Origin of the sequence: Aequorivita lipolytica, from assembly GCF_007997135.1 — a bacterium.
GTDB classification, from domain to species: domain Bacteria; phylum Bacteroidota; class Bacteroidia; order Flavobacteriales; family Flavobacteriaceae; genus Aequorivita; species Aequorivita lipolytica.
In genome coordinates this window covers 1-57671 of sequence record NZ_VORU01000008.1, presented here as the reverse complement: position 1 = coordinate 57671, position 57671 = coordinate 1, and the positions used below count along the sequence as shown (strand labels likewise).

The 57671-nt window shown below is 37.3% G+C and carries 52 protein-coding genes (1 of these 52 running past the window's edge); 13 read left to right on the top strand and 39 right to left on the bottom strand.

Going from position 1 to position 57671, the window contains the following annotated elements:
* From ESV24_RS10155 to ESV24_RS10000, 32 genes are all read right to left on the bottom strand, one after another.
* A protein-coding gene (locus ESV24_RS10155; protein WP_111816159.1) for a sugar transferase crosses the window boundary here: on the bottom strand, positions 1 to 1390 show its 5' portion. Its footprint begins 2 nt before the window's first position; the window shows 1390 of its 1392 coding nt (coding positions 1-1390); the start codon lies at positions 1388 to 1390; the stop codon is cut by the window's left edge — 1 of its three bases falls inside, at position 1.
* A gap of 228 nt (positions 1391 to 1618) precedes the next feature.
* Entirely contained in the window at positions 1619 to 1801 is a 183-nt protein-coding gene (locus ESV24_RS10150; protein WP_170227883.1) for a four helix bundle protein, read from the bottom strand.
* A 257-nt stretch (positions 1802 to 2058) separates the two neighbouring features.
* Positions 2059 to 3081 (bottom strand): glycosyltransferase family 4 protein, encoded by a 1023-nt coding sequence (locus ESV24_RS10145; protein ID WP_111816158.1) that lies wholly within the window; start codon positions 3079 to 3081, stop codon positions 2059 to 2061.
* Positions 3044 to 4369: an O-antigen ligase family protein gene (locus ESV24_RS10140; protein ID WP_146743162.1), complete on the bottom strand. Its 1326-nt coding sequence runs from the start codon at positions 4367 to 4369 to the stop codon at positions 3044 to 3046. The genes ESV24_RS10145 and ESV24_RS10140 overlap by 38 nt, the downstream gene beginning before the upstream one ends.
* A gap of 57 nt (positions 4370 to 4426) precedes the next feature.
* Entirely contained in the window at positions 4427 to 5545 is a 1119-nt protein-coding gene (locus tag ESV24_RS10135; RefSeq protein ID WP_111816293.1) for a glycosyltransferase, read from the bottom strand.
* 47 nt (positions 5546 to 5592) lie between these two features.
* A complete protein-coding gene (locus ESV24_RS10130; RefSeq protein WP_111816157.1) occupies positions 5593 to 5973 on the bottom strand; it encodes a GxxExxY protein in 381 nt (126 codons plus the stop codon).
* Positions 5974 to 6012: 39 nt separating this feature from the next.
* Complete coding sequence (locus tag ESV24_RS10125; RefSeq protein ID WP_170227882.1) at positions 6013 to 7128, bottom strand: glycosyltransferase family 4 protein; 1116 nt, start codon at positions 7126 to 7128, stop codon at positions 6013 to 6015.
* A gap of 569 nt (positions 7129 to 7697) precedes the next feature.
* Positions 7698 to 9023, bottom strand: a complete 1326-nt coding sequence (locus tag ESV24_RS10120) for a glycosyltransferase family 2 protein (RefSeq protein ID WP_111816155.1) — start codon at positions 9021 to 9023, stop codon at positions 7698 to 7700.
* The gene (locus ESV24_RS10115; protein WP_111816154.1) at positions 9023 to 9865 is read right to left on the bottom strand and encodes an FkbM family methyltransferase; all 843 of its coding nucleotides are present in this window, start codon (positions 9863 to 9865) and stop codon (positions 9023 to 9025) included. The genes ESV24_RS10120 and ESV24_RS10115 overlap by 1 nt, the downstream gene beginning before the upstream one ends.
* Positions 9855 to 10910 (bottom strand): exostosin domain-containing protein, encoded by a 1056-nt coding sequence (locus ESV24_RS10110; RefSeq protein ID WP_146743161.1) that lies wholly within the window; start codon positions 10908 to 10910, stop codon positions 9855 to 9857. Before ESV24_RS10110 ends, ESV24_RS10115 begins: the two co-directional genes overlap by 11 nt.
* 54 nt (positions 10911 to 10964) lie before the next feature.
* Positions 10965 to 12143: a glycosyltransferase family 4 protein gene (locus ESV24_RS10105; RefSeq protein ID WP_111816152.1), complete on the bottom strand. Its 1179-nt coding sequence runs from the start codon at positions 12141 to 12143 to the stop codon at positions 10965 to 10967.
* A complete protein-coding gene (locus ESV24_RS10100) occupies positions 12140 to 13261 on the bottom strand; it encodes a glycosyltransferase (RefSeq protein ID WP_111816151.1) in 1122 nt (373 codons plus the stop codon). The genes ESV24_RS10105 and ESV24_RS10100 overlap by 4 nt, the downstream gene beginning before the upstream one ends.
* On the bottom strand, positions 13258 to 15093 hold the full coding sequence (gene asnB / locus ESV24_RS10095) for an asparagine synthase (glutamine-hydrolyzing) (protein ID WP_111816150.1): 1836 nt from the start codon (positions 15091 to 15093) through the stop codon (positions 13258 to 13260). Before asnB ends, ESV24_RS10100 begins: the two co-directional genes overlap by 4 nt.
* 5 nt (positions 15094 to 15098) lie before the next feature.
* Positions 15099 to 15872 carry a hypothetical protein gene (locus ESV24_RS10090; RefSeq protein ID WP_111816149.1) on the bottom strand — a complete coding sequence of 258 codons (774 nt, stop codon included), beginning with the start codon at positions 15870 to 15872 and terminating at the stop codon, positions 15099 to 15101.
* On the bottom strand, positions 15869 to 16852 hold the full coding sequence (locus tag ESV24_RS10085; RefSeq protein ID WP_111816148.1) for a glycosyltransferase family 2 protein: 984 nt from the start codon (positions 16850 to 16852) through the stop codon (positions 15869 to 15871). The genes ESV24_RS10090 and ESV24_RS10085 overlap by 4 nt, the downstream gene beginning before the upstream one ends.
* The gene (locus tag ESV24_RS10080; protein WP_111816292.1) at positions 16849 to 18243 is read right to left on the bottom strand and encodes an asparagine synthase-related protein; all 1395 of its coding nucleotides are present in this window, start codon (positions 18241 to 18243) and stop codon (positions 16849 to 16851) included. The genes ESV24_RS10085 and ESV24_RS10080 overlap by 4 nt, the downstream gene beginning before the upstream one ends.
* A 325-nt stretch (positions 18244 to 18568) precedes the next feature.
* Entirely contained in the window at positions 18569 to 19759 is a 1191-nt protein-coding gene (locus ESV24_RS10075; protein ID WP_111816147.1) for a glycosyltransferase family 4 protein, read from the bottom strand.
* 161 nt (positions 19760 to 19920) lie between these two features.
* Complete coding sequence (locus ESV24_RS10070; protein ID WP_111816146.1) at positions 19921 to 20799, bottom strand: glycosyltransferase family 2 protein; 879 nt, start codon at positions 20797 to 20799, stop codon at positions 19921 to 19923.
* 9 nt (positions 20800 to 20808) lie between these two features.
* Positions 20809 to 21741, bottom strand: a complete 933-nt coding sequence (locus ESV24_RS10065; protein WP_111816145.1) for a glycosyltransferase family 2 protein — start codon at positions 21739 to 21741, stop codon at positions 20809 to 20811.
* An 18-nt stretch (positions 21742 to 21759) separates the two neighbouring features.
* The gene (locus tag ESV24_RS10060; RefSeq protein WP_111816144.1) at positions 21760 to 22596 is read right to left on the bottom strand and encodes a glycosyltransferase family 2 protein; all 837 of its coding nucleotides are present in this window, start codon (positions 22594 to 22596) and stop codon (positions 21760 to 21762) included.
* Positions 22593 to 23570, bottom strand: a complete 978-nt coding sequence (locus tag ESV24_RS10055) for a glycosyltransferase family 2 protein (RefSeq protein WP_160110611.1) — start codon at positions 23568 to 23570, stop codon at positions 22593 to 22595. The genes ESV24_RS10060 and ESV24_RS10055 overlap by 4 nt, the downstream gene beginning before the upstream one ends.
* Positions 23571 to 23865: 295 nt before the next feature.
* Entirely contained in the window at positions 23866 to 24816 is a 951-nt protein-coding gene (locus ESV24_RS10050; RefSeq protein ID WP_111816142.1) for a glycosyltransferase family 2 protein, read from the bottom strand.
* A 4-nt stretch (positions 24817 to 24820) separates the two neighbouring features.
* On the bottom strand, positions 24821 to 25738 hold the full coding sequence (locus ESV24_RS10045) for a glycosyltransferase family 2 protein (RefSeq protein WP_146743160.1): 918 nt from the start codon (positions 25736 to 25738) through the stop codon (positions 24821 to 24823).
* 10 nt (positions 25739 to 25748) lie between these two features.
* Entirely contained in the window at positions 25749 to 26684 is a 936-nt protein-coding gene (locus ESV24_RS10040) for a glycosyltransferase family 2 protein (RefSeq protein ID WP_160110610.1), read from the bottom strand.
* Between the two features lie 12 nt (positions 26685 to 26696).
* Positions 26697 to 27632, bottom strand: coding sequence for a glycoside hydrolase family protein (locus tag ESV24_RS10035; protein WP_111816139.1), 936 nt, complete (start codon positions 27630 to 27632; stop codon positions 26697 to 26699).
* A gap of 2 nt (positions 27633 to 27634) precedes the next feature.
* Positions 27635 to 28294 (bottom strand): acetyltransferase, encoded by a 660-nt coding sequence (locus ESV24_RS10030; protein ID WP_111816138.1) that lies wholly within the window; start codon positions 28292 to 28294, stop codon positions 27635 to 27637.
* Between the two features lie 2 nt (positions 28295 to 28296).
* Complete coding sequence (locus ESV24_RS10025) at positions 28297 to 28998, bottom strand: WbqC family protein (protein WP_111816137.1); 702 nt, start codon at positions 28996 to 28998, stop codon at positions 28297 to 28299.
* Positions 28999 to 29104: 106 nt separating this feature from the next.
* Positions 29105 to 30172 (bottom strand): DegT/DnrJ/EryC1/StrS family aminotransferase, encoded by a 1068-nt coding sequence (locus ESV24_RS10020; RefSeq protein ID WP_111816136.1) that lies wholly within the window; start codon positions 30170 to 30172, stop codon positions 29105 to 29107.
* Positions 30165 to 30818: a sulfotransferase gene (locus ESV24_RS10015; RefSeq protein ID WP_146743159.1), complete on the bottom strand. Its 654-nt coding sequence runs from the start codon at positions 30816 to 30818 to the stop codon at positions 30165 to 30167. Before ESV24_RS10015 ends, ESV24_RS10020 begins: the two co-directional genes overlap by 8 nt.
* A gap of 7 nt (positions 30819 to 30825) precedes the next feature.
* Entirely contained in the window at positions 30826 to 32148 is a 1323-nt protein-coding gene (locus ESV24_RS10010; RefSeq protein ID WP_249041582.1) for an ABC transporter ATP-binding protein, read from the bottom strand.
* Positions 32136 to 32498 (bottom strand): four helix bundle protein, encoded by a 363-nt coding sequence (locus ESV24_RS10005; RefSeq protein WP_111816134.1) that lies wholly within the window; start codon positions 32496 to 32498, stop codon positions 32136 to 32138. Before ESV24_RS10005 ends, ESV24_RS10010 begins: the two co-directional genes overlap by 13 nt.
* Before the next feature lie 79 nt (positions 32499 to 32577).
* The gene (locus ESV24_RS10000) at positions 32578 to 33417 is read right to left on the bottom strand and encodes an ABC transporter permease (protein ID WP_200829528.1); all 840 of its coding nucleotides are present in this window, start codon (positions 33415 to 33417) and stop codon (positions 32578 to 32580) included.
* 1305 nt (positions 33418 to 34722) lie between these two features.
* Between ESV24_RS10000 and ESV24_RS09995 the strand changes: the two genes are divergently transcribed.
* Both ESV24_RS09995 and ESV24_RS09990 read left to right on the top strand, forming a co-directional pair.
* Positions 34723 to 34977 (top strand): type II toxin-antitoxin system Phd/YefM family antitoxin, encoded by a 255-nt coding sequence (locus ESV24_RS09995; RefSeq protein WP_111816132.1) that lies wholly within the window; start codon positions 34723 to 34725, stop codon positions 34975 to 34977.
* Position 34978: 1 nt separating this feature from the next.
* On the top strand, positions 34979 to 35236 hold the full coding sequence (locus ESV24_RS09990) for a Txe/YoeB family addiction module toxin (RefSeq protein ID WP_111816131.1): 258 nt from the start codon (positions 34979 to 34981) through the stop codon (positions 35234 to 35236).
* Positions 35237 to 36009: 773 nt separating this feature from the next.
* Here ESV24_RS09990 and ESV24_RS15330 read toward each other — a convergent pair.
* The 4 genes from ESV24_RS15330 to ESV24_RS09975 form a co-directional block, all read right to left on the bottom strand.
* On the bottom strand, positions 36010 to 36150 hold the full coding sequence (locus ESV24_RS15330) for a hypothetical protein (RefSeq protein ID WP_160110609.1): 141 nt from the start codon (positions 36148 to 36150) through the stop codon (positions 36010 to 36012).
* Between the two features lie 1191 nt (positions 36151 to 37341).
* Positions 37342 to 39186 carry an autotransporter outer membrane beta-barrel domain-containing protein gene (locus ESV24_RS09985; protein WP_111816130.1) on the bottom strand — a complete coding sequence of 615 codons (1845 nt, stop codon included), beginning with the start codon at positions 39184 to 39186 and terminating at the stop codon, positions 37342 to 37344.
* A gap of 709 nt (positions 39187 to 39895) precedes the next feature.
* Positions 39896 to 42364, bottom strand: a complete 2469-nt coding sequence (locus ESV24_RS09980) for an exopolysaccharide transport family protein (RefSeq protein WP_111816129.1) — start codon at positions 42362 to 42364, stop codon at positions 39896 to 39898.
* A gap of 6 nt (positions 42365 to 42370) precedes the next feature.
* On the bottom strand, positions 42371 to 43165 hold the full coding sequence (locus tag ESV24_RS09975) for a polysaccharide biosynthesis/export family protein (protein WP_111816128.1): 795 nt from the start codon (positions 43163 to 43165) through the stop codon (positions 42371 to 42373).
* Positions 43166 to 43212: 47 nt separating this feature from the next.
* On the opposite strand from ESV24_RS09975, the gene ESV24_RS15325 reads away from it, so the two are divergent.
* From ESV24_RS15325 to ESV24_RS09930, 10 genes are all read left to right on the top strand, one after another.
* Positions 43213 to 43503 (top strand): annexin Max4, encoded by a 291-nt coding sequence (locus tag ESV24_RS15325; protein WP_170227881.1) that lies wholly within the window; start codon positions 43213 to 43215, stop codon positions 43501 to 43503.
* A 349-nt stretch (positions 43504 to 43852) separates the two neighbouring features.
* Positions 43853 to 45721 (top strand): ABC-F family ATP-binding cassette domain-containing protein, encoded by a 1869-nt coding sequence (locus ESV24_RS09965; protein ID WP_111816126.1) that lies wholly within the window; start codon positions 43853 to 43855, stop codon positions 45719 to 45721.
* 103 nt (positions 45722 to 45824) lie between these two features.
* A complete protein-coding gene (locus ESV24_RS09960; RefSeq protein ID WP_111816125.1) occupies positions 45825 to 46598 on the top strand; it encodes an O-methyltransferase in 774 nt (257 codons plus the stop codon).
* A gap of 308 nt (positions 46599 to 46906) precedes the next feature.
* Entirely contained in the window at positions 46907 to 47605 is a 699-nt protein-coding gene (locus ESV24_RS09955; RefSeq protein ID WP_111816123.1) for an ABC transporter ATP-binding protein, read from the top strand.
* A gap of 151 nt (positions 47606 to 47756) precedes the next feature.
* The gene (locus ESV24_RS15320; protein ID WP_160110608.1) at positions 47757 to 47933 is read left to right on the top strand and encodes a hypothetical protein; all 177 of its coding nucleotides are present in this window, start codon (positions 47757 to 47759) and stop codon (positions 47931 to 47933) included.
* A gap of 164 nt (positions 47934 to 48097) precedes the next feature.
* Complete coding sequence (locus ESV24_RS09950) at positions 48098 to 48670, top strand: cob(I)yrinic acid a,c-diamide adenosyltransferase (RefSeq protein ID WP_111816122.1); 573 nt, start codon at positions 48098 to 48100, stop codon at positions 48668 to 48670.
* Between the two features lie 262 nt (positions 48671 to 48932).
* Positions 48933 to 49154: a DUF2795 domain-containing protein gene (locus tag ESV24_RS09945; protein ID WP_014782927.1), complete on the top strand. Its 222-nt coding sequence runs from the start codon at positions 48933 to 48935 to the stop codon at positions 49152 to 49154.
* 231 nt (positions 49155 to 49385) lie between these two features.
* Positions 49386 to 52745 (top strand): preprotein translocase subunit SecA, encoded by a 3360-nt coding sequence (gene secA / locus ESV24_RS09940; protein ID WP_111816121.1) that lies wholly within the window; start codon positions 49386 to 49388, stop codon positions 52743 to 52745.
* Between the two features lie 141 nt (positions 52746 to 52886).
* Positions 52887 to 53534: a DUF1579 domain-containing protein gene (locus tag ESV24_RS09935; RefSeq protein ID WP_111816120.1), complete on the top strand. Its 648-nt coding sequence runs from the start codon at positions 52887 to 52889 to the stop codon at positions 53532 to 53534.
* A gap of 118 nt (positions 53535 to 53652) precedes the next feature.
* Entirely contained in the window at positions 53653 to 54129 is a 477-nt protein-coding gene (locus ESV24_RS09930; protein WP_111816119.1) for a DUF4199 domain-containing protein, read from the top strand.
* A 137-nt stretch (positions 54130 to 54266) separates the two neighbouring features.
* On the opposite strand, the gene ESV24_RS09925 is transcribed toward ESV24_RS09930, so the two are convergent.
* The 3 genes from ESV24_RS09925 to ESV24_RS09915 are packed head-to-tail and all read right to left on the bottom strand — an operon-like array spanning position 54267 to position 56806.
* A complete protein-coding gene (locus ESV24_RS09925; protein WP_111816118.1) occupies positions 54267 to 55685 on the bottom strand; it encodes a YggN family protein in 1419 nt (472 codons plus the stop codon).
* Positions 55657 to 56277, bottom strand: a complete 621-nt coding sequence (locus tag ESV24_RS09920) for a hypothetical protein (RefSeq protein ID WP_111816117.1) — start codon at positions 56275 to 56277, stop codon at positions 55657 to 55659. The genes ESV24_RS09925 and ESV24_RS09920 overlap by 29 nt, the downstream gene beginning before the upstream one ends.
* A complete protein-coding gene (locus ESV24_RS09915) occupies positions 56261 to 56806 on the bottom strand; it encodes an RNA polymerase sigma factor (protein ID WP_111816116.1) in 546 nt (181 codons plus the stop codon). Before ESV24_RS09915 ends, ESV24_RS09920 begins: the two co-directional genes overlap by 17 nt.
* Positions 56807 to 56954: 148 nt before the next feature.
* Between ESV24_RS09915 and ESV24_RS09910 the strand changes: the two genes are divergently transcribed.
* Positions 56955 to 57488 carry a DUF2383 domain-containing protein gene (locus ESV24_RS09910; protein WP_111816115.1) on the top strand — a complete coding sequence of 178 codons (534 nt, stop codon included), beginning with the start codon at positions 56955 to 56957 and terminating at the stop codon, positions 57486 to 57488.
* Positions 57489 to 57671 lie beyond the last annotated feature (183 nt).

Sequence of the window (57671 nt, the reverse complement as noted above, 5' to 3'; positions counted from 1 at the left end):
ACTGCCCCCTAAAAAACAAAATAGTACTAAGCGTCTTAATAATAATAGTCACATCCAGAAAAAGGCTCCGGTGCTTTATATAATACAAATCGTACTGAAGTTTTTCAAGGGAATCCTCTTGGGTAGAACCGTATTTGGCATTTACTTGCGCCCACCCTGTTACACCAGGTTTTACTAAGTGGCGCACTTCATAAAAAGGTATTTTTTCTATAAGCCCTTCTACAAATTCCGGACGTTCGGGCCTTGGGCCAATAACGCTCATTTCTCCTTTTATCACATTTATAAATTGTGGAATTTCATCAAAACGTGATTTTCTTAAAAACCGACCAAATTTTGTAACACGCGTATCTTTAGCCGTTGCAAACTGGGCACCATCCCTTTCGGCGTTTTTCACCATACTTCGCAACTTGTATAGTTTAAAATGCTTTCCATTCTTCCCAACTCTAGTTTGGCTGTAGAACAAAGGGCCGCGATTTGCTATTAAATTTCCTATTAATAAAATTGGCAATAAAATCAATCCAAATGACAGACCTAACACAGAAAAAAACAGATCTAAAATTCTATTAAAGAATAAATAGAGCTTGTTCTGGTTGCTCCTGCTAAACGGGAAATAGCGGTAAAAATCCTTTTCCACATGCTGCACCGGAATACGATGGGTCAGCTCTTCATATACTTGGGTGTATTCGCGTATAGGAATTCCGTTTTCAAGCAATTTGATCAACTTTTTATTGAGCTCAATAGTCATCCCTTCAGAAAGCGGCGTACCGATTACTATTTCGGAAATGGTCATTTCATCGGTCAACATAGCAATATCCTCGATTGCAATGGAATCTATTTCAAGATTATTGACGATTGTCGCGTCGTAGGGAGCCGTATTAAAATAGCCTATAACCCTGTAATTGGGATCAGACTTTTCGAGAGATGCCACAATTACATCCACATCTTGCGCATGGGCAATCAAGATTACCCTTTTATAAAAACGCGGTGCGGAAATAAGTATAATATACGCATACCGCCAAGCCAACATTGCAATATTTATAGCCAAAAAGAAATAGACTATCTGCAGCCTATTTGAAGGCAGCATAGGCGTGTAAAATGGAGTAAGCAGATAAAATAGCACCGTTACCGAAGAAGTGATGATTACGTTTTTTACCACCACATCAAACTTACTAGCCTGTTGCAAATTGTAAAGTTCAAAAATGGTCCCAAATACGGTGAGATAAACCGCCAGCACAATAGACCACACCCAGTGTTGTGAATTGATCTTGAAATAGTCAAAATTAAAAACAATCCCTACCAAATAAAGCAAAGCCAAAACACAAACAATATCCAAGATACGAAGCAGTATCTTTCTTTCGGATATGTCAAAATGGATGCTGTTTTTGGACATTTTTGGTTGTTGGTTGTTTCCACCTACGCTGAAAAAGCTTCGGTGGACAATGGGGGTTGAAATAAATTACTTTTAACTTTTAACTTTTACATTTTACATTTTACATTTTACATTTCGTATTTCATACTTCGATACTTCTGGAATATGATATAGCACTTAAATTGTTTCCAACTGTCCTTTACATTCTAATATAGAAGCATGTGAATAAGTCATAAATTTAATAAAATCTTATTTATATTTTCTCCTCCCATATCCTTCAATAATATTGTCCTTAACACTTTTCGAAGATCTTCTAACCTGGCTTCCTTGCTCATAAAGTTCAAATTTTGGCAATTTTAAAGATACATGGTGCACTTCAATAGCACATTCAAATGCTAAATTATAAATATCAAGATCTTTATAGCTTTTCATAATCTTGCAGTTGACGGTTATTGGTTAAAATAATTCATTGTTAATAATACTCAAAACTGAGAACTGAGAACCGACAACTGAGAACTGAAAACCGACAACTGAGAACCCACAACTGACAACCCAGAACCGAGAACTGAGAACCGAGAACTGAGAACCGAGAACAGATAACTCAAAACCGCGAACTGACAACCCAGAACCGAGAACTGAGAACAGATAACTCAGAACTGACAACAGATTTCCCCAAATTTACTGAAATTTCAAGTGTCCAAAAGCTTTATCCAATTATGTTTCACCTCCCCCCAATCAAACCCTTCCATTTTGGTTCGGGCGTTTTTTGCCAACTCCTGCGCTTTTAATGGATTATCACATAAATCTTCAGTAGCTTTCACAAAAACTTCTGTATTGTTTGGAGCGACCAATATACCGTCAACTTCATCTTCTATCAAAAAAGGCATACCACCAACGTTTGTTGAAATAACCGGTAAACCAAGCGCCATAGCTTCCATTACGCTGACCGGCATATTATCAAAATTGGTAGTATTTATAAAAATATCAAAATCCTTTGAAAACACTATCCATTCCTTTTTTTGTAGCATTCCCGTAAAGCGTATTGGCAACTTTAATTCTGAGGCTATTTTTTTACACCGCGTTAAAGTACCATCCTTGTCGGGACCTACCATACAAAGAGAGGCATCAATTCCTTTTATCTTAAGCATTTCTAATACTTCCAATGCCAACAACGGATTGTATATTTCAGAAAAGGAACGCACCCATAAAAGTTTTGGGGTTATTGACTGCCTAAGATGAAATGGATAATTTTTAATTTCAATAGCATTCGGAATATAGATTATGTTGTGAAAACCAGCATCCTTAAATTGATGCATCATATATTTTGAAGGAGCCACATTTGAAAGTGCCTTCCCGAAAAGTTTATTACTCAACCCTTTACTGTTTTTCAATCGATTAGGCAGATTACCGCCATGCAATATTGGAATGTAAGGCAATTTAAAAAGCCTGCACAACATTGCAACAATCACCGCATAATAAAAATTTTGGGTGCTATAAGTATCAATCAAAACAAGTTCAACACGATTTCTATAGCGAATAGTACTGAAAACCATATCCAGCATCCGGAAGATTTTATTTCGTTTTGAAGATGCAGTTATAACAGTATATCCTTCCGCTTCCAGTTTAACAGACAAGGAATCTATGCCTGCTGGAGGTTTTCCGTGAACGGCGAGTTTATTTCCTATGTATAGCAGTCTTTTTCTTTGGCGCATAATCTATATTCAACAAACATAAGGCATATATAAAAGCTGGGGCGGCAATCCGCATGGAGGAATGGGCAATGGTTAAACCCCAAAAAATGAGAAAGGGATAAAAATATATATTTTTTCTACCTTTCATTTTGGTAATCAATGGAGAGAATATAAGAACTAGCAAGGCAAATATTCCGAATAATCCGTGTTCTGAAAGCATTCGGGATATTTCGTTGTGGCTTGGAAGTTCAATACCCAATTCAGTTTCAAAATATGTTGTTACCCGCCCCACTCCCACCCCAAGTATAGGACTTTCCTTAAAGGCATCAATTTCAGTCACCAATAAATCGACACGTCCGGTAGTTACATCATCTTTTTCTCTTCCCAAAGCATCCTCATTCGCATAACGATTTCCAATTAACCCACCTGTCTGAAGAATTGTAAAAGACCATATAGTCAATGTTACAGCAAATAGACCTATCATTTTTAAACTGAGTTTTGCTTTATTTTTTAAGTTAGTTACAAAATAAAATAAAACAATAAAAGTCACAGACATTACAACAGCTACTAAAACTCCTCCTCTTGAGAACGTTAATAGTGCACGATAACCCATTAGTGCTAAAAAGAACATCATTGTCCATTGCACCAAAATATTTTTATACGGAATTATTAACCGTGTCAATAATATAAATACCCCAAGCCCTAAAACAGTGGCCACTTGGTTGGGTCCATATCCTCCCGAAACAGCAGAATTAGAGGCGGTACTGGTAATAACGTCCCGAATATCTGGAGAATACAGAACCACGTAAATGGTCATACTTATAAGTGGATAAACTATATAATCTAATATTTTTAAAAGCTTGTTTAAAGTAATGGTCCTGCCAAAAATAAAAACAGACGCCAAACTTAAACATATGGGACCACTGAGATTAAAAAGTACCGCCGTTCTAAAATTAGCGTCATAGGCAATTAAATCATAAGATACCAACACACCGGGCAACAAGAGCAAAAGATATAGCACATAGGGAAAGGCATTCTTTTTGAATCCCAAAAAAAAGATTCCCATTATGGAAAACCACATTATTGCATATTTTCCGGTCTCATAAAAAATGAAGGCTTTGGTCATTCTGAAAAAAACCTCAGCTCCTGTAAAGTAGGCACAGGCCAATAAAACGTGTAATTCTTTGTCTTTTCTTGAAATAATTTGCCAGCAGAAATAAGCAAATACTACAATCATGTAAAGAAAAATAAAAGAACGGCTAAATGACGCCAAGAACCCAATTCCTACGTGGAAAAGGATGGCATTCAACGGTTTTATATTTCTAAATAGTTGTGGTTTTATGGTAGTATTATTTTGAAATGGAATTTATTCTAATATCTCTGATTTAATTCTATATCGATATTTTTCAAAGGTAAAATCTTTAGCCACTTGGTATGACTCATTCGCCTTAATTTTTAAACTAGCTATATCCATTAAAATCAATTGATCCAAAAGCTGCTTTAATTCTTCTGCGGTGCAGGGATTCACTATAAACCCATTATTCGGATTTATATATTGTCCAATGCTCGACACATCGGAAACAATCGGCACACAGCCAAAGTTCATACCCTCAGCAATTACTTTTGGAAATCCTTCCGAAGCCGTACTTGGCAACAAAATGAAATGCGATGTTTTATAAATTTCAAAAACCTCCTGCCTTTCCAAAAAACCGTGAAACACTGCAGGCAATCCCAAATCGTCACACTGCTTTTGATAGTGATTCATCTTTTCTCCATTTCCAATAAAATGAATGGTTTGCACTTTCTTTAAACTTGCTAAAGCACCAAAAGCTTCAACAATGCGCTGTACCCCTTTAGCATCTTCCAATCTGCCTACAAAGCAAAACGTATAAGGCGGCTCAAATGATTTCTCTTGGGTAATCCGCAAGCCTTCTTCCCGTTCGGCTATCGTAAGGCATGGATTTTCAAAAGTTAGGCAGTGTTTAGGTTGTTTCGGCCAACTCCCGTTGATAGTAACTTTACGTTTTTGGTTTTTCAACATCCAGCGTTGTAAGGCATAACCTAAGGGCGGATTGTCTTGGTTCCAATTTCCCGCGTATTTGAACCAGCCTTTCTTAGTAGTAAAAAGTGTAAGATAAGGAATCAAAAACACCCCAATACCAGTGGGGGTCCGCAGTTGGAAGACATCAACTTTATTTATTGTTTTTTGAACAGTATTCAATATCGTGGGAATGTTCAGAATAATTTCTAGTTTCTGCCCCACTCCTTTTCCGCCAACAGGTTTTAAAGGAACAAATTTAATTTTGGAAGATGTATAGGGCAATGAACTTAGGGGAGGTGTACCAGAATGTAAGAAAGCTACGTGATATATCTCCTCAAAATCCTTTGCCAAATGATTGATCTCGCTAATGGTAGGGCCCCAACCAACGATTGTTCCATCGGATTGCTTGTAGTGTTCAGTATGGGAGATTATTGCAAGTTTCAAATATGCTGAATTAATTTTAACCACAGAGGCACAGAGGGCACAGAGGTTTAGGTGTAGCCATTTATTATTCTTTTTATTCCGTCAACAACTTTTACACTATTGAAGTTTATTAAAAGTCCAAGCTTAAGTTCTTTAAGTTTTAAATAAGTTAATATCTGTGCGGTATGAATGGGAGCTAAAACCTCAATAGATTTTATTTCGATTATTATCCTCTCTTCTACTATCATATCAATTCTATAACCTGCATTCAGTTTTATCCCCTTATAAATTACTGGTAAAGGCACTTGCTGTTTAAATTCTAAACCCAATGTTCTTAATTCATGAGCCAAACAGACTTCATAGGTACTTTCCAAAAGCCCAGGACCTAACTGCTTGTGGACCTCAATACACGCTCCTATAATCTTTGAAGATAATTCATTTTCTGTCATAAAAGTAATATTTTCTCTGTGTCCTCTGTGCCTCTGTGGTTAACTTTCATCACCCTCCCCAATTACTTCCCCCCTCAAAACATCCAAATATAACTTAATCACTTTCTCCCAAGTAAAATCCTGCGACCATGTTTTTGCTTCTTGGGCATAGGTATCATAATTCTTCAAGATATCTTCCAGAGCTTCAGCCAACTGTTCTGGGTCTTTGCTGCCTATTAATTTCCCAGAAGTTCCATCCTTAATTGCATCTTCTATCCCGCAGTCCAGAGCTCCAATTGCCGGAATTCCGAGAGCATTGGCTTCCAAAATAGCAATCCCAAAACCTTCAACATCCCCAGTTTTGGTAGTTTCACTCAACATCACAAAAACATCAGTTTGTTGCAGGAGTTCAATCTTCTCTTCTTCGGAAACCTTTCCGTAAAACACTACAGCATTTTCAATCCCTAAATCTAAACTTAATTTTTCCAACTTCTCTTTTTCAGTAGGTATCCCAACAATATGATACTTCAAGTCTGGATATTTCTTCAAAAGCAGCGGCAAGGCATTGATTACATTATGCTGACCCTTCCTTTGGGTCATGTTGCCTACGGTTATTAAAACCGGCACGGGTTCGTTATTATCTCGAGAATCCGGAGTAAGCTTCATATCGAAACCATTGGGCACCACTTCTATATTTTTCAGCTTAAGATGCTGCACCATGGTCTTGGTATAATTACTTACAGCTATAACGCTATCGAAGCGTTTTAAAGCATAATCAGTTAGCTTCCGTAAAATTATATTGGGAAGCCTAACTTCGCTCCCATGGATTATTGCAATAAATTTTCTTCGAAAGAAAAAAGACAAAAAAGCTCCCAACCAAAGAGAAAATTTACCCGTACAGATCACCATTTCGTTTTTAGAAACCAAAGAAAAAGCGGTAGTGATACGCTTTATATAACTAAAGAAAATAATATGCTTCCTCGGGATACGCACTACTTCAAAAGTAAGATCCCTATCAAACTCCCTTTCCTCTTCCCCCATCTCTGAACGGGTATCGCACACCAACTGAACCTCAAAACCATTAGCCTGCAATCCCTTTGCCAAGTTATAAGCATGATTGCCTATGCCTCCGGGTTGGGGTGGGAATTCGGAGGTTAATATGAGGGTTTTGGTCATTATTGGTTGATGGTTGTTGGTTGATAGTTGTTGGTTGATAGTTGTTAGTTGTTGGATTCAGTATTTGTGGAAATCGGTGTGTTTTAACCGATGACACACTTAATTGAAAACTACCACGAAGCTTTCTCTGTGTGCTTTGTGACTCCTTTGTGTTCTTAGTGGTTGTCCAGTGTCAAAAATAAAAAATCGAGTACGTGTCAGATTAATATCTAATTACTACAGAATACCGTCTAAAGACTGTAAACTACCAACTTGAAACAGACAACCGAGAATCCTTCGGCTCCGCTCAGGGCACAACCTGAAACCTGCAACCTGTAACCTGCAACTGAGAACAGACAACTGAGAACCAAGAACCCTTCAACTCCGCTCAGGGCACAACCTGAAACCTGAAACCTGCAACCTGCAACCTGTAACCTGCAACCGAGAACAGACAACTGAGAACCAAGAACCCTTCAACTCCGCTCAGGGCACAACCTGAAACCTGCAACCTGCAACCTGTAACCTGCAACCGAGAACAGACAACTGAGAACCGAGAACCCTTCGGCTCCGCTCAGGGCACAACCTGAAACCTACAACCGTTTTATCATCGCCCCCTCCCTCAACTTCTTAGTCGCCAATCGCCATGAAATAACCACCTGCAAAACCACAAACGGAAACAAAAATAGCGAGATAAAAAGACCCAAGACCATCATTTTTTTGTTTTTCTTGTAACGGTAAGGGATTATGGATTGGGGAACAGTTTTTAGAATGGCAAGTAGGCTTCTTTTCCGACCGTAATATTTTCTATACAGATATAGTACACTTGGAATGGGTCGTGGAGCGAATAGCTTTTTGGGGCGAAAAGCATCCCAACTGCCCATTTGTCTTAAACCTCCCGTTCCTGCCTTTACATCTATGCAAGAAGCATACGGGTTTGAAATACTTTTTAGACCGTTCAAATATGCCCGCAGACCAAATTCTCCATCGCCCATGCGTTGTTTTTCAAACTGTCTGTCGAACAAGCCTATTTTTTTAAAAACATCTTTATACAGCATTGCGTTACCAGTAGCAAATTGTGAAGCCACACAGAAAAAGGAGCGTTCTTTTGGAATGGAACTACCTTCAGGGTAAAACACTCCTGCAGAAATGTCTGCTTTAAAAAAGTCCAAACAGCGCAAATGATTTTCAATCCAGTCTGGACCTATCCGAACATCATCCTCTGAAAGGGCGATTATACTTCCTTCAGATTTTTCAATAGCGGTATTTCTGGCAAGCCATAAGGCTGGTTCGTTTTGTTGTATATGATGGATTTTTAGATTAAAATCTTTGCAGAAAACTTTTTGAAAAGGTTGTGACTGATCTATTATCAATATCTCAAAGTTCTTATAAGTCTGCTTTTCAAAATCAGCAAGTACATCCTTTAAATATTTATATCTATTCAAGGTGGGAATTACCACGCTCACCAAAGGTTTATCTTCAACTAGGGAGGACTGCTGCTTATTGCAATCAGGGTGTTTTATTGGCTTATTAAGATAATTACTTCGCACCGTGTCCCTACTTTTTTTCCAAGCCGAGAACTCACGGAACGGATTTTTAAAAGAAAGTAACCGTAACATCAAAACATAAAAAACCCAAATTGAGTGAAAGTATTTCCGCAGAAAACGGTATTCGTCAATCACTGGAAGTTTTTCAAATGAAGTATAAACTTCCGTGTTTCCAATATAACCCTTATTGACGGCTTGCCAAGACAGATCGTATTTCCGAGCTTTTTCACTTTTAAACTTGGCCTCCGGTACAAGTTGTTCAACAATTTCATTCGGAAGATTTTCAATTATTGGAAAAATAGAAGTTCCATCTTTCCTATATAACTGAAAATAATGTGTGGGCTGTAGATATTTTAGGAAAAGAAAGAGCATTACTTAATTTTTGGGATACAAAAGATATTTGGGGGAAGTTGGTCTCCTGACTGGAATGGGTTTAATTTCATATCGAGAACTTGGTAGTTACGTTTATCAAAAAATTCGATAATCCTTTCATCATCATTGGTCTCTACAATAAAAATCGGGTTACATCTTTCCATCAGATGGGTCGCACCCATCAAAATATCCAACTCTATTCCGTCAACATCAATTTTCACAAGATCACAGCGGTCGATTCCATTTCTTTTTAAGAAGGAATCGAGAGAAACCATTTCAATTTGAGTGCTGCCGTTGTCCTGCGTATTGGTCTGTAAAGTGTTTGACGTGGTGGAGCTTAAAAATAGTTCAATGGTGCCATCCTTTTTTCCAACTGCAAGATTATTCAATTCAATGCTAGATTCCAGACTATTGGCTCGAATGGAGTTTCTAAAACTGTTATATACATTTAAATTTGGTTCAAAAGATAAAACCTTACCGTTTTGAGCGATTGATTTGGCCCAAACTAAACTTAAATACCCGAAATTGGCTCCAACATCTAACACTACGGCGTTATTTTCCTTGGTCTTTAATCTTTTTACAAGATCTATAGAGTTTCGTAAAATTGTATTTTCAATTCCGCTTTTTTCTGCCTTTGAAGCTACCTTCATAGATGCGTGAAAGTAGAAATTTACCATATATCCCAAATAATCTCTTTTAACAAATACCCTGGTTTCTCTATAACTACCGTGTGAGCGGAGGAATATATCCCTTACGGGCTTCAATACTCGGGACTGACCAATTCCATTACGCATTTTTGGCGGCAATATCCTATATAATCCCAAAATGATTTTATTGATCATTGAACAATGTTTTAAAAAATCCCGATAGTGTTAAACGCTCTTCCCATAACTTTCTGTTGGCAAGTTGTAAATCTATAAAATCCTCCTTAGATAGTGCGTCATTAAATTCCTTTACTTTTTTCGCCACTTGATCGCGTTCTTTGTGCTCCACCCACACCACCTTCTTTTTCCATTCAATTAGATTATCAAAAGGAAGTGAACTATCCGTATTTATGAAAATTGGTATCCTTCCCATTGCCATAGTTTCATAGAAACGGACAGAAAAATTGCCTGCTCCACGAACACAGACCACATAATCAGAATCACGTAAATTATCATAAAATTCCAAGGTTGTCTTATGTGAATCTTTATTAGTGGTGACACCAGCCCTATATTTTTTACGGATTATAAAATTGGTTTCAACATCATATGACTCTTGTAATGTTTTAAGTACCGAAGCCCTTAAAAAAGAAGTGGAAAGCAATTGTTGGGGTTCTTCTTTGGAGCGCATTATAAGGTTCTTTATATTTCGAAGAAATGTATTGATAACCTCTTTTGCGGCATTAAAATGCGAAGCATTTGCCTGTCCGCAAAAACCAATTACGGGTTTTGAAAGATAAGGACGTTCAAATACGCTATCCGTCTGGTAATATTTTTTTAATGGATCTGAAATAAAAGCTGGCAAAGCATACTCATTTTCCGTAAACTTTGATTTGTATCCACTAAGGCGAAGGATTATCAGATTATTAAAATAGGGAATCTTCACCCCAAAATCGCCTGCATTGAATGTGATTACTTTCTTGTTTAAAGTTTTACAGTGTTCAACAAAATCAGTTGCTTTTTTAATTTGATTGGTCTGCACATAATAATTCCAAGCCATGGTCAACACTACCAAGTCCGCTTCTTCCAAAAGCTCAGTAAACTCAAAATCCTTTTCGGAAACTCCATAGGAAGCAATGCGCTGCGCATCTGTAAAACCCTCGGCTTTGATAAATGGCTTTAACAACGGAAAGAGCAGACCGCGATGGTCTTTGTTGTAATGTGATTTTGGGAAGTAGAGTTTCAAATTTGGTTAATCTAGGATGTCCTTTATTATTTATTCATTACTAATTATTCATTATTAATTATCTAAGGAGCTATAAAAATTTAAAAACTCCCTTTGCTGTTTTACTATGTTGAATTCTTCCTTTACTCTTTTTTGGGCGGTTTCGGAAATTGCTATTTTTTCCTCTGGGTTCAAGGCTATTACTTTTTGTATTGTTTCTACCAAAGCTTGGGGGTTATACTTGGGAACCACCCAGCCTGTTTGGTTGTGAATAACATTCTCGGGCAGGCCTTCGGCGTTGCTCACAATACACAGTTTGCCCATGGCCTGTGCCTCCAAAACGGCATTGCAGAAACCTTCCTGAATACTGTATTGGAGATACATGGTTGCGCTTTCCAATTGTCTCTTTACTTCGGAATGTGGTAATTTTCCTAGAAACTGAACATTGTCCTTTAACCCAAGTTGGTATGCTGCAAAAGCGATTCGTTCATATTCAGGCCCTTCCCCTATGATTTTATAAGTGAAGTCCAATCCCTTCGATTTTAAAAGAGCCAAAGCTTCTATAGTTGCTACAAATCCCTTTTTCCAGTGCAGGCGGCCGGTGGTCATAAAAACTATCTTTTCACTCGTGTCAATATTCTGGTTAGTAGATTGAAATAAATTGACGTCAATAGCAGGCGTTATTTTTTCAACGGGGATGGTTTCTGGCAGCCCTTGTCTTTTGGCCAAAACCAAAAGATCATTGGAAATAGTATGCACTTTATCTACATATTTCCATAAAGTTTTATAACAGCCTGGATTTTTTACAGGAAATACTGCAATATCAAAACCACGAAAACTTACCGCCATTTTTGCTTCTATTGCCTTTGCCACGGTTTCACTGCCCAAAGCCATAGTTGCAAAACCAAAATGCAACCAGTCTAATTTGGCTTTCAATAAATGGGCGTTTAGATAAATCTTTTTGAAAATTTGAATAATTCCAGTGCCCTCATTTCGCTCCAATTTGATGTATCGAAAAACCGTTAAGAGATATGGCATTAGCAATAGAAATTCTTTTATAAAATACCATGTCTGCAAAAAAGCATTACGGCTAACCTTCGGACTTTCAATTATTGGGCAAAGGGTAAAGTCATCTTTTTTGGTTTGGCAATATAAACGCACTTCCATTCCATTCTCCTGTAAACCTTTAATCTTGGAATTGAAAAAGGTCTCGGAGTAACCAGGAGTATTTGAAAGGACAATGCCTATTTTCATCTTCTGATAATTATTGTTTCATAAAGAAGTTCATGTTTTTCAATTTCCTTTGCGATAGGATAATTTGCAGTTACATGAGAGCTGAATGAAAGACCTATTTCCTTTAAATACTCTTTCGGTTCCAACATAAAATTATCAAGCTTATTAGCTAAATCTTCAATATTTGACGGCTCGAATAAATAATCGGGAAAATTTTCCAATTGATCTCGGATTCCAGGAACATTAGAGCCGAGTACAACCTTTTCTGATGCCATCGCTTCCAAAAGCGCCACAGGAGAACCCTCTCCTTCACCTCTCGTAGGCAGAATAAATATTTCAGCACGGTTCAATTGCGGTCTTACATCTAAAAGCTTTCCAGAAAATTTTATCCTGTAGGTCATTTTTAACTTGGATACTTCGTTTTGCAATTGTTTACCATAATCATTACTGTCATCACCAACTAGCAGGAGGCTCCAGTTTATATGCTTCTCATTTAGCTTATAAAAAGCTTGGATAAGTATTTCTATTCCCTTTACTGGAACAAAGTTAGCCACGCATATTAAAAGTCGCTGGCTGGAGGGAAAACCCGGCAAAATCGCTTCAGTCCCTAATGGGTATGTGGGCTGAAAGTATGTAACATCAACGCCTCTGGGAATTAAGATAGCTTTACTTCTGTTATTATAAAACACAGCCATCATATCCTTATTCTGAACAGCAATTTTTTTAGCAAGAAGCGATCGGAGCTTCCATCCATTTTTGGACTTACCGCCCCAATTCATATTTTTTTTGGTAAAAACCCATGGAATTCCTGCCATCCGTGCCGCTAAAGCTTCAGTATAATTTGCACTGTAATTATAGCTGTGTATTATGTCTGGATTAATTTTCTTGAAGTACCTAGATACCTGCCAACATTCCTTGAACATTCTAAATACAGGGCGTGCATCGGGAATATAATTATACCGGTGTACTGGCAGTCCCGAACTTTCCACAACTTTAAAAAAAGGCCCTTTATCATGCAAACACATAATGTGGGCCTCAAATTTATCAGTATCTAAACCTTTGGCTATATTCAACAAAGCCTTTCCACTGCCCGCAGTGTCAAAATTGGGAATTGTAAAAAGCACCTTTATTCTTTTCATCTAAATTTGGTTAGCGCGTAAAGCGTAAAGATAGGCCATTTCAAATCCTCCCTTTTTTCAAAATGGTGACTGAGCATCTTTTCAATATTTTTTCTTTCAAATCCAAAACTAGAAATATCCGAGTCTAATATCTGCTCCCTGACCACTTTTTTCAAATCTTGTCGCAGCCATGTGGATAGGGGTATTGAAAATCCCTTTTTCACTTTTTCCTCTGGCATAGAGGGAATGCGTTTGGATAGTAAAGCTTTTAACAATTGCTTCTGTTTCCCCTTACCATAACTTAATAACGGATCTATCTGCAAAGCAGCTTCAATCACATTTTTGTCCAAGAAGGGTACGCGAACTTCAAGGCTATTCTGCATACTAGCCAAATCTACTTTTCGCAAGGTTTTTTGCATCATTCCATAGAATTCTGAATAGCGCATATGGCTAAGTAATTGCCTGATATCTTTGGTATTGGAATAATCATAAACCTTATATGTATCAGGCAAATCTATGGACTGCAAACTCGGTGCGATTTCGTAAAGCCAGTTCTTTCGAAACCGTGAGTGAAGCCCCTGTTGAGCAGCTCTTTGGCTTGAGGACAATAGAACCCTATTTACCCGCTTATTGCCCGTAGTGTATTTGTCAAATCCATAAATGGCCTTTCGCAAGAGACTTGGATAATGCTGATAGTTTATATTTTTTCCAATACTCCAAAAGCGTTCATAGCCAAAAAAAAGCTCATCCCCCCCATCTCCACTTAAAGAAACAGTTACTTTTTTCTTTGCCAATTTCGAAACCAAATAGGTTGGCAAAATACTAAAATCTGCTAGAGGTTCATGCAAAGAAGCCATTGCTTCTTCCCAATATCCTAAGACTTCGATTGCAGATAAATTCCAAATTTCCTGTTGCACATCCATGGCCTCAGCAAATTGTTTTGCTCGTTCTGATTCGTCGTGAATCTGACTATCAGAACCTACTGTAAATACTTGTGGCCGAGTGCTGTGATTCTTCATAAAAGAAGTGATGAGACTAGAATCCACACCCCCCGATAAAAAAGCACCTAGAGGAACGTCTGAGAGTAACTGACTCTGTACCGATTGGGAAAGTTTTTCCGAAATATAAAGTAAAGCCTCCTCTCTATCTGAAATAGTATGTGCAGATGCTTTGGGCATTTCCCAATAACGGGTCTTGGTAATCTTCCCATCGTTTTTGAAAGTAACAATTTCTCCCGGGTCCACTTGATAAGTATCCTTATACAACCCGAACGGAGCAGGCATAAAATGCTGTTCCAAATATAGTTTTAACACTTGGGGATCTATTGACTTTGTATTATATTTTGGATGGGAGAATATTTGGTCATATTGACTAGAGGCAACTAATGTACGTTCATCCCAGCCATAGAATAAAGGTTTAATACCTGCAAAATCGCGAATTAAGTGTATCTCAGCCAGCTCCTTATCATACACCGCTAATGAGAACATTCCGTTTAATTCTGTAACGGTTTTAAAAACGCCCCACTCCACCAAACAGGCAGTTATGGTTTCGGAATCACTATAACCCGTAAATCGGGAAAAATCCAATCTTTTCCGTAATTGCAAATGGTTATAGATTTCTCCATTGAATACGATTGTGTATCTTCCACTATGGCTGTGCATGGGCTGCTCCCCAGCCACAGTGAGATCTAAGATTGCAAGCCGATTAAAACCTAACTGAAGATTGATACCGTTGGAAAACCATCCTTGCGAATCAGGGCCGCGAAGTCTTGATTTGCTGAGTAGGCCAAGAAAATCAGATTTAGATAAAATCGGTTGACCTCCAAGGTCATATTCAACCAAAAATCCGCACATTCCAATTATTCCTTTTCGTTAAATTTCTTTTTTAAATTCTTTGCTTTTCCAATAATAGGTTTAATTTTTTCAAAATCGCAAATTTCCTGCAAATTAAATCTTTCAACAATCTTTTTAAAACCCTCCTCCGTATTTAATTCTTCCAAAGAGACATTTATATAAGTAATCTTAGGAAATGTCTCTTTATATTTTTCGCCCAATGCGTAGGTCTCGTCATAATACCACTTTAGAAGCATTTCCGATTTCTTTTCAAAAAATTTAGGATAGGTTTTAATGGTGCTATTCCATTCTCCTTTTAACAACCAATAAAACTTTAACAAATAGCGATAAACGTTGTACCAAAACCTATTGATTGGGGGTGGAATCAAATAATTGTGATAAGGCACAATTATCCGTTTCCTTCCTAAAAAAGAAAAAGGCCCTGACTGCACACGTTGGGTGCTTTTAACAACTTCATTCTTAGTACGTTTTAACACAATCACCCCAATTTCATTCTGGGGGATATGATTTGGCAATTCCCATCCGAAACCCTTAACGAAGAGATGACTGGTGTCCACATATAGTTTCGTAGGATCCTCAAAAATCTTATCTACTTTAAAATGTAGTTGGTCTCTTAACGGCTTTCTGTTACCGTCCAGATTTGCACGCATTAATTCATTATGCAGTAAAGGTTTATGCTCATGGTAGGCTCTGCATTTGTCCAACTGTTTGAAAAGACCACATAGATAATCGGTACCACAACGGCCTGTACTGATACAAAATATATATTTTACGCTCATTTTAAGCAATATTTTAAGTAGGACCTTACCACGTAAAACAAATATATCTTATAAAGATTTATGCTTCCCGATATTGTAATCATTGAAATAAAAGGTCTGTGCAGAAAAGGAATTTTAAGAGGCCTTATCTGGGTGAGAAGTTTTTCTTTTAGTTCGCACCTCGCTTTATAGCCTTCGGTTAGCGCAATCATTTTTGCAACTGATCCATAAGTTTTGAACAATATTTTTTTCCTAAACTCCAAAGGAGTCTGGGTTGTAATGTAATATGGAATATGTTCCTGTACCAAAGGCTCCCAGTAGGTAAAAACCTTATGGGCTTGAACTTTGTTTTGTCTGGAAACTGTAGAATCCTGATGTCTATGATACAACATTACATACTTGTCAATATGGGCAATATTACATTCCATACCCAATTTGACCAAAAAAGCAGCATCTTCTCCTAAAAGAAGGGTGGTATTGAAATTCCCTGTTTTCTCAAAAACTCTTTTTCTGTGCAAAAAACTGGGTGTCCCAGGCAGCGTACCATAATCAAGCCAGCGAATTCCCCAATATTGGTTGTGATTTATTATTATTTCCAAGGATTCGTGCGGCAGGACAATATCTTCAATGTGTTTATGAGTTTTAATTATATTACCAAAAACACTGTCCAACATTTCGTCATTCTCCAGAACCTCCATCAAAGCCTTCAAGGCATTCGGAAATAATTCATCATCAACATCAAAAAAATAAATATAATCCCCCTTTGCATAACCTAGACCTTTGTTTCTAGCTGCAGCAGCACCTTGGGTTGTTTCCTTAAGGAGCATTACCCTTTTGTCCTGCTTCTTGATTTTCCTAAGCAGCTCTAAGGAATTGTCAATAGAGTTATTGTCTATAAAAATGAGCTCAAAATCAGAAATTTCTTGCCTCAACACATATCGATAGGCATTTTCAACAAACTTTTCACCATTAAATACGGGTATGACTATAGATAATTTCATTCGTCATACACTTTTGTGCAACAGTACCATACGGAAAGTGTTAGCAACATACTCAAAGGATGCGAATATTTTACGGCATCCACAGTTTTAAAGTTATTGTAGAACCGGGCGAGCAAAGGTTTTGAAATAAAAGGATGCAGGTTTTCGGAAAAAAGCCGTTGCTGTAGCTTTTCGTCATTTTCCATTCCCAAAAACTGAAGCTCCCAATTACGCTGTATGTAGGGTTTGCCCATCTTTTCCTTTACAGTTCTTTTAAGTTTATTGCCAATTCGGTATGGCAGATTATTCGGATACTTGTTATTTTGAAAGTTATAAAGATTGAATGGCCTATGGTCTTGCCATGTTATTTTAGCCAATTCAGGGCTTTGCTGCTTTATATATTCTAACTGTAATTTTCTAGCGGCAAGATATTCTTCGGGAATAGTACAGATAAATTCACACATCCTATCATCATAATAAGGTAAACTTATAGGGTGTGCCACGTCAAATACCGAAAGGTTCACTGAGGTCCAACGCGGTGCCCAATACAAGCTTTTAAAGGCGCGTAGTTTAGCGCTTGTATTTTCTATTTTTATTGTAGCGTGCAAATCCACAATTCTTTCACGCAAATAACTTTCAAAATCACCTTCCAACTCCCACTCCTGCCATAGTGCCGTTGCAAGCTCCATCCCGCCTTTTTTGACTACTTTTTTTAAAATGGTTTCTAGCAGTTCACTTTCAGTTGTTCCTTCAGGAGCTCCGCGATCAAAAAGTACATCGCCCCAATGACCGAGGGAAAAAGTACCCTCCAACTTTTTGAATTCGTCTAAAACCGCCATTTGGCGCGGATGGGTAAAATCTGAATAACACTGGTTTATGGAAGCCAATTCTTCCAGTTTTGGCCAGAGGTATCCTGATTCTATAGTAAATTCCTTAAAATCAAAACCGCACACTTTCGCAATTTTCTTTCCGATCCCACTTTCTGAAAAGCCGCCTTTAAAGGAATAGCTATATGAAGTTACGGGGTTTTTCATCTTACTCAATGCCACGGCTTGGGTACGGCTATCCAATCCCCCAGAAAGGGGAAGAATAACTTTTGAATCTTCAAGCTGTTCGGAAATGATTTGCTCAAAAAGCGAAGTAAATTCCTCCAAAGCAGTTTCAAAGCTAATATCCCTAGGACTGTAATGCCATTGAAACCAAGGTTTGCTTTCAATTAAAAACCCGTTATCGTCAAGAATATTTTCAGATGCAGCGGGAAGTACTTTTTTATCTTTCCAATAAGTATCCGTATCCAAAAAAAAACCAGTAGCTGCAAATATGCATATTGCTTTTTTGTCCAGTTCGTGCGGGGCGTTGGCCTTGGCGAATGTTTGATGGATTGGAATTATGGGGGTTTTTATTGTTGGCATTGCTGTTTTTATACGATTGGTAAAAGTAATTAAATATTTTGGTTGGGGGGGCAAAAAACTCCCCGTCCCGCCAAAGCGGGACACCCCTCTTTGAAAAAAAAGAGGGGAGCCTTTGTTAAGTACCACTAATGTAATTCCGTTAAAATCTTGATTTTAGCAAAAAAGGTTCCTCCTTTCCCAAATGAGCCTATGCTGCGGAGCCGAAGTAGAGATGTCCGCTTGCCGGCAAAGAGTTTATTCATTTCATTCCCAAAAATCAACCTTATTGAGATGAAAATAAAGGATTAAAAATGGAGCTAAAAAAATTTGGATACAGATAATCACACTATATTATGTCTATATTTTCATACAGATTTTTGAGGGCAATAATTTGATCTTTAATGTCGTATCTGGCTTTACTTCTTTCGACTCCATTTCTTTTCAAAATAATATAGTCTTTGTTAGAAATTTTTGTAAACTGCTCCAATAATGCAGCCAGTTCAGGGACATTTCTATTCTTAAAAATAAAACCTGTTTTCTCGTGCTCAATATTTTCTTCTAATCCTTCGGCATCAGAAACTAAACAAGGCAGCCCTATAGCCTGTGCTTCTACTACAGCATTAGAAAAACCTTCTTGAACGCTAGGTAGTAAAAATACATCAGAATTTAACAAAGCCTTTCGAATTTCAGTTTGTGACAATCTCCCCTTCAATTTAACCTTGTTCGTCAATCCCAGATCACGAATCAAGAATGTGAGTTCTTCTCTTTGTTTTCCTTCTCCTATTATGATATACTCAAAGTTTAAACCCTTATCATGAATTTTCTTCAGTGCCTCTAAGCCATACGCCAAACCTTTTTTCCAAGATAATCTGCAAACAGTAATTATTCTTAGTGGATTACTCCTTGCTCGATTAAAGGAAGCTTCTGCCGTATAAAATAAATTTAAATCTATGGCTGGATTAATCTTAATAATTTTATCCCTTACCAATGGATTAATTTTCAATAACTGTAGGGATAAATCATCGGATATGGAGTGAATCTTTACGGCCTTGTTCGTCGCATCCACAGTTGTCTGCCAAGCATCGGGATATAAAAAACTAGAAATAGAAAGTTGACTCCCTCTAATGCTGACAACAATTTTAGCATTAAGAATCTCATCAAGTTCTCTAAATATTTTGAAAGATTGAATCCACTGCAAATGAATAATGTCTGGTTGGTGATATATCATTGGGAGTATAATTAAACTTTTTTTATAGATACTATATGCCTCCTCACTTTTTATGTGTCTATAATACCAAATTGCCTTTTTATAATTAAAAAAGAGATTCAAAAAAACATATTTCAATATAAAATAAAAATTATAACCTTTATTTTTATCGGAATATGTGAAAAATTTTATATTATAATCCTCTTTAGTTTTTCGTTTTAGTTTACCATATATATGAACTTCAACACCACTATCAGCTAACCCTCGTGCTAATAAGGTCAGAAAGGTGGTGTCGGGATAAGTCCCTGTATAAATCGCTACTTTTTTCATAATATGAATTAATAATTTTTATTAACGGAAAACTATTCACAAGAAATTTTAGAAAAATTATTTAAACAATAGTTCAGTGCAAGAATTAAGCTTTATTATAAGACTTAATTTTTTCTTATAAAAATTCATCGAATAAAGTGAGTTATCTAGACATTCATTTTTTAATGAGTATCTACCTTATTATCTTGATTTTTAAAATCTTCTAGGTCAGACAATAGACGTTTAACCTTTATATATAATAGATATTTTGTTCTAATAAGTTTTCCTGTATAAAAAGTTTCGATGAAATTCCTTTGATACTTTAAAAGGATAGATTTTTTTAGAGAAGAAGCTAGTTCTAAAGAGAAATGCTTTTTACATATTTTATAAGAGTGAACATCTAGCATAAGACTTCGACTACCTAAATCTCTTGAACCTCCTTCACTTGCCGCAATGTGTAACAATTTCGCTTTCGAATTATACCAGGTCGCATATCCATTTTTGAATAAGTTAATTGCTATTTCTCGATCTTCTCCTGCACCGGTTGGATCAAAACTTTGATCAAATCCGCCTATTTTATGAAATACTGAGGTTTTAATTGCTGAACAACCCGCTGGAAATGAAAGTGTAATTCTAGATTTTTCCGAGTTTGGATTGCTAGTAATTGTTTTAATAAAATTAGAATTATTTTTTTTTAGAAAGTCATCATCTGTCATTAAATAATTTCCTTCGGGGTCACAAATTGCACCTGCTACAGCATCAAACCTATCCTTTATTATCGGACTTGTGACTTCTTCAATAAAATCATTATAAACCCGTGCATCGTCATCTAAAAAAACTAATATATCACCTTTAGATTTTTTTACTCCAACGTTTCTGGATATACACGGACCTCGTGTATTCGTAAAAATATGTTTACAATCAGCAATGAATTGTTTATTATCAGATTGATCAATAACTATAATTTCAAAATTTGAAACTGTTTGGTTTTGAAGATCATCAACTAATAAAGTAATATACTCATATCGATTTCTGGTAGGAATTATTACACTTATAAACATTAGACAAATCTACAGGTTTAAATAGTTTGGTTTTTTAACAATATTTTGCTTACGGCTTTGGGCTATTATTTCAATATTTTTTTTAAATATTCTGTATTTTTTAAGATAGCCACATATTGCACGGTTATTTAGTTTAAACGCATTTATCAAGATCAACTTATTAATATGCTTTAATTCATTATTTAAAGCTCTTTCAGAGTAATGGTCGTTTATATTAGCATATTTAATCTGAAGCTTTTTAACTTCATCCAAGTAATAAGCCTCAGAGAACAAATAATTAGGTGGTTCGCGCCTTTTTTTACTGTCATGGAATATAAAACTACCAGTTACAACGCCTATTTTTATTTTATGGAAATTTAATCTTTGACAATAGTTATTATCCTCCCCATAATGGTGAAATATAGGATCAAAGCCTCCTACTGCTTCAAATGTCTTTCTTGGAACTAGCCAAGCCGCCGCATTAATAAATGGTACTTCATAAAGTAATTTTAATTCTTTCTGTAAAACATAATCTGAATAAAGCTCAATGTTTTTAAGAGTGAATTTGGAAAAATAGTATTCAAGCTTACTTCCATCCCAATCAAGGTGAAACGGGCTCAATACCCCATATTCTGGATAGTCGTTTGATACCTTTATAAGTTTTTCCAAAGTATTTTTTTTAATCATCGCATCTTGATTTAAAAGAAAAATGAAGTCAGCTCCTTTTTGCAAAGCGTATGAAATGCCTAAGTTATTTGCCTTACCAAAACCTAAATTTTGTTCTTGTGCTAACACATAGATATCTGTGTATTTCCTTTTAATATAACTCACAGTATTATCTACGCTATTATTATCTACAATAATTATGTTATTTTGAAAAGAGCTTTCGTATAAGCTATCGATACATTTATCAATCCATCGCCTTCCGTTATATGTAACAATTACCGTATAAAAACTAAACATCAGCTGTTTATTAAATATTTATTTTCTTATATTAAATATGGAAATACCGAAAAAGGTTTTCAGAAATAAATTTAAAACATATTTTTTATTGTTAACCTTTTTCATATAAGCCCTCTTTAGAGTTCTTAACTCTTTATTCAGAGCATAAAATGACCCCAGTTGTTTAACAAAAAAATCAGCGTGTTTAACACTCATGTATTGAAGCATTTCTTCTTTTTGTTCCTTCTGAAGATTTGTTATCATTGATACTTTCTTGACCCTATAATAAAAACCTATACTGTCAATTTTTTTTACAGTGCCACCATTCTTCAATAATGATATCCAAAATTCCCAGTCCTCAAGACCATAAACCATATTAATATCATAACCTCCAATATCTAACCAATCCTTTTTATAAAAAAATGAAGCACAGAAAATCATATTTATTTGTGCTAGTTTATTTAAAGAGAAATTTGGCAAAACCCATATACCTTGTTCTATCCCAAATTTCTGAGCTTTACAATAAACAAGTTTAACAGTTTCGTCCTTTCTAAACTCTTCCAAAGACAATTCGATATAATTATCTGCGATCTTGTCATCGGCGTCCAGTGGAAGTATAATCTCTCCTTTTGCTTTATTAATTCCAACGTTTCTGGCATTACTCAATCCTCTATTTTTTATCTTAATGTAACTAAATCTTGAGTCTTTTATCAGCCATTCATCAGCTATCCTTTTAGTTTCGTCCGGAGACCCGTCATCAACTATGATACATTCCCAGCGCGAATGGGATTGCTTTAAAACCGATTCTAAAGCTTCCGGTAAATACTCAGCTTGATTATAACAAGGTAAAATTATAGAAATCAAAACACCCGTCATTTTAGTTTAATTTTTAAAAATCTTTCGCCTTTATTCAGAAAATAATAAGAACCCAGTGAAGTGGTAATACTCATTGCAAAAAGCAGTTTCTTATATATACTTCCAGGCATAAACTTTAAATTTTTTATTAAAAACTTGTAACAATAAAATGCTAATTTATAATTTCGTTTTTTTAAAGTGAATTTATATAATTTTAATAACTCATTATATTTTTTGAGAAGAGTTTTATCGCTTAATTTTTTGTGAAAATTCTTTAAAATTCTCTGAATTATAAGAATATTCGAAAAAATCTTTTCCTGGCTATCAACACTCGATCTTGACATATTATCAAGGTGATAATTAAATGTGACTAATGGCTCTTCACATGCATAATAGTTTTCTGAAACGGATAATACCCGCATGTGAAAATCGTAATCTTGCCCTTGGTATAGTTGTTCATCAAAAAATAATTTATTACTTAACAAGAAAGATTTTTTCCATAATGGAGCCCCCGTCAACCAAAATATTTTAAACATTATATAGTCTTCAAATATATTCTGAGATATTAATTTAGGAGCCTTAAGTCCAATAATCTCTTTATTATCATAATCAACCATCATAGTCTGACAAATTACGAAATCATAAATGGAGGAGTAGAACTGTTTTATTTGTAACTCAATTTTATTAACGTGCATCAAATCATCACTATCGAACCAGTTTACATAAATTCCGTTGCTAACCTCAAATCCATAATTCCTAGCCGCGTTTCCACCAGGCAATCTGTTTTCGGGCCTATGATAGAATTGAAATCTTGAATCCTTCGATGTATATTGTGCTAGGATCTCATCGGTATTATCCGTACTCCCGTCGTCCACTACGATACATTCCCAATTTTGGTAGGTTTGTGCTAAAACAGAATCCAGTGTCTCCCCAATTAAACTAGCTCGGTTGTAGGTCGGGATAATGATGGAAACTAATGGGTGTTCAGTTAGCACGAGAATGGTTCTTTGGCTTCAAAAATAAGGAAAACAACACGGTAAATTCCAAATTCTAAATACCAAATTCCACAAAAGTCGAATCAACAGATTCAACCGCACTTAAGAAGGTATAATCTGAATTATTGAGGTTCCAGATTTACGCTTATATCGTCAACCTATTTTTAAACATTTAATATTTAATACTAAAGGCTTACCCCATTCCTAGCACCATTCTCATTTCAAAAAAGATGCTGAGCAAAAAGGCTATACCCAACTACTAAATAATCTGTGCTGAAAAAGGAACCTACATCTTTCAAGAAAATATTTGCCTCAAAACAAATTTAAGTTGCTTTTTACTAAAATTATTTCTAATTCTCCTATCCACAAGAAGCAATTTTAAATAAGAAAAATGCTTTACTGTTTTTTCTTTGGAGGAAATATAATGCTCAAAATATTTTTGATTAAAAAACTCTATAAAGTTATTTTGTAACTTCTGTAATATAGTCCAATCTCGCATAACCTTATACATTTTGCTTCTACTCGCATTTAATTTCTTTGTGTGAATAAAGCGATTATCTGAATGCACACAACGCATCGCAAGGGGTTTTTCAAATTCACCAGTATATAAATTTAGAGCATAAGCAGCTTGCCATAAAAAAATAGTGTCTTGGTGCAAACGTAAAGATGCGTCGAATTTTATTTCCGAAGTTAAAAGTTGTTCGCGCTTTATGGTAAATGCATCAATACTAAAATATCCATCATAATCTTTCGGATTATCGAAATCAGTCAAAAACGCGAAGAGATGATCTGGATCTACCGGCTTGTTTACTGTAGTAAGAGTATTATGATCAAATCCTTTGGCCTCCCAAGCCTTTGCTCCTACAGCATCCAAATACTCCACTCCAATTGCCCCATATACTCCATCTGCATCAGGGTGTTTTTTAAAAATCTCCTTTTCCTTTTGAAAGCGTATTTCCGTATAATAGTCATCAGCATCTAAAAAAGCGATGAAGTTTTGGGTTGCATTTCTAATACCCAGATTTCTAGTTGCTCCGGCGCCTTGATTCTCCCCCTGATTATGCTGAAAGAGTTTAACAATATTGTGTTGCTGACGCAATTCCTTACAAATTTGTAATGTATTATCTTTAGATCCGTCCTCAATTAATAATATTTCTTTAACCTCTGTGTGTCGAAGCGCACTTTTTACGGCTCGTTCAACAAAAGAAGCGGCATTATAGGCAGGGATGATTACTGAAACTTCCATTGGATTAAATATATGGCATTTGACCTTCCGTATTTGATTGTCTACTTTTGGCAATATCAGCTCTCAGCTGAAACATCAATTTTCGTTTTATCTGACAATCCTCAGCTTTTTGAAATTGCAATTTTAAAACAAATCTTCTTTGTTTACTTAAAAGATAGCGAGCACGGGCGCTATATTTTTCCTCAAAATTAGTAACATTTATATCCGCCCAGTCCACTTTCAAATAGCGCTCAAATTCTTTATAATAAGCTTCGGAATATTTTTCGATATTATATTCACCCCTATTTTCCCTATCATGATAGATTGTGGCATCTGGCACAATTCCTATATTAAGTTTATGATAGCGAACACGCTGGCAATAATTTCTATCTTCTCCATAATGAAAAAACAATGGATCAAAACCGCCCACCTTTTGCAGACAATTCCGAGTAATAAGCCATCCGGCGGCATTCACAAATTCAATTGAATAAACCGAAGATAGATTTTTACTAAGAAGATCAAATAGTAGCGTACTGCTTAATTTATATCGATTTAGGTATATTAAAAATCCTTTATCTAAGTGAGTGCCCTGACCATTAAGATGTATTGGACTCAAAACATCATAATCTTGATTTTTCTGCTGTGTTTCAAGTAACTTTTCAATGCAACCATTCTTCAAATATGCATCTTGATTTAATAAAAAAACATATTCCGCTTCTTGTTCAATAGCGTAGCGGATCCCTATATTATTCGCTTGTCCAAATCCTAGATTTTTATTTTGCCTCGACAAGTGCACCTCTTGATAATTTTCTTTAATATAAGCTACTGTTCCATCTGTGGAATTATTATCCACAATTATAACTTGATATCCTTTGGTGCTATCCAAACATTTTTGAATCCAAGGCATGGCATTATAAGTAATAATTATTATAAAACAAGTCATTTCAATCAATTTAATTAAATAAAACTAGTTTATTTGAAAAATTCATAATTAATTTTATCGAGTCCGTTATTATAGCTTTTCTTGATTTTTTTCCTCTATTCATTAACCTATAATACAGCAAAAAATAACTATTCACTACATAATCCAATAAAGATATTTTTTTAGCATACTGAAATACAGTATATGCTACAAAAGACTGTAGTTTGTAATAATCAAAATTACTGTTGTATTTAGAAATATACTTAGCTATCTTAAAATCTTTTTTTAGTTGGTCTGCTGTAACTGTTCTTGATATTCCTCCCTCATTTTTTCTATAAACTGCCGTTACATCTTTTAATAATTTGATTTTTCCAGAACAAGCAATTAACATAAATAATACTCTATCGCCTGATAATATGTCGAGCGGAAAATCTATTTTGAAGGCTGTAGCTCTAAACAAGAATGTAGCAGTATGAAACTTTCTTGCTTGTAATAAGTCGTTTAAATTTAAAATACTCTCCTTACTCTCTCCAAACAAATGATTATGTGCTTTATTAGGATATGTAGTTTCAGAATTAGAGCCAATTCCACTATAATCTGGATTTTTTTCCATAAAATCCACCTGCTTTTGCAGTTTTAAGGGGTCTGTCCAGTAGTCATCGCCTTCGCAAAGAGCTATGTATTTGCCTTGTGCCATTTTAAGACAGGACAAAAAATTTAATTTTCCGGGTATATTGGGAGGGGCGCTAAGGTTACTTTTATGAAAATTCAAGCTAAACCCAATTAGTGGATTTTTATTTTTTTCAATTTCTTTTAATATAATCGCTTGATTATTGTCAATAGAACAATCATCACCTATTATAACCTCAATTGGGAAATCTATCTGTTGTTTGCATATACCTTGAATGCATTCAGCAATATATTCTTCTTGATTATATGTTGGAACTATAACACTTACTTTTACCACAAATACTTCAATTTAAATTACAAGTTCAGCATAACCAAACCCCGAAGCACCAAAGCCGTTTCCGTTATAAATTAGATATCGCTTTCCGTTATAAACATAAGTTGTACAGTATTCATTCATAATGGAATCCCAACCTGTTTCGCTTTTAACTATTCCTGCTTTGTTGTCCATTCTTTCCCAAATGATACCATCTTTTGATTCTGAATAACCTATTGAATAACTTGCTTTTTTATCTTCTCTATATCCATTGGCCTTTCTATTTGAATGGAACATTTTATAGATACCATCTTCCTTATAGACACAGGGACGGCCAATGGCGTCTATAGTACCAAATTCAAAATCTATACAAATTTGGTTGTTTCGCTTCCAATTGATCCCGTCTGTTGATTCGGCATATTTAATATTGTAAAAAGGTTCTGGGTGGTCATTGATCATTTCAATTTTTTCACAGCTTAAATACCACATACGCCATAAACCATTTTCTACTAAGACGCAAGGTTGCCCCACCCAGATGGGGTCAAAAATAGACCTATCCATTATTGGTCCACTGAACATCTTAGCAAAGGATAATCCATTATCTTCACTAACGGCTATCCCTATTGAAAGCCTATAGGATGCTTCCACACTTTTATTCCATGCGGTATAATATAAATATAACTTCCCATCATGATTTACAAACCAAGCGGGCATGGTGCCAGAATCATCAAAACTTCCTCTAGACCCTTTAGATAAAATAGGTTTATCGTGTTGATATACAATATTTGTTGGGTTATCAGCTTTAACATCAATAAAAGAAGTGGACGAAGCGCTGTTTTCATCACGTGTGGCATAAAAAATTCGAACCAAACCATTATCCATAAGCATCGCAAATGGAACCTGTGCATGGGAGCGGCTCCAAGGCAAATCGCCAGTTGGTTTAAATATCAATCCTTTCTTTTCCCAATTCATAATTAATATACTTCGTAACTAATTTTATTTTCAATTTTCTTTGCTGGGTTGCCCACATAAATACCCCACTCTTCCGTTTCCTGTTTTGTTAAGCCTGCGCCCATAGCTATCAAAGTTCCTTTGGCCAAATGTGTGTAATCTCGTATAGTAGCATTTACCCCAAAAAAACAATGGGATTCTACAATGCAATGCCCTGAAAGAACTACATGAGAGGTAAAAAACACATGGTCTTTGATTATACCGTGATGGCCAATATGGTTTCCACTCCATAACACAACATTATTACCAATTTTAGTAAATGGTTGAATGGTGTTGTCTTCCAAAATAAAACAGTTTTCTCCTATTTCATTATCAAATATTGTGGCCTTACTACTTATGTATGTTATGAATTTATATCCTTTTGCTTTTCCATCGTTGTAAACTTGCTCGCGCAGTTTGTTCATATTTTTAGCAGTCATCGGTGCAAACAAATGATATTCTTTAGGCGGGTAAAGTGTTTCAATCTCTTCAAAGGCTATAACTGGCAAGCCCCTAAACTCCGTTATACTCAAATACTCCTTATTTACTGTAAAAGCAACCACTTCGTGATCAGAATCATGTTCAAGGTAGTAGTGTGCTAGCTCAGCAGTGTCTAAAAGACCAAATATTACAACTTTTGCCATACTTAAGTAAGTTTATAATTTGATAAAAGCAAGTTTATTTTCTGAACAGAATTGAACATCAAAACATCAATTATAGAAAGACCTTTTATAAATGAATTTCCAAATTGGGTGTAAGGTACTAACTCATTTTCAATAAAGGAAAGTGTAATGCCTTCTGTATTAAAAGTATCTTTTTTATACAACTCCTTTCCACCCGAAGGATTTATATAATGGTCACTACCATTTTCCTTACAAATAGCGATAAGTCTTTCAGCTTGTGAAAAGCATATAGTAGTTGGATAATCTATAGAGCTAATCTCAAATTGGGTATCTAATTGCAAATACTGTGAGATCTCCATAACACTCTCCATTGCCAGGGTCGAAATTTTACTAACATCCTTTTTTAACACACTATTCAGTATCTGGAAAGTTTGGTCAAAATAGGGCGCGTTTTTATAATTCTGTTCAATGGTTTTAAAAAATTGTGACAGCCACTTTTTATCAATAGCAGTTTCAATTTCATTGATCAATTTGTTCTGCGAAGCTTTTTTTAATGGCAGAGTAAACATCGCTGCATAATTGTCAACAAGAATTTGATTGCGATTAATCCACCCACGTTTTATAAAATTTACATCGTCATAAAAAATAAAGGTATCAACAGTATTTATGAGCTGGAAATACCCAATATAGGGGAAAAGATAAGGCTGCATAATCGCAATTTTCATCTGTATAAAATATTTGAGAAATAGGAATGCTTCGACTGAGCTCTGCACAGAAATGGAATGCCCAAATATAAACCTTTAGTGAATTTGCAAATTGTTAATAGGCATTTCATAATTCCTCATTTATGATATTACATATTTTTAAAACTACACCATCAGAAAGGTCATGGTATAAAGGAAGGCAAAGGACACGAGAAGCGATGTTTTCCGAAATTGGGCAAGGTTTTTTATCAGCATATGGCAATAAGTTTAAACTTGGGTAAAAATAACGTCGTGGAAAGATATTTTCTTTGTTTAGTAATTGCTGTATGGCAAGTAATTGTGTTTCATTCTCAAACAACACAGGATAATATGAGTAATTCCATTGCGTATCTTCCCTCAACTTCAAGGCGGAAACACCTCCCAAATTATTTTTGTATAATTCGGCAACTCTTTTTCTTGCTTCGAGAATAGTTTCAATATATGGTAATACAGCCAATCCCATTGCCGCCTGAAGTTCGCTCATTTTGGCATTGACACCCAGGCCCTGAAAATCCTCATTTCCTTTATGACCAAAGTTGTGATGATAAAATAATTTTTTTTGAAATTCCCTGTCTTTTGTAAATAAAGCACCACCTTCTCCAGTATGGAACAATTTGGTGGCATGAAAGCTACAGGTACTCACATCGCCATATTCAAAAATGCTTTTGCCTTTGTAAGTAACCCCAAAGCAATGAGCAGCATCATAAATAACTTTTAGGTTGTGTTTATGGGCAATCTTTTCAATAGTTTCTACATCACAGGGATTGCCAAATACATGGGTTGCCAATATACCGGTTGTCTTTGGGGTAATGGCAGCCTCAATTTTAGTTTCGTCTATGGTTAGATATTCGGGATGGATATCCACAAACACTGGGGTACAACCCTCCCAAACAATGCTGCTTGTTGTTGCTACATAACTGAAAGGTGTGGTTATAATTTCGCCTGTTAAGCCCAAGGCCTTTATTGCTATCTGCAAAGGCAAAGTACCATTGGTCATTGCTATTATATTCGGCACTTTTAAATATGCTTTTAGCTTTTCCTCTAGCTCCAAAACCAAAGCCCCTCGATTAGTTATCCAACCAGCGTCCCACGCGCGTTTTAAGACGGCGTTGTATTCTTCTTGAGGAGGTAAAAAAGTTTTGGTTACGTTAATCATTTTTTTTCTTTTTCTCGCTCGTTTTGTTTTCCCAAGGAAATGTTTTATGGAAAGGTTTTTTATTCAGAAAATCGCAAAGCCGAATATAGTCATTATCATCAGAAACATTAATAACAAGCAGTTTTTCTGGTCTACTTCTAAAATATTCTATTACTTGGTAATTGTGATTGTTATAATAATCTAATAATATTTCTTTATTATAAGGGTCATCATCAGGAGTATTAAAGACTGCTTTACTGGACTCATAGGCAAATCCTTTGTAACGATACTTGGCATTTTTTAAGTCCTCTGTTGTAGGCGGGTTTATTCCATCTGCCCAAAGTTTAGAGTGAAACTTTAATAAGGAATTGTACCATTGTTCGGGAGAATCACGCAGCGTTAGAATAAACTTGGCATTAGTAAAATATTGATCCAAAGCAATAAATGTAAAAGGAAATGAAAAAGGTGCATCCTGAAAGGCTTTAGCAGTTTTGGAAAGTTTAATAATTGAACTAAAATCCCTTTTATACCAATCTTTAAACAACAATTCTCCACTTGTTTGATCTCCCAATTTGAAATTAAAATCTTTTAAGACCTTTTCAAGAGTTGTAGTGCCTGTTTTATTTAGGCCGATGCAAAATATCTTAGATTTTTTATTTTTAAACAACATAAAACTATATTGATTGGAAGGAAGATTTTAATAAAAATGGAGGCCATGTATCAGTTTGATGGAGCACTTGAAAGGATAATATTCCATTCATACGAAGAAGCGGTTCATTATTGGTCTTTTTTGAAACAACAATATTTAAGGAGTAAATACCTTTTGAAAGTTGTAAATTTTTGTGTTCAACAATAAATTCAATCAGGTTAGAATCATTTTTAGAATCCAACTCTTCTATATTAGGTTCTAAAATAGCCACTGGACGTTGTTCTTTGTCAAAAATGGAAATGTAAAATGCTGGGGGTTCATTCAATGTATTCTTTCTAAACTTAAATTTCAATTTAAAAGTATTCCCCCATTCTATCTGAGGAATATTCTTCTCGTAAGCTTTTGCTTCCAAGATTTCCACGCTTTCATACGCAATACTCCCATCATCAAATACCACATTGCTATCGTTATCTACAAAACGGGTATAATACTTATCAATCGCCTTCCCTACATCTTCCCCTTGAAAAACTGCCTTTCCTTTTTCCATCAAAATAATCTGGTTACAAATACGCGAAACCATCGGCATAGAGTGCGATACAAAAACTATAGCCGTATTAGGGAGGAGGGTGTCTATCTGTTTAAAACATTTTAATACAAAGCCCAGATCGCCCACCGCCAAAACCTCATCAATAATCAAAACATCGGGTTCCATTTGTGCCGCCACGGCAAAGCCCAGGCGCACCTTCATCCCGCTACTGTAATTTTGTACTGGCATATCTATAAACTCGCGTATTTCGGCAAAGTCTATAATTTCTTCCACTTTCTCTTCTATCTCTTTTTTGGTAAACCCAAGGATCGCACCGTTGTTATAAATGTTTTCCCTCCCACTCAAAATAGGGTTAAAACCTGCACCCAGTTCTATCAATGCTCCTACCCGTCCTTTGATGGTCACTTTGCCCGCATCGGGGTTTATGAGGCCGTTCAGTATTTTCAATAGTGTAGATTTTCCAGCCCCATTATGGCCAATAAGCCCCAAACATTCGCCACGGCGTAGCTCAAAACTAATATCCTTCACCGCCCAAAACTCTTGTGGCCGCAGTTCCCGCTCATTTTGGTTACCGCTTAACCCACTAGCCAAATCCTTCACCCCATACCAAAGGCTGGTCTTAAGGTCTTTACAGAACTTTTTGGAGAGATGTTGTACTTGAACTAAAACTTCATTGTTGGGCATGTTCGGTTGTCGGTTGTCGGTTGTCTGTTGTCTGTTGTCTGTTGTCTGTTGTCTGTTGTCTGTTGTCTGTTGTCTGTTGTCTGTTGTCTGTTGTCTGTTGTCTGTTAAGTTTTCCAATTTTTTTCTACATATTGAGTAAATGTAAAAATCTTTGCGCCTAAACCATCATATTTTGTAATTACTTCAGGCACTTCTGGGATATCATATAATTCTTGAATTGTTTCCAACTGTCCCTTGCATTCCAATAAGGAAGCTTGGGAATAGGTCAGGAATTTTATAAAGTCTTGTTTGTAATTTCTTCTTCCATACCCTTCAATAATATTATCCTTTACACTCTTTGCGGATCTTCTAACTTGACTTCCTTGTTCATACAGTTCAAATTTTGGCATCTTCAACGAAACGTGGTGTACTTCGATGGAGAATTGAAAAGCCAAATTATAAATATCTAAATCTTTATAAGATTTCATGCTAATATTATTTCATTTACCCCTCCTTTATAAACTTACGTATTTAACCGATAACTGACAACTGAGAACCGACAACTGATTACGCGCTCATCCGCTCAACTAAAATAGGAATCGAAATTCTATAAAACAACAAAGCAATAAAAAACAAAGGTACACAGCAAGTGATTACTATTAAAAAATAAGTCAAGTGCACGGGCGGCATACCCACGGCCAAATCGCGGGCTGTTAATATAATTGGTGTAAAAGGGTTAAGCTCCATAACGGTTTTCATTATTCCGCTTTTCGGTATTGCGTAAACAACGGGCGTTACATACATCAAAAAACCCAGTCCAAAACTTATTAATCTACCTATATCTTTATACAGCATTCCCAAAGGAGTAATAAACAACCCCAATGTGGTGCCAAATAATATACCTCCTAAAATTGCAATAGGAAACAGCAACAGACTCCAATGAAAACCCACGCCATAAAAGAAAATAAACACCAACAGTAACACTACTTTTATGGAACTGTTAAACAATAGCTTGTAAACTCCAGAAATAACCAATGCCTCCTTTGGAAAGTTGATTTTAGACAAAATAGACTTCGCACCATTGGTACTCGCCATAGGCGAATTGATAGATTCGGTAATAATAGACCATAACAAAGTGCCGGAAAAAGCATATACCGGATACGGAATGCCAGTATCGGTAATACGAACCGTTCCTGAATTGTTTAGAAATATCCAAATAAAAGCGGTGGCAAGCGGCGTAACAAACGCCCAAATAATCCCTAAATAACTTTGACGATACTGCGCCTGTATATCCCGTTTAGCCAATTGAAAAGACAAAAACCGAGACCGACCAATGTCTGCCAGACTCTCTTTCAGTAACTTGCCAAGGCGCAGGTTGTTTTCCTTTTGATAGACTTTGGTTTCCAATTCCATGTAGATGCGGGGAGGCTTGTTTTTCTTAGTGGCTAATATAAGTATTTTGGTTTAACTGATGTCTGTTCTCGGTTATCAGTTCTCTGTTGTCGGTTCTCTGTTGTCGGTTTCAATTTCGTTTTCATTTACTTTTTCAACTTCATCTTCAATTTCAATTTCAATTTCAACTTCAATTTCAATTTCGATTTGGATTTCGATTTCAATTTCAATTTCGATTTCGATTTCGATTTCGATTTCATAAAAACCTTAACGAAACAAGAACCAAGAGCCAAGAACCAAGACTAAAGAATGAATAATGAATAATTTTTAATACCTAATGCCAAATGTCTATTGCTTAAAGCCTAAAGCCAACCCAATCCAGCTGACGGAAGTGATTCAAACGCAAACGTAATATTCGATTTCGATTTCGATTTCGATTTGGATTTCGGTTTCATTTTCATCTTCAACTTCGATTTCGATTTCGATTTCGATTTCATTTTCGATTTCACCTTCAACTTAACAATTCACTGCCACTACCACCGCCAACTGCAACTGTATACTTATTTTAGGACGAGTCAAATTCACAATCCCGATAGCTATCGGGACACAAACTCAAAATTTTTTCAAGTCGTCCCTGAGCGGAGTCGAAGTGTTTTCGGTTGTCGGTTTCAATTTCGTTTTCATTTACTTTTTCAACTTCATCTTCAACTTCAACTTCGATTTCGATTTCGATTTCGATTTCGATTTCGATTTTCTCCCCTTTAGGGGCGGGGGTCAAGACATTTAATTTGTTAATTCGGGATTTCTCCCTACGCTAAAGCTACGGAAGACGAGGTGGGATTTCTCCCTACGCTAAAGCTACGGAAGACGAGGTGGGATTTCTCCCTACGCTAAAGCTACGGAAGACGAGGTGGGATTTCTCCCTACGCTAAAGCTACGGAAGACGAGGTGGAATTTCTCCCTACGCTAAAGCTACGGAAGACGAGGTGGGATTTCTCCTTACGCTAAAGCTACGGAAGACGAGGTGGAATTTCTCCCTACGCTAAAGCTACGGAAGACGAGGTGGGATTTGGAAACAGAGCTTGCCCCGATTTTTCATCGGGAACATAGGACGGTAAGACGTAGGGCTTAAGACGGGAAAGGTTATTGGGTTATTGGGTTATTGGGTTTTTTTATATTTTAAAAAATATTTTAATCTAATCCCTATATTTGAAATATAGAACATCTACCTGTTGTATATACTCATATTAGCAGCAATACGAAATAAATTGCGTAAATCATATTTTGTACATATATTTGTACTTAATTAAATACAATATCATGCAAATTACAACTGTTTCGGACTTTAGAAAGGATATTAAAACTTATTTGGATCGAGTAACAAAAAACTTTGAAACTCTGATTATAAATCGTGGCAAAGATTCTGGAATCGTTGTTATGTCTCTACAGGAATACAATTCTCTAATGGCGACTAATCACGAATTGTCTTCTCGAAAGAATGAATTGAGATTAGATTCTGCAATTGAAAAATTGAAAAACGGAGTAACTTTCAATAAAGACTTGATCGAAAACTAATATGAAATATGTATTTGTTGACGAGTCTTGGGAGGATTATCTGTATTGGCAGAAAACAGACAGGAAAAAGTTGAAAAAAATAAATGAACTTCTGAAAGATATAGCAAGAAACCCTTTCGACGGAATTGGAAAACCTGAACCTTTAAAGCATAAATACTCTGGATTTTGGTCAAGGCGAATTGATAGCGAACATAGACTGATTTATCAATATAACGAAGGAGAAATTTTAATTGCAAAATGCAGATTTCATTATGACTGAAAAAAAAGTACTGATGCTAACCAAGAACTGAGGTAAAAAAACAACACTTTTCTTCATTAATTTTTGACACTATTATTCTAGGCTTACGGATTAAAAAAATAGATCTGTAAGCTAATTTTTTTATTTGGATTTCAATTATTTTACCGCAAGCACCAAAACGAATTTCTCATAACATTGGAACTGACACTTGTATTGCTGTCAGGTCGAGTGAGTTTGTGAGTTTGGCACTTCGGCTGCGCTCAGTGTGACAGATTTGGCACTTCGGCTGCGCTCAGTGTGACAGGATTGGGATTTGGGATTCGGGATTCGGAAACAGGATTGAAGGGAACCGAGAACCAAGAACCAAGACTGAAGGGAATCAGTATTTAGGACGGGATGGGTTATTGGGTTACTGAGTTATTGGATATTTTGATTGAAAATCCCTCTTCGCTCATCGCTCATCGCTCATCGCTCATCGCTCGTCGCTCGTCGCTCGTATTTTATTTGTGAGTTTCTCCCTACGCTAAAGCTACGGAAGACGAGGTGGGATTTCTCCCTACGCTAAAGCTACGGAAGACGAGATGGGCTTTGGGAACAGGACGGGATGGGTTACTTGGCGATTTCGATTTCCATTTCTTTTTCAACTTCAACTTCGATTTCGATTTCGATTTCATTTTCGATTTCACCTTCAACTTAACAATTCACTACCACCGCCAACTGCAACTGTATACTTATTTTAGGACGAGTCAAATTCACAATCCCGATAGCTATCGGGACACAAACTCAAAATTTTTTCAAGTCGTACCCTGAGCGGAGTCGAAGGGTTTTCGGTTGTCGGTTCTCGGTTTCATTTTCATTTTATTTTTCATCTTCATCTTCATCTTCATCTTCATCTTCATCTTCATCTTCATCTTCAACTTCGATTTCGATTTCATTTTCGATTTCAACTTCAACTTAACAATTCACTGCCACTACCACCGCCAACTGCAACTGTATACTTATTCTAGGATTCTCATTAAGCGAAGTCACAACAATGGGTCACATCTAAAAATCCAACAATCCAACAATCCAACAATCCAAAAATCCAACCATCTAAATAGATACTCCATAGATAAGCCATAGATAAGCCATAGATAAGTCGTTAAAACGTAAGAAAACAGCCCTTTTTTCCTACAAAATATGTAACGCATAAAATTGTAGCTAATTATTACGAACAAACCTCTGCAAACAATATTGTCTTCAGAGACTTGTTCCTAATAAACAGTCTTTTTATTAGTTTGAAATATCTTAATTGAAGTCTTTCTAATTTTACTCAGAAGTAAACTGAATAGATTCTTCGTAACGCTCGCTTGAATAATAACAATTCAAAAAACAAAGCTGCAAGAATACAATTTGTCTTTTGAAGTTCGCTTTAATAAATTCTTTTATTGATCGATGCGCAGTGGAATCAAGCTAAAGGTTTCATTGTTAGCAACAGGTGTTTCTATATTACCTTTTCGCCAAAGTTGGTAGAAGTAAACTGTGTTATCAACCAACCCAATATCTCGGGCTTGGTTAAACGTATTTACCCAAAAATTACCAGTCCCGCTAGGCGATGCACTGGCATAATTTAAAATTGTACCAGGAAGGGTAGCAATAAAAGTACCAAATGCTCCAGCTGTTCCTGTAGTTCTTGTTATGGCAGTAATAACCCCATTTAAATCTGCTGGATCTGCGGAATAGGTTGATTTTATAATATTAGCTGTATTGTTTAAATATGTAATTGAGCTTTCTCCTATTAATTCCCAATTTGTAGGATTGGTACCAGAAATATTTAAGGTTGCTGAGTTAAAGGTGCCACTTCACCACCTCTATAATCAGCTATTCTCAAAATCTAGTTGCCATTGGATTTAAGTCCATTAAATCAGCTAAGATTGTAATTTCTCAGTTTTATTATGAGAAAAAACACTCAAACTGTCAATGAGAAGGAAACCCTTAAAAAGAACAAAACCGCTACATAATGAAATGCAGCGGTTTTTTATTGTTTTACTATCAGCACAAATTAGCCGTGTGGAATTACTATTATTTATTTTGGTTTTATTTCCAAGGTGTTGTGAATTGGTAAAGTTTTCAATAAACTAGATAGTTTAGTTATTATCTTTAACATTTTCATCATTTGAATTCAATTCCTCTTGATGTTTTTCTAATTTAACTTCACTTGAATTTTCGACATTTTTAAGGACCATCTCTTGCTTGTTTGAACCAAATTTTGGTCTATCGCGTATTAAGTCCTTTTTTGGATTTTCAGCATCCACTTCTAAATTTACTCTGGCGATCATATCAAAGGCGCTTTCGGATGGGATAATTTCGATTCCATCACCCAAGTTTTCATCCGCAGGTTCATACCATACCGGATTGACATAGCACATTACGTGGTTATCCCTAAGCTTTAACTTATCTGTGCCATTAATATCAGTTTCATAACTTTGTTCTCCGCTAACATAAGGAAAATGAGTAAGCGCATAGCCTATAATGCGGCAGGATTCAGTGGCTTTGACTGCTCTGCCCCTATATTTTTTTGAAATAGTTAGTGGGTCGCCAGGTTTGATATTTCCGTTTTCTACAGTAACTAAAACTGGCACCTGCCCCAAAAGCCCTATATTGACATAGTTAGGGTCATCTCCTCTTGTGCCTCCAATATTGTCATTATTTCTTGTTCCACCTATGGAAACAATACCTACGGTTTTTGATACATCACTTGGCCGGGCTCTTCTTACTCCACTCGCATTATTTGGATCCATGGCTACTATCTCACCCACCCCAAGTGTTCTGTCACTTGTTTTAAAATATTCTGAATAATCGCCTGTACCAGATGAATTTACAAAATAATTTTGATTACCTACAGTGAAAAAAATTCTACCTGTTGCATTACCTCGTTGTAAAAATAGGGATCCATTATATCCTCTTGGTAATTGGGCTGTATTACTGTTGGCTCCTAAATGGGCAGATATCACCGTTTCACCAGAAGCAACAAGTAAACCCGTATTATAAGTGCCTCCATTCGCAGAAGCAATTATTCCAAAATTTTCATCCCATACATTATCATAACTAGCTAAAATTGCATAATTATTATTATTCCTTTGTGTATATAATCCTTCTGTTTCAGAATTCATCCATCCATAATTATTTGCACTAAAATTACTACCAACTCCATAAAAAGGAGTACCTAAAACACCAAATCGATTAACATTAGTACCATTAAAATGCGAGCCCATTACACCATAACCATTTTCGGCAGCAGTACCAGCTATACCTGTTCCGGAAAGACCTGTCGCATATGTTCCAGAGTTATTTCCAATACCTACAATTGCAGTACTGGAACTTGTATTTGAATTTGTAGCCATAACACCCAAGCCATTGGCCTGATTGCTACTGGCATAAATTGCCTGCGCACCACTTTCAGTTACAGTACTAAAAACGCCATAAGCGTTAGTCCCGCCGGTAATATTCAATTTTACATCACCATAATAACCTCCTATTCCAACATTGCCATTAGTTAAAATTCCCATTCGTTCTGAATTGTTTACTCTAAATGCTAAAGGCTGATTATCTGTTGTGCCAATAAAGTTATTAGCCGCATTAGTTCCTGCACTCCCTAGAGTACTCCAATAATCGCCTCTCCCTCCAATACGAACCCAATTGCCACCATCATTGTAATAATAACCTGGGGTAACATCACTTACAGCTGCAGTGTTGTAGACAGTCATACCCTCAACATGTGCACTTAATGGCGCGACATCTGCAGTACCAGTTAACGCCACTCGAGGTAAAAGAAATCCTCCCGGCGTTATCGTAGCATCTATGTCAAGCAAAGCATTGGCATTAGGAGCAGTAGTCCCAATCCCAACCTGCGCAAATCCATTAAAAGTAAAAAGACTAAAAAAAGCAAGAAAACCAAAAGCCTTTATTTGGGAAAAGTAACTATTCTTCATAAAAAAGTGTTTAAAAGTAAAACGATATTGTTATGATAAGGGGCGTAACAATAATAGACTACCTGCGCAGAAAATCCAAATTCTGTAGGGTATACTTAGCGTTGCAGGCATTTTGTTGCGAAATGTTCAAAATATCCGTCAAAATGTTTTTAATTTTCGACAATTGGTTTTTTTATGTAGGAAACCACTTTGTTGCAATACTCCATGGGAAGTACTTTCAAAACTTTAACATTTATAAATTGTCATAATTTGAAAAATTTCTTCCGAAAAGGGGGTGTCAATTTGATAATTTGTGTCCCGATAGCTATCGGGATTGGGATTTGGAAACAGGGCTTAAGGGAAACAGGAAGTAGCACTTAAGACGGGATGGGTTCCTGACTTCCTGAGTTAATAGGTTAATAGGGGTTATTTGGTATTTTAATCGGAAATCACTCGTCGTTCGTCGTTCGTCGCTCATCGCTCACACTTCATTTGTGTCCCGATAGCTATCGGGATTGGGATTTGGAAACAGGACTGAAAGGAAACAGGACGTATGACGGCAGGACGTAGGACGGGATTTATTGACATTTTCGATTTTCTCCCCTTTGGGGCCGGGGGACAAGACGATTAATTCTTTAATTCGGGATTCGGGATTTGTTATTTGCTATTTGTTATTTGTTATTTGTTATTTGAGTTTTGTTATTTGTTATTTAGTTCCTCCCCAAAACATTCATTTCCTCCTAAAAACCTTCCTAACCCTCCCTAAAACCGTTGGTGGCTTTACGTGTTCGTGGTAGCCATTACCATAGTTGCCATACGTACCGTAACCATAACCGTAGCCATAGCCGTAACCGTAGCCATAACCTCTACCCGTTTTTTCAACGTAATCATTTAATACAATACTAATGTGTTTCACCTCTCCCGTCCTGTATTTCTCATTTACGAAAGTGAACATATTTTTATGGGTGTAATTGAAGCGCGCCATATACAGCGTGGCATCCACATGTTTAATTAATTCCAAAGAATCTGAAACCAATCCCAAGGGCGGGGAATCGAGGATTATATAATCGTAACGCTCCTTTAAGGAGGTTATAAGTTCGTCCAGCTTTTCACTAATTAATAGCTCTGAAGGGTTAGGCGGAATGGGGCCGGATGGAATTACGTCTAAATATGCTATTTCGGTTTTTTGGATAACGGTATCTACGTCTGCTTCGTTAATTAAATAATTCACCACCCCTATATCATTATTGATATTGAAATCGCCAAATATTTTGGGCTTTCTAAGGTCGAGCCCCACTAGAATAGTTTTCTTTTCGCTTAAAGCGAATACCGAAGCGAGATTTATGGAACAGAAAGTTTTTCCTTCCCCGCTTACGGAGCTGGTAACCAAAACAGTTTTAGCACCTTCCAGCCCCTGCTTTTTATAGATAAACTGCAAGCTGGAGCGAAGTGCCCTAAACGCTTCTGCAATTGCAGATTTAGGTTTGGTAAGTACAACGAGGTTAGTATCTAAAGGATTCTTTCCTATTATCCCCAATAGCGGAATGGAAGTAATGCGTTCCAAGTCTTTTACATTGCTGATTTTAGTGTCAAAAAATACACGCATAAAAACAAATATTAACGGAAGGAAAAGTCCAAGAAGACCAGCCATCATATAATTAAGCTGTGTATTGGGTCCTATTTGTCCGCCGCCGGTATCTTTGGCAGAATCTATTACCATCACATCGCTTACATTGGCAGCTTTTACCAAGCCAGCCTCGCTCCTTTTCGCCAAAAACAGATTGTAGGTTCCTTGGCTCAGGTTGTAGCGACGTTCTATATTTAGCAAGTCCTGTTGTTCCTTCGGAAGTTTTCTGATTTCACTTTCGGAACGACCTATATCACGATTAATAGCGCTTAACTCTTGATTCTTTAAACTTTTGGAAGAGCGGATATTTTCAAGCAGAACCGTTTTTACGGCGTCTATCTGTCTATCAATATCATTAAAAATGGGCGCTCCTTCCTTAAAGGAATACTGAAGTTTGTTGCGTTCCTCTGCCAGGGTAACTATTTTTCCAACCCCCGCCACAACACTTGCTTCTGAAATACCCGCTACAGATGGAGCGGGAACATCGCGATAATCCGAACGTTTTGTTAGGTAATCCTGCAGTGTATTGTAATAGTTAAGTTCGCGGCCTGCAGCTTCCTTCCGAAGGTCCAATTCATTGAGCTTGTTATTTATTTCAGAACCTTCACTCTCAAGGTCGAAAATGGCATTCTTATTTTTGAATTGATTCAGCTCATCTTCCACCGTAGAAAGTTCTGCTGATTTTATGGCAAGGCTACTGTCAATAAATTTTATGGTTTTGGTAGCAAAGAGGTTTTTGCGCTCCAGCATATCTTCGCTGAGCACCTCTACTGAAGTATTCAAATAATCTACCAACTGCGCTTTATTATTCCCCGTAAGCCTCATCTTTAAGACTGAAGAACCTTTGCTTTCAGGATCTACACGCATACCCAAATATCTTTTAACGATGCCGTCATAGTTTCTAAAAACGAGGTAATAGGGCGTTCCCGGTTTCGACATTACGGCTGGGTTGGGCATAAATGTACCGCTGAAAAAAGGCAGCTTAATTGGCTCCCCTATTTTGAAATCCTGCGAAAACTCCCCCGCATCCACAAACATGCTGCTCGTTTCCTTAGTCGCGTAATTTTGTAGGTTTATGTTTGTTGCCTCCTCAAAAGCAACGCTCAGATTGAAATTTACCGAATCCTTAAAAACAATCTTTATTTGCTTATTCAGCATCTGTGGCTTGGCGGTATCCGCTTCCACAAAAAAGGGCGTTTGTTTATAAGCATTTACCTGCTGATATTTTCCATCCCTTAGATAATCCAAATAATATTGCAGACGCTCCACAACCTTTTCGTTATGAGAACGTGACTGCAATGAAATAACGGCTGTATTTACCTTATCGGTAGTTCCACCCCAATTAAAGGTAAGGCTGGTATTGCTGGTGAAAAAGGGATTTTGATCGTCTTTAATGGAAACTAAATTATCCATTTGATAAATAGGCAACTTGCGAACGTTGATATAGTATGCTATGGAAAATGCAATTGCCAAGGAAACCAGAAATAGCGGCCAATGGTGCAAAAGCCTAAAAAGAAAACCTTTAAAATCGAATGTAGTATTGGTTTCGTTTATTTCGAATTCCTCGCTCATAGCTTTCTATAATCTGGTGAACAATAAAATAGTGGTCACCAATGCCGTGGCAACAGTTACAATAGTAGTAAAAGACTGAAGCCCCGTGGTTCCCGTTCCCAATGATTTTTGTGGTAAGGGATTAATCAAAATAAGATCGTTCGGTTTTACGTAATAGTAAGGTGAATTCATCGCCTCAATCTTTGTAAGGTCTATGTGGTGCACCTTCTGTCCCGCAGGATACTGACGAATAATTATCACATCGCTCCTATCTCCTGTAAGTTGAATATCGCCACTATTGGCAATGGCTTCCATTATGCTTACTTGGTCGCGGTAAATTATGTTAGACCCCGGACTGCCTATTTCGCCATTGATTGTGTAACGGATTCCAGCCAACTTCACCGTTACAAAAACATTTGCTTCAGCTTTAAAATAATCTCTTAACAAACGTTCCTCTAGGCTCTCCCTAACCTCATCCACGGTATAACCCAAAACGTTCATTTCACCCAAGCTCGGGATGCGGATGTTGCCGTGGTCGTCCACCACAAATCCGTCATAGTAAAGTTTTTCCTCCCCGGTTGCATTTGGATTGGCATCACTAATAGGATTAAAAATCCCCACAGTTTCCTGATCCAAAGCTTTTACCCTAATACTCAAAAGATCATTTATCTGAAGTCGGTAAGGTTCCTGTCTTTTCCGCAAAAGCGCCAAAGTATCGCTGCCACTCGTGTTCTCCTGCAAATAAGTAAGCTGTTTGGTGGTTACGCAGGAAGTAGCGCATACCACAACAATCAAAATTAGCAATACATACGAGAGCTTCATAAAAGATAGGGTTGTTAATGGACAAATATAAAGTAACGTATTTAATAATGAAACTTATTTTAGGGAAAGCAGGTTTTATTGAAAATAGAAGAAATATTGGCTTCGGGTTTCAGGTTTCAGGTTGCAGGTTGCAGGTTGCAGGTTGCAGGTTGCAGGTTGCAGGTTGCAGGTTGCAGGTTGCAGGTTGCAGGTTGCAGGTTGCAGGTTGCAGGTTACAGGTTGCAGGTTTCAGGTTGCAGGTTGCAGGTTGCAGGTTGCAGGTTTCAGGTTGCAGGCTTCAGGTTGCAGGTTGCAGGTTGCAGGTTGCAGGCCTCAGACATCTAGCCTCTAGCTTCTGACATCTAGCTTCTGGCATCTAGCCTCAGTCTTCTAGCTTCTGACATCTAGCTTCTAGCCTCTAGCTTCTGACATCAAGCTTCTGGCATCAAGCTTCTAGCCTCTAGCCTCTAGCTTCTCGTTCAACCCTTCGACTTTAGTTTATCCTGAGCCTGGCAAAGGACTCAGGGTGACAATAGCGTTAATAGTGACCATAGCATACAAAGAATCCATAGAATTCAAATTACTCATTATTCATTACTCATTACTCATTACTAATTACTCATTACTCATTACTCATTACCAATTATTCATCATTCATTATTAATTAAACATTAAACATTTACAGTACTTTTGCGGAAAATCTAAACCGTGAACTACCTTTCAGTAGAAAATATATCCAAATCCTTTGGGATGAAGCCTTTGTTTGAAAACATTTCATTCGGAATAAACGAAGGACAAAAAATAGGTTTCGTCGCCAAAAACGGGACGGGCAAAACTTCCCTTCTAAATATAATCGCCGGAAATGATAAAGCCGATAGCGGAAATGTTGTTTCCCGAAAGGGCCTAAAAATTGCCTATCTGCCGCAGGAACCAGATTTGAATCCTGCACTTACGGTGGAACAGACTATTTTTTCTTCAGACAATCCAATCCTGAAAATAATTGAGGCCTACGAGCACGCCATAGAAAATCCGGACGATGCAGAAACCTACCAAAAAGCATTTGACGCCATGGACGCCCATCACGCTTGGGATTTCGAAACGCGCTACAAGCAGATTCTTTTCAAACTAAAAATGGAAGATCTGCACGCAAAGGTTTCTACCCTTAGTGGCGGACAGAAAAAACGTTTGGCTTTGGCCAACGCTTTGCTCACTACCCCAGATTTGCTGATAATGGATGAGCCTACCAACCACTTGGATCTCGAAATGATTGAGTGGCTGGAAAATCTTTTCGCCAAGGAAAATTTCACACTATTTATGGTTACCCACGACCGTTATTTTTTGGAACGCGTATGTAATGAAATTGTGGAATTGGATGAAGGAATTCTTTACAGTTACAAAGGAAACTATAGCTATTATCTAGAAAAACGCGATGCGCGGATAGAAACCGAAGCCACCGAAACCGGGAAAGCAAAACAGCTTTTCAAAAAAGAACTTGACTGGATGCGCCGCCAGCCAAAGGCGCGAACCACCAAAAGCAAAAGCCGAATTGACGATTTTCACGAAATAAAGGATCGTGCCAGCAAACGCCGAAACGACCACCAAGTACAACTGGAACTGAATATGGAACGCATGGGCACCAAAGTGGTGGAGCTGCATAAAATTTCAAAATCTTTTGGCGACAAAGTGCTGCTGGACAAGTTTGAATATAACTTCAATCGCGGCGAACGGGTTGGGATAATTGGAAAAAACGGAACAGGAAAATCTACCTTTTTGAATATCTTAACCGGAACACTAAAACCAGATTCAGGAAAGGTGATTGTTGGCGAAACTGTGCAATTTGGTTATTACACCCAAGATGGAATCAACATTAAAGATGGCCAGAAAGTGATTGATGTAATCCGCGAGTACGGCGATTATATTCCACTTAAAAAAGGAAGGCAAATTTCAGCCTCCCAGCTTTTGGAACGTTTTCTTTTCGACCCAAAAAAGCAATACGATTTTGTTGAAAAATTAAGTGGTGGCGAACGCAAGCGACTTTATTTATGTACCGTACTTATCAAAAACCCTAACTTTTTGATTCTCGATGAGCCTACGAATGATCTTGACATTGTAACCCTAAATGTTTTGGAAAGTTTCCTTTTAGACTTTCCCGGCTGTCTTTTGGTAGTTTCCCACGACCGTTACTTTATGGATAAAATTGTAGATCACCTATTTGTTTTTAGAGGAAACGCCGAAGTAGAAGATTTCCCCGGAAACTATTCCGATTTTAGAGTTTATGAAGACAGTAATATTCAGGAAAAACGCGACGCCAGCGAAGCAGCGCCAAAGACCAAAAAAGACTGGAAGCAAGATTCAACCCCAGCAAAACTAAATTACAACGAGCAAAAGGAATACAACAAACTAGAAAAGGAAATAGCGAATCTCGAAAAAAATCGCGTGGAACTTCAAAATAAATTCGCTACCGAAAACTGGAACGGAGAAGAAATAGACAAACAATCCATAAAACTTCAAGAAATTATTGATAAGATTGAAAAACAAACCGAGCGTTGGTTTGAGCTGTCATCGAAAATGGGTTGAAATGCTTTAGGCCGTAAGCTTTAAGCTTTAAGCAAATTATTTATGAAATATGTATTTTAGCCTACAGCTTAAAGCTTAAAGCCTAAAGCCTATAGCCCTTAAGATGATTCACCAGTCAAAAAGCTACATAAAATTCATTCGTCTGTCCAAAAACAAGCACGGCGTTCACTCGCCATTTGTGTACAATTTGGTTACAAAGTGTTTCAACGATAAAACGAAATACGCCGAATATGAAATTTTAAAAAAGCATCGTGTAGCCTTAAAGAATGATGCTTCCATGGTGGAAATGAAAGATTTTGGCCAAGGCTCGCGCGTATTTAAAGGCAACGCCCGAAAAGTTTCCGCAGTTGTGAAAAATGCAGGAATGAAAAAGAAACGCCGAAGGCTACTCTTCCGTTTAGCGAAGTATTTTGAAAGCGAAAACATTCTAGAATTTGGCACTTCCTTGGGCTTGGGAACGGTTGCACTTTCAGTTTCCAATGAATTTGCCGCAGTAAATACCGTTGAAGGCTGCCTGAACACTTCAAAAAAAGCACAGCAATATTTTGAAAGACTCAATTTGCACAATATTAAAATCCATCAAAAAACGTTTAAAGAGTTCCTTTCAGAAAATACCTCAGAGAAATACGACTTGATTTTTATTGACGGCGACCACAATGGCGAACGGACATTAGGTTATTTCAATTCACTTTTAAAAAATATCCACAACGATTCCCTCATCATTTTTGACGATATTTATTGGAGCAAGGATATGACGGCCGCGTGGCATAAAATTATTGAAAACGAAACCGTAACCTTAAGCATAGACACCTTTCAATGGGGAATGGTTTTTTTCAGAAAAGAACAGCCTAAGCAGCATTTTCTGATACGGATTTGAGTCTATGAGTTTAGAGTTTAGAAGGAATAAAAACTTTGCGTCTTCGCGGCTTTGCGCGCAATTTTTCTCGCCAAGACGCAAAGTCGCTAAGAATTTCATTATTTATCAAATGTGATTTATTTGGGATATGCTTTTTATTTGATTTTTTGAAATTTGTTATTTGGAGTTTATTTGAGATTTGTTTATTTGGAATTTGTGCTTTTATCCTTTGGAAATTATTTCTTTGTAACAACCCGCGTACCTTTGCGTCATATAAACAATTATATTAATTTTAAAAAAAGTCCCCCTTTGGGGGATTTAGGGGGACTATGGGCTTAGTAATAAAAATCAGAGATATCACAAGAGATTTTCCGCTAGGGAATGAAATTGTAAAAGTTTTAAAAGGAATTGATTTAGACATTGAGCGCGGCGAATACGTTGCTTTAATGGGGCCTTCCGGTTCGGGGAAATCTACTTTGATGAACCTCTTGGGATGTTTGGACACGCCCACTTCTGGCAGCTACGAGCTAAACGGAAGCGATGTAAGCAATATGACCGATGATGAATTGGCTGAGATTCGCAATAAAGAAATAGGCTTCGTTTTTCAAACGTTTAACCTACTGCCACGCACCACCGCTTTAGAGAATGTAGCACTGCCTATGATCTACGCAGGCGCTTCAAAAAGCGACCGCACCGAACGCGCCAAACAAGTATTGACAGATGTTGGCCTTGCAGACCGCATGGACCATAAACCCAATCAACTCTCCGGTGGACAACGCCAACGCGTGGCAGTTGGCAGAGCTTTGGTAAACAAACCCTCCATCATATTGGCCGATGAGCCTACTGGAAATTTAGATTCCAAAACTTCGGAAGAAATAATGGGACTCTTCAACGAAATCCACAAAGCGGGAAATACCGTAATTGTAGTAACGCACGAAGAAGAGGTGGCAAAATGTGCCCATCGCATCATCCGCCTTCGTGATGGAATTGTGGAGAGCGACACGAGGAAGGAAATGGTTAATTCGTGAATTGGTAAGTCTGTATCCGATCGCTATCGGGATTGTGAGTTTGCCGAAGAGAAAGCCTATTGCCTAATGCTTAATGCCTAATGCCTAATGCCTAAAATTAATTTCACACTTCCCATTTCGTATTTCTTCACTCATATTCTATATTTGAACCATGAATCTTGACTTTTCAAACCCCATCGTTTTAATAATTGGCGGCATAATTCTTTTGGCAATCCTTTATATCTGGAACAAACGCAACGCTACCAATCAGCGCCAGCGCAGAACAAAAAATTTCCGAAGCAGTTATTATGAACGGAAAAAGGAAAGGGAGAAAGAAAGGGGGCAGTAGGCAGTAGGCATTAGGCAGTAGGCAGTAGGCAGTAGGCAGTAGAAATAAAAAAAAGAATATTTTAAATCTTTGCGACTTCGCGACTTTGCGAGCCATATTTTTCAGGAGTTATTCGTAATTTTGAAGAAAACCTCATACCTCATCCCTAAAACCTCATACCTATAATGAAGATATATACCAAAACAGGCGATACAGGCACCACTGCCCTTTTTGGCGGCACCCGGGTTCCAAAACACAACATCCGCATTGAAAGTTATGGAACGGTGGATGAGCTCAACTCGCATCTCGGATTGATACGCACCCAAGATATAGACCCACGAAGCAAAGAAATACTTATTCATATTCAGGACAGGCTTTTTACGCTGGGAGCTATTTTGGCGACAGATCCCGCAAAGGCAACCTTGAAAAGTGGAAAGGAGCGCCTTAACATTCCAAAAATAGATGAAGAGGATATTACGCTTTTGGAAAAAGAAATGGATATGATGAACGATGCCCTGCCACCAATGACGCATTTCATTCTACCAGGTGGAAATTCTACAGTGTCATATTGTCACATTGCACGCACAGTATGCCGTCGCGCAGAACGCCGCGCAACACTTTTAAATGAAAATGAGCCTATTGACGAACGCGTACTGATGTATTTAAACCGACTATCTGACTACCTATTTGTGCTGGCACGAAAGTTGTCCAAAGACACCAACGCAGAAGAGACACAGTGGATTCCGAAGAAATTGTAATGAGGAGTTTAGAAGTTTAGAAGTTTAGAAGTTTAGAAGTTTAGAAGTTTAGAAGTTTAGAAGTTTAGAAGTTTAGAAAGATTCAAGAATTATTGTATGTATAAAGATTTCTGTCAAAAAACTTAATAACAATCAGCCTCATAACTACTTGATAATCAATAATAAAAAAACGTTCTTTAAAATATTGCAGAAATAATTCGGATTTTACTTGACTTTTTGATCTAAAAAATTACTTTTGCAGAAAATTAAAACCTAAAGTGCTATGTACTGGACATTAGAATTAGCATCCTATTTAAGCGATGCACCCTGGCCCGCAACCAAAGACGAATTGATTGACTACGCGATCAGGACCGGTGCTCCACTGGAAGTAGTGGAAAACCTTCAGGCAATTGAAGACGAAGGAGACTCCTATGACTCTATTGAAGAGATCTGGGCAGACTACCCTACCGACGACGATTATCTTTGGAATGAGGATGAATATTAATCCCAAGATTTTGGGAAACATTTAAAAAATAATATAAAAAGTCTCTTTTACGAGGCTTTTTTTTATTTAAAAAGTATTGAAAAATTTTAACCACAATACACGAATTGTATATATAATATTCGTGTATTCGTGGTGAAAAAAATATTTTGCCGGAATAATTGCAACATTCTGAAAAATAACACTATTGACAAAACAGTGCTGCCCCGCAACACTTCAAAATAAATTAACATCATGGGAATATTAGATAACGTAATAAAAGTTTTTGTTGGCGATAAATCAAAAAAGGATATTAGCGCAATACAGCCGCTAGTAAAAGAAATAAAGAAGCACGAAGAAGCGATTGAAAAACTCTCCAACGATGAACTTCGAGCGAAGTCTGAATACTTCAGAAAAGAAATAAAAGATGCCCAAAAAGAGGTTCAGGATCAAATTGATGCCCTAGAAAAAGAGTCTGAAAACGAGGAAGACATCAATAAAAAGGAGGATACATACAACCAGATCGATAAACTGAAGGACGACCTTTACGAAGTTGAAAAAGCGACCCTTACCAAAATACTTCCCGAAGCTTTTGCCGTGATGAAAGAAACCGCAAAGCGATTTAAGAACAATGAAACCCTTACCGTTACCGCCAACCCTTTTGACCGTGAAATTTCAGCTAACAAAGGTTACGTTACCCTTGAGGGTGAGAAAGCTATTTGGCAGAACTCCTGGGATGCCGCAGGAAAACCCATTACTTGGGATATGGTTCATTACGACGTTCAGTTAATAGGCGGGGTTGCACTTCACGAGGGGAAAGTTGCCGAAATGCATACAGGTGAAGGTAAAACCTTGGTGGCAACACTACCAATGTACCTTAACGCCCTGGCCGGAAACGGAGTGCATCTGGTTACCGTGAACGATTATCTTGCAAAACGTGACAGCGCGTGGATGGCACCATTATTTGAGTTTCACGGAATGACCGTAGATTGTATTGACAACCACCGTCCAAATTCTGCAGAGCGAAGAAAGGCGTATCTGTCTGATATTACTTATGGAACAAACAACGAATTTGGTTTTGACTATCTGCGCGATAATATGGCGCACTCTCCAGATGACCTTGTACAGCGCCCGCACCACTATGCTATAGTAGATGAGGTAGATTCGGTTTTAATAGATGATGCCCGTACGCCGCTTATTATTTCTGGTCCCGTTCCCGAAGGCGATCGCCACGAGTTTAACGAACTGAAGCCAAAGATTAACGATATAGTAGAAGTTCAGAAAAAATATCTGACAGGGGTTTTAGCTGAAGCAAAAAAACTGATTAAAGAAGGCGACGTAAAAGAAGGCGGTTTTCAACTGCTTCGCGTATTTCGCGGTCTGCCGAAGAATAAAGCATTGATAAAATATCTTTCTGAAGAAGGAGTAAAACAAATTCTCCAAAAAACAGAAAACCATTACATGAGCGATAACAATCGCGAAATGCCAAAGATTGATGAAGAGTTATATTTCGTAATTGACGAAAAAAACAACCAGATAGAACTTACCGATAAAGGTGTAGATTACCTATCCGGCGTTGGTGATCCAGACTTTTTCGTAATGCCGGAGATTGGTGTTGAAATTGCTGAAATAGAGAAAAAAGGACTTCCCAAAGAAGAGGAAGTTGCTGAAAAAGAAGAGCTTTTCCGTGAGTTCTCTGTGAAAAGTGAACGCATCCATACAATGAACCAACTTTTGAAAGCTTACACGCTTTTTGAAAAGGACGACCAGTATGTGGTGATGGAGAACAGAGTAATGATCGTGGATGAGCAAACCGGCCGTATTATGGACGGACGCCGCTACAGTGACGGACTTCACCAAGCCATTGAGGCAAAAGAGGACGTGAAAATTGAAGCCATGACCCAAACTTTTGCCACAGTTACACTTCAAAATTACTTCCGTATGTATAAAAAACTTTCGGGAATGACGGGTACTGCAGTTACGGAAGCTGGAGAACTTTGGGAAATCTATAAACTGGATGTAGTTGAGATTCCAACCAACCGCCCAATTGCACGTTTTGATAGAGAAGATAAAATTTACAAGACCAAACGTGAAAAATACAATGCCGTTGGCGAAGAGGTTGTAGCGCTTTCACAAGCAGGAAGACCTGTTTTGATCGGTACTACTTCCGTGGAAATTTCAGAATTACTTAGCCGTATGTTGAGTATCAGAAACATTCCGCATAACGTATTGAACGCAAAACTCCACAAACGCGAGGCAGACATTGTTGCCGAAGCAGGAAAGAGTGGAATCGTAACCATAGCCACAAACATGGCGGGTCGTGGTACGGATATTAAATTGAGCAATGAAGTAAAAGGTGCCGGCGGACTTGCCATTGTAGGTACCGAACGCCACGATTCACGTCGCGTAGACAGACAGTTGCGCGGTCGTAGTGGTCGTCAAGGAGATCCGGGAAGTTCGCAATTTTATGTTTCTTTGGAAGACAACTTGATGCGTCTCTTCGGAAGTGATCGTATTGCAAAGATGATGGACCGTATGGGCTTGAAGGAAGGCGAAGTTATACAGCACTCTATGATTTCAAAATCTATTGAGCGCGCACAGAAAAAAGTAGAGGAGAACAACTTCGGGATTCGTAAAAGATTGCTTGAGTATGATGATGTAATGAATGCACAGCGTGAGGTAGTTTACAAACGCCGTTACCACGCTTTGTTTGGCGATAGGCTTCGTGTGGATATTGCGAATATGATTTTTGATACGGCCGAAGTAATTGCCCAATTCAATAAAATGGCGCAAGATTACAAGAATTTTGAATTTGAATTGATTCGTTTCTTCTCCTTGAGCTCCCCTATTTCTGAAAAGGAATTTGAGAAAATGGACGCTCGCGAAATTTCAGGAAAAGTTTATAAGGCCGCTTACATTCACTATCAAAATAAAATGGAGCGTAACGCAGAGATGGCTTTCCCAGTTATCAAAAACGTTTACGAAACGCAAAAGGATAAATACAAACGGATTTTAGTTCCTTTCACCGACGGCGTAAAAACCTTGAACGTTGCTACCGATCTTGAAAAAGCTTACGAAACCGAAGGAAAGCAACTGGTAAAAGATTTTGAAAAGAACATTACTCTAGCCATTATAGACGATGCTTGGAAAACACACCTTCGCAAAATGGACGAGTTGAAACAATCTGTGCAACTTGCGGTTCACGAACAGAAAGATCCTTTATTGATCTATAAGTTTGAAGCGTTTGAACTTTTCAAGGCGATGCTAGAGAAAGTGAACAAGGATGTTATTTCCTTCCTTTTCAAAGGAGAACTTCCGCAGGAAAACCAGCAGCAAATTCAAGAAGCACGAGAGGTTAAAAGAAAAGAAAACCTTAGCGAGCAGAAAGACGAAATACCAAATATGGACGAGCGAGCTGCACAATCCCGCGCTGCTGGCAATACGCAATCGCAACACCAACAGGTTACGGAAACCATAGTACGCGATCGCCCAAAAATAAACCGCAACGACAAAGTGAAAATCAAAAATGTGATGAGCGGTGAAAACAAGGAACTGAAATTTAAACAAGCCATTCCACTTTTGGACAAAGGAGATTGGGTTCTTGTGGATGAATAATAGAAATACGAATCATTTTAAAAATCTTAAAAGCCTTGAATTTTCGATGAAAATTCAAGGCTTTTCTTTTAGGTAAAATTTGTAAAACGTATCAGTTTTTTCCCTAATTTTAGCATTAACAACCCTTAAAACCAATTAATTATGAAAACAATTTTTATTGCTCTTACCGCATTCTCACTCTGTTTTTTTTCCTGTAAACAAAAAGAAAAACAAATGAGTGAAGAAACCACCATTGTTGCAGACACCACTGCCACAGCATCTGAAATGGCGGAAGAACCCATGGACTCTGTCGCAATGCAAAAAGCATGGGAAGCATACATGACCCCCGGTGAGGCACACAATAGGATGGCCGCCGAGGAAGGAAAATGGACTGACGAGATGACTTTTTGGATGGGTCCCGACACTCCACCACAAAAAGCAACCGGAACCGAAGAAATTAAAATGATAATGGGCGGTCGCTATCAAGTAAGCAATTTTAGTGGAGAAATGATGGGCCAGCCATTTGAGGGCCGTTCTACACTGGCCTATGATAACGCAACAGATGAATACATTTCTACTTGGATAGACAATATGGGTACGGGTCTTTCGGTTGCGCGCGGCAAGTACAATGAGGAAAGTAAATCTTCCACCATGAACGGTAGTATGATTGACCCGATGACGGGAAAGGAAAAACAGACGCGTCAAATATATACCATCGTGGACGACAATACCCGGAAGATGGAGATGTTTGAAACTGGTGCCGATGGAAAGGAAAATAAAACTATGGAAATCATCATGAGGCGTGCTTAAAAAGCAATATATTTTCTAAAACAAATTTAAGTCCCGAAGCAAATTCTTCGGGATTTTTTTTGATTTAAAAAAGTTATCTTTAAAACCGTTTAGATTAAACCTCTTTACCAACAAAAAAATGAAAAAAATATACATAGAATTTAAATGGGCGTTTATATTCACCATTACAATACTCTGCTGGATGCTGCTGGAAAAAACCTTAAGCTGGCACGAAGAACAAATTGCAGCCCACCAATGGGTGACCCTATTATTAGCCCCATTCGCAATTTTGATGTATTTACTTGAAATGCGAGAGAAAAGAAGAAGAGTTTATGGAGGTAAAATGACTTGGTTGCAAGGTTTTATCTCGGGCGTAATTCTCAGTGTTTTTGTGGCACTGCTTTCACCATTGGGACAATTCATTGCACATAACTACATCACTCCGGAATATTTCAACAACGTAACAGAATATTCCGTTACCAACGATTTAATGACGCGTAACAAAGCCAATGACTATTTAAATATAAACAGTTATCTGTGGCAGTCTGTTCTTGGGGCGCTCGGTTTTGGAATTGTAACTGCGGCTATTGTTGCCATTTTTGTTCGGAAGAAATAAAAAAAATAGCTGTTGTAAATTCAAAATTTTTCCAATGGTAATTGCTTTACAAAAATGGGATGCTACATTTCAAATATGCATGCTCCTTTTCATTCTTTGGAAAGGTGTTTTTTTTGTCTATAAAAGAAACGAAGCAATCATTGAAGCGAAACGTTGCTGTAATTAGAGTTAATAGTAATCGTTTTATTAGAAGCGTTGTTCTGGCTAAACCCCTTCACCAAAACCCTATCAGCGCTCTTAGATTCTTTCAGTTGAAGCGATTTCGGGTATTTTAAAGTAGATTTCTTTCCATTGAAATAAAAAGAAAACGCACCAGCAGGTACTTTCACTATCGCATCGGTATTTTCTAAACGAATGTCCAAAGTTTCAAAACCTTCAGAAACTTTATCGATCCGCAAATCACCGAACGAACCCGAAAGAAAGGCTTGGTTGGAAATAGTTCCTATACGCACATCACTGGAATTAGCTTGCAGATTTATGTTTTGAACGTTTTCAATTTTACAATTGTCCACAAATTTCACATTTAAAACCCCTTGCTTCCAAACATTAACCATCACGGGTGCATAAGAAGCATTGATGAGGGTTTGTCCCCCATCGATGCTGTTTGCCGTGAATGGCGTATAGTCCAAATTAGCTTTTACATTATTGGCATCTGCCATTTTTAACTCGCCATGGCGAATGTTTACATTCGTTTTTGCATTTTTCGGCAAACGAATAATTATTGTTTTTTTTGCATTGCTACCGCCTGAGTTAAGACTACGGTTTCCTTGGACAACAATGGTTGTGCCCTTGGGCGACTTTGTAACGGTTTTTGAATAGTTGCCGCCTTCCTTTTCCATATCTTTCTCCATTTGGCTAGCCCACGCCTCCATTTTTTTTCCATATTCCTCGCCCCAAGCTTCCATGCGTTGACCAAAGTTTTCACCCCAAGTCTCCATTTTTTTTCCGTAAGCTTCGCCTATACTATCTGCCCTCTTTTCATCCCACGAATCTTCAAAGCTTTTGCCCCATTGTTCCATGCGCTTTTCAAAGTCCTTTCCAAATTTTTTATCCATTTTGGCCTCAAATTTCTTCATATAGCCCTCCTCATCTTTTTGGAATTCTTCATAGTCAAATTGAATATTGCCAATATTCTCCAGTAAATCCTTGGGAAGAGGCGGCACCTTTATGTTTTGAATCATTGGCATAACCATATCTTCCATCAACGGACCAATAAAATCCATTATGGGCATATCATTCATTGCGAATGCTTGGTTTGAGACGTTTGAGCTTATAGCAACTTTTTTACTGTTACCAGTAACTTCCAACTTCCAGTTTTTCATTTGCTGCTGCTTTTCATTTTCAGAAAGCTTGTCGCCATCTATAAACGCTTCCACCTCAACTTTGTTTTTGTTCCAGGTTTCAAAAATGATATTTGTAAAAGAAGTATTTACAAAAACTTCCACATTGTCGTTCACATTGAAGCTTTCCACATATTTTTTTTGTGAATAGCCAATTACAGAAACTAGAAGCAGCACTATAGCAGTACTAAGTTTGAATAGCTTTAAATTCTTCATTGTTTTGATTTTTAAGTTCTTTTAATTTGTTTTTTAGTTTGAACAGCAAATCCAAACGCAGTTTCAAATTATCAATCAGGGCAGTAACAGTGGCTTCGGCGGGACCAACATTGCCCAATTCGGCATTGAGTGAGTTGTACTCCTTGTCTAGTTCGGCAAGCCGCTGCATATAACCATCTACCACATCTCTATTTTTATCTGTTATTTTTAAGGAAGCCAATTGCACATTTATCCCAGTCATATAGTACTCCTCTATTTTTTTAAGATCTGGTGAAATATCGGCCAATGTAAGTTTAGGGCCATTGTTGCTTTGCACATTTTCTGTAGCGTTTTCCACTATGGCATTTTCTGAATGTTCCGTAATTACTGAATTAGAGTTAGACAATTGTTGGTATCCGAAAAAGCTTACGGCAAATAACACTACAGCCACTGCTGCTATCTTCAACCATGGGATTGAACTGTCTTTTTCCACAACAAGACTTCCTGTAAATGTTTTGTCTAGTTTGGCTTCAAAACGTGCTTGGTGCCCATCGCGAAGTTTGGGTTTCTCAGCTTCATAATTCTCAAACATTTTTTTAATATCCTGTCCCATAGCGCAAGTGTTTTAATTTTTCTTTCAATTTCGTTTTTCCTCGATGAAGATAAGTTCTCGAAGCATTTTCAGAAATCTGCAGTATTTCTGAAATTTCTTGGTGATCATAACCCTCCAGTAAAAATAACTTTACCGTCAGTTTGTAATTTTCTGGTAGTTCTTCAATCGCTGCCAAAACTTCCAAAACCGTGGGTTCGTCAGATATTGACCAATCCTCACCATCGTCAACAATTGTAAAAACTTCTTCATTCAAAGGTTGCAATTCCAGCTTTTTGGCTTTTATGCCATCCAGACAAGTATTTATCAAAATCCTTTTAAGCCAAGCCCCAAAAGTGACGTCTCCTTTAAATTGGCTCAGTTTTTGAAATGCCTTTATAAAGGCTTCCTGCATTGCGTCTTCCGCGGCCGCGGTGTCCTTTAAATACCTTTGGGCTATGACAAACATGCCTTCACAATATTTTCCATAGAGCGCCATTTGCGCTTTGCGGTTGCTTTGTTTGCATTGCTCGATAAGTAGTGAATCGGACAAACTTGATTGTTTTTTGGTTGCTGTTCTCCTTAAAGGACGAAAAAAAAATTAGGATGTTGCAATATGATAAAATTTTTTTGTGAAAAATTTGAGAATTAGAATTTTAATTGCTCCATTTTTATATTAACTTTGGTAAAATTGCACGAATATGAAAAAGAAATACGCTGACTTTGAAAAATTAAACCGCCTGCTTGTAGCCTGCTTTGAAGCAGAGAAGCTCTATTACAACGCTGCTCAAGATGCGCAAACCACAGATTTAAAGCGCTTTTTGAATTATATGGCCGTAGAGCGAAACCGCATGAGCCACGACATTTCCAACGAATTGCACTCACGGGATATTGAACCTTTGAAGGAAGATTCCAAGAAAGGACATCTGGACCGCACTTGGCAACAAATTAAAGAAGCCTTGGAGTATTTTGATGCTGAAGCTATTGTGAATTCCTGTATAAGCCGCGACCGAAATAATATTAAAAGGTATGATGAACTTCTAGAGCGAAAAGAATTGCCAGATGGCATTCTGGAGCTTTTGGAAAAACAAAAGTATCAATTGGAATGGTATATTAAGCAAGCCGCACAGCAGCCGAAGAAAAGTGCATTTATCCAAGAAAAAACACCTGAAGCAAAAGAGGAACCCTGTAAAGAGGATGAAAAGGGTAAAGTGATAAACTTAAAAGCGATGTAAATAAAAGAGGCTGTCTAAAAAGGGCAGCCTTTTTTATGTTTTATAATTTTGACAAAAGCGTGAAATTTTGTACTTTCATGCTATGAAAAGCAACGTAGTTTGGAAGACCAATAGCCAGAACCAACTGAGTCTTCTCCCTCCAAGTTATGATGATCTTGTTCCAGAGAATCATCCGGTTCGCAT

Excerpts from the sequence above, each read along its gene's own strand:
- ESV24_RS10150 (WP_170227883.1), bottom strand. The coding sequence starts at position 1,801 with ATGAAAAGCTATAAAGATCTTGATATTTATAATTTAGCATTTGAATGT.
- ESV24_RS10145 (WP_111816158.1), bottom strand. The coding sequence starts at position 3,081 with ATGCGCCAAAGAAAAAGACTGCTATACATAGGAAATAAACTCGCCGTT.
- ESV24_RS10130 (WP_111816157.1), bottom strand. The coding sequence starts at position 5,973 with ATGACAGAAAATGAATTATCTTCAAAGATTATAGGAGCGTGTATTGAG.
- ESV24_RS10125 (WP_170227882.1), bottom strand. The coding sequence starts at position 7,128 with ATGACCAAAACCCTCATATTAACCTCCGAATTCCCACCCCAACCCGGA.
- ESV24_RS10120 (WP_111816155.1), bottom strand. The coding sequence starts at position 9,023 with ATGCTCTTTCTTTTCCTAAAATATCTACAGCCCACACATTATTTTCAG.
- ESV24_RS10115 (WP_111816154.1), bottom strand. The coding sequence starts at position 9,865 with ATGATCAATAAAATCATTTTGGGATTATATAGGATATTGCCGCCAAAA.
- ESV24_RS10105 (WP_111816152.1), bottom strand. The coding sequence starts at position 12,143 with ATGAAAATAGGCATTGTCCTTTCAAATACTCCTGGTTACTCCGAGACC.
- ESV24_RS10100 (WP_111816151.1), bottom strand. The coding sequence starts at position 13,261 with ATGAAAAGAATAAAGGTGCTTTTTACAATTCCCAATTTTGACACTGCG.
- asnB (WP_111816150.1), bottom strand. The coding sequence starts at position 15,093 with ATGTGCGGATTTTTGGTTGAATATGACCTTGGAGGTCAACCGATTTTA.
- ESV24_RS10090 (WP_111816149.1), bottom strand. The coding sequence starts at position 15,872 with ATGAGCGTAAAATATATATTTTGTATCAGTACAGGCCGTTGTGGTACC.
- ESV24_RS10085 (WP_111816148.1), bottom strand. The coding sequence starts at position 16,852 with ATGAAATTATCTATAGTCATACCCGTATTTAATGGTGAAAAGTTTGTT.
- ESV24_RS10080 (WP_111816292.1), bottom strand. The coding sequence starts at position 18,243 with ATGCCAACAATAAAAACCCCCATAATTCCAATCCATCAAACATTCGCC.
- ESV24_RS10075 (WP_111816147.1), bottom strand. The coding sequence starts at position 19,759 with ATGAAAAAAGTAGCGATTTATACAGGGACTTATCCCGACACCACCTTT.
- ESV24_RS10070 (WP_111816146.1), bottom strand. The coding sequence starts at position 20,799 with ATGTTTATAAGTGTAATAATTCCTACCAGAAATCGATATGAGTATATT.
- ESV24_RS10065 (WP_111816145.1), bottom strand. The coding sequence starts at position 21,741 with ATGTTTAGTTTTTATACGGTAATTGTTACATATAACGGAAGGCGATGG.
- ESV24_RS10060 (WP_111816144.1), bottom strand. The coding sequence starts at position 22,596 with ATGACGGGTGTTTTGATTTCTATAATTTTACCTTGTTATAATCAAGCT.
- ESV24_RS10050 (WP_111816142.1), bottom strand. The coding sequence starts at position 24,816 with ATGGAAGTTTCAGTAATCATCCCTGCCTATAATGCCGCTTCTTTTGTT.
- ESV24_RS10045 (WP_146743160.1), bottom strand. The coding sequence starts at position 25,738 with ATGACTTGTTTTATAATAATTATTACTTATAATGCCATGCCTTGGATT.
- ESV24_RS10035 (WP_111816139.1), bottom strand. The coding sequence starts at position 27,632 with ATGAATTGGGAAAAGAAAGGATTGATATTTAAACCAACTGGCGATTTG.
- ESV24_RS10030 (WP_111816138.1), bottom strand. The coding sequence starts at position 28,294 with ATGGCAAAAGTTGTAATATTTGGTCTTTTAGACACTGCTGAGCTAGCA.
- ESV24_RS10025 (WP_111816137.1), bottom strand. The coding sequence starts at position 28,998 with ATGAAAATTGCGATTATGCAGCCTTATCTTTTCCCCTATATTGGGTAT.
- ESV24_RS10020 (WP_111816136.1), bottom strand. The coding sequence starts at position 30,172 with ATGATTAACGTAACCAAAACTTTTTTACCTCCTCAAGAAGAATACAAC.
- ESV24_RS10005 (WP_111816134.1), bottom strand. The coding sequence starts at position 32,498 with ATGAAATCTTATAAAGATTTAGATATTTATAATTTGGCTTTTCAATTC.
- ESV24_RS09995 (WP_111816132.1), top strand. The coding sequence starts at position 34,723 with ATGCAAATTACAACTGTTTCGGACTTTAGAAAGGATATTAAAACTTAT.
- ESV24_RS09990 (WP_111816131.1), top strand. The coding sequence starts at position 34,979 with ATGAAATATGTATTTGTTGACGAGTCTTGGGAGGATTATCTGTATTGG.
- ESV24_RS15330 (WP_160110609.1), bottom strand. The coding sequence starts at position 36,150 with ATGAAATCGAAATCGAAGTTGAAGATGAAGATGAAGATGAAGATGAAG.
- ESV24_RS09985 (WP_111816130.1), bottom strand. The coding sequence starts at position 39,186 with ATGAAGAATAGTTACTTTTCCCAAATAAAGGCTTTTGGTTTTCTTGCT.
- ESV24_RS09980 (WP_111816129.1), bottom strand. The coding sequence starts at position 42,364 with ATGAGCGAGGAATTCGAAATAAACGAAACCAATACTACATTCGATTTT.
- ESV24_RS09975 (WP_111816128.1), bottom strand. The coding sequence starts at position 43,165 with ATGAAGCTCTCGTATGTATTGCTAATTTTGATTGTTGTGGTATGCGCT.
- ESV24_RS15325 (WP_170227881.1), top strand. The coding sequence starts at position 43,213 with ATGAAACTTATTTTAGGGAAAGCAGGTTTTATTGAAAATAGAAGAAAT.
- ESV24_RS09960 (WP_111816125.1), top strand. The coding sequence starts at position 45,825 with ATGATTCACCAGTCAAAAAGCTACATAAAATTCATTCGTCTGTCCAAA.
- ESV24_RS09955 (WP_111816123.1), top strand. The coding sequence starts at position 46,907 with ATGGGCTTAGTAATAAAAATCAGAGATATCACAAGAGATTTTCCGCTA.
- ESV24_RS15320 (WP_160110608.1), top strand. The coding sequence starts at position 47,757 with ATGAATCTTGACTTTTCAAACCCCATCGTTTTAATAATTGGCGGCATA.
- ESV24_RS09950 (WP_111816122.1), top strand. The coding sequence starts at position 48,098 with ATGAAGATATATACCAAAACAGGCGATACAGGCACCACTGCCCTTTTT.
- ESV24_RS09945 (WP_014782927.1), top strand. The coding sequence starts at position 48,933 with ATGTACTGGACATTAGAATTAGCATCCTATTTAAGCGATGCACCCTGG.
- secA (WP_111816121.1), top strand. The coding sequence starts at position 49,386 with ATGGGAATATTAGATAACGTAATAAAAGTTTTTGTTGGCGATAAATCA.
- ESV24_RS09935 (WP_111816120.1), top strand. The coding sequence starts at position 52,887 with ATGAAAACAATTTTTATTGCTCTTACCGCATTCTCACTCTGTTTTTTT.
- ESV24_RS09930 (WP_111816119.1), top strand. The coding sequence starts at position 53,653 with ATGAAAAAAATATACATAGAATTTAAATGGGCGTTTATATTCACCATT.
- ESV24_RS09925 (WP_111816118.1), bottom strand. The coding sequence starts at position 55,685 with ATGAAGAATTTAAAGCTATTCAAACTTAGTACTGCTATAGTGCTGCTT.
- ESV24_RS09920 (WP_111816117.1), bottom strand. The coding sequence starts at position 56,277 with ATGGGACAGGATATTAAAAAAATGTTTGAGAATTATGAAGCTGAGAAA.
- ESV24_RS09910 (WP_111816115.1), top strand. The coding sequence starts at position 56,955 with ATGAAAAAGAAATACGCTGACTTTGAAAAATTAAACCGCCTGCTTGTA.